Below are 57,671 nucleotides of genomic sequence, written 5' to 3' on the forward strand. Positions count from 1 at the left end.
TAATGAACGTTCTTGTACACCGAATGTTTTAAAACCTAATGATTCATAAAGTTTTTTCGCTCCATCGTTGCCAACAACAACATCAAGCATAACTTGTTCTACTTCTAAAGATTTAGCAAGCTCAAGACATTCTTTAATAAGTGCTTTTCCTGCTCCAAGTCCGCGTGCTTTTGGAGATACATATACAGAACCGATTTTAGCTTTATGTTCTTGTTTTACATATGGTTTCGTTTCCAGTGTTGCAACCCCGATTAATTTTCCATCTTTAAATGCACCTAGCGTATAGTTTTCATCTTGTGCTAATTTTTGTGCTTTATATTCAATCGCACACTCTTTATTAATAATATCTTCATAAGAAGAGCTGAATGCTTCAGGGTTTTGCTTTAATCCTTCTACGCGAAGTTCTAAGTAAATTTCTGCTTCGTCTTTTGTTAATACATGGATATCCAATTATATCACCCTCCAAATCTTTGCAAATGTACCTTTATTTTATATTGAAATAAGAATAATTTCAAAAGCTTAGCTTATATGAGCTGTTTTTATGAACAAAATAACACCAGTAGTGTTTACTACTACTGGTGTTTTCACACGCATATTATTCAAAAGGTAGCTTGATTATAAAGTTTGTTCCCGCTCCTAATTGGCTTGTTACTAGAATAGAACCGTTATGCAATTCTACAATTTCCTTTGCAACAGCTAGCCCGATGCCTTTTCCGCCTGTAGCTCGTGTTCTAGATTTATCAACACGATAAAAACGGTCAAAAATATGCGGGATATCTTCTTCAGGAATACCTTCACCTTCATCTTGTACACTTATTGTAAAAGAATCTGTTTCCATGAGTACACGTATCGTAATGGATGTGTTTTCTGGCGAATGTTGATAAGCGTTGTGTAATAAATTTAACATAACTTGTTCCATACGTCTTTCGTCTATACAAACTTCTAAATCATCTTTGCAATATACATGAAGTTGCATTTGCTTATTCGTTAATGTTGTTTTTGTTTTTTCAACCATTCGTTCTAAAAATGGCTGAAGAAGCACTTTTTGTTTTTTTATAACAAATTGGTGTTGTTCTAATTGTACAAGCATAAATAAATCTTGGACGAGATCGGTTACACTATCCGTTTCATCCTCAATGATTTGTAAGTATTCTTCTCGCTCCTCTTTTGTTAAAGAGTCTCTCTTTGCTACCTTTGCATAACCTTTCATATAGGTCAATGGAGTTAATAGTTCATGAGCGACACTAGCGAGAAATTCATTGCGCTCTTTTTTCATATACGTAAGTTCACTCGATAAATCTTCAATTGTTTTTGCTAAACTTCCGAGTTCATCATTCCGTTTAATACCTAATTGAATTGGCTTATTTAATTTTGACATTTTTTCTGTCGCTCTCTTCATTTTTACAAGTGGTTCTGTAATAACGCGTGAAAAAACAAAGACAGAAATTGTTGTTAAAATAATTGTTAAAACGCTAATGATAAGAAATTGGTTCATGAGTTTAAGTAACATATTTTCTAGGAAAGATGTTTTTAATAGCATATATAGCTTTCCTTGAAACTTTGTTGTGTTAAGTGGGCTTACTGTTGTGATGAACTTTGATTTTTTCCAGTTCCTTTCAACGACCAATCCGCCGTCTGGGACAGTTTCTGTTTTACAAGTAAGTTGTTTTTGCATATCTTTTGTTACGGGTTCTGAGGTGGAAATAATTTTGCCGTTATGGTCAGTAATAATGATAGCTATATCGGAGTTAGAAATTGATTCCGATTCAACTAAGTGTGCAGCCTCATTCGTAATATCGAATTCAGGATACACAGGGCGTTTAGGACTTTTATTATGTTCAGCGTGTTTCATTTCTTTATAATATTCATCCCGTCTCTCGCGGCTTTTAATTTTTTTACTATAGCGATTACCTTTCTCTAAAAGAGCATCTGTTTCCTCTACAATACGCATTTTTGAAAGGCTTTTATAAAAAGATACGAAAGCAATTGTTTCAATACATAAAGCTAATATTAAAAAGTATGTCCCAATTTTAAGGGAAAGTTTACTCATTTTTTCACCATACCTTATTCATAATAAAGAGTCAGTGGTATACGATTTCCCACTGACCGAAGTAATTATTCACTTTTCCATTTATATCCGACTTTATAGACCGTTTCTAGGTAATCTTCAATTGGAAATCCTTTTTTGCGTAGTTTATCACGGATATTACGAATGTGTGAATCAATTGTTCTATATTCGATATCTGTTTCATAGCCCCAAATTTTTTCGATTAAATCATCTCGGCTATAAGCACGGTTTGTATTTTGCAAAAATAGTCCGAGTAACGAAAATTCGATAGGAGTTAATGAGATTTTTTCATCATAAACTGTGACAGTATGTTTCGTTTTATCCCACTCAATACCATTGAAACTAACAAAGCCATCTTTTTTTGTACGGCGTAATATAGCCTCGATTCGTGCGACTAATACATGCTCATCAAATGGTTTTGTAATATAATCATCTGCGCCCATCGTGAGGCCTTTCACCATATCGTAGTTTTGATTACGAGCTGTTAACATAATGATAGGAACATTGGAAATTTGACGAATTTGATAGCAAGTATCCCATCCATCCATATTTGGCATCATAACATCTAATAAAATAATATCGAATTCTTTTTGTTCGATTAAATTTAGTGCTTCAAGGCCAGAGGTAGCTTTCATGCAAAAATAGCCGCGAGGGCTTAAGAACAGATCTAATAATCGTAACATACGTTCTTCGTCGTCTACTAATAAAATTTTTACCATAATCTTGTGCACCCCAAACTGTTCATTCTACTTGTATAGTTTACATGAAAATAATAAAAAACTCTTTTTATGTGATTGAGTGGAAGAGTTATTTTTCGCTCAGAGTAATTGACATAAAAAATGCACTAGTTTTGCACAACTATTTTTTATAATAGAAAACGTAGCGACACAAAATACCCTATGTTGCGACATAACGTCATGTCATTTTATTTATAAAATGACAATTCCATTCTATTGTGTATGTGAGATAGAGAGGGTTTTCGTATTCACCTCGCATCGGATAAGAAAAATTTCCTATCTCACACTTTTTTTAAAAGGAGATCATACACATGAATTCAAAAGAAGAAATTTCAAAAAAAGAAAAGCAAGATCGTAATACGGTTGTCATGTGCGTTGCCGTATCTATGGTTATTATTATAAGTTGCGTAAATAAAATTTTGGGGATTTTATAATATAAAAAAAGCTGATTGCTTCTTAAGAAGCAATCAGCTTTTTTCATTGTTAGGGGAGTATTCCTATATGATAAACCAAGGTAAAATTGCTAACCCAGAAGTTACAATTGCTGTAGTAAATATTAAAAGCATAGCTCGTTTGTTTTGTTTCATGTCACATTCTCCTCTACATATCAAGTACATGCGATCGGCGTGGGATGTAGTTCCCCACTGAGTAAAGTTTCACTTTATATTTTTAGTATAATGAATGGTAAGGATTGGTACGATCGATAAAGGTGACATGAAGATTACATTGTTGTAATGCAAAAAAACATCTTTCTTATTAAGAAAGATGTTTTTGGAAAACTACCCTGCAAAAGCCCGATTGATTCAGCTAATACTCAGTGGAGGATGGAAAAATAACCCACTGAGTAAAGTTTCACTTTATATTGAAGTATTAATCATTTAAGAACAGAACCATATGTTCCTCGTCCCAATATTGACCGTTATGTTTTAATGAACGCTCTTGTACGCCGTAAGTTTGGAAACCTAATGACTCATATAATTTTTTTGCACCAACGTTACCAACTACAACATCGAGCATAAGTTGTTCTACATGTAATTTATCGGCATTTTCAATAATTGCTTTAATTAGAGCTCGTCCTGCTCCAAGGCCACGCGCTTTTGGAGAAACAAAAACGGAACCGATTTTTGCTTTATGTTCTTGTTTAATAAATGGTTTTGTTTCTAAAGTAGCGATACCAATTAAATCATTATCTTTGAAGACACCTAGAGTATACTTATCCGGATTGCTTAATCGTTTAGCCATAGCAGCCACAGGATTTTCATGTTTAAGAACATCTTCATAAGAAGAGCTAAAAGCTTCCGGATTCTTCGTTAAACCTTCCATACAAACTTTTAAATATATTTCTGCGTCCTCTGTTGTTAATAAGCGAATTTCCATAGTTGTAACCTCCCTGGTGGATTTCAAATAAATCCATTACTTTTATAAGATTGAGTATATGTTTTGTTAGTATTCTCTTTTAATTTGTAAAAGAATGAAAAGATATATGCTACAATGTTTTGTTTTAATTATGTAATGAAATTATATATTAACTTTGTTAACTATTCAAGTGTTTAATATGTTACATTTTTATAACTAAAATAACTCCTCAATTGAGGAGTTATTTTTTAAACATTGGATTGATAGCCATCAATTCGTTTTGGATGTGTGTAAATATTACAAGATTCATTTCTAATAAACCCTACGACTGTAATGCCTAAATCATGGGCAAGTTGCAATGCCAGTTTTGTTGGAGCGGATTTAGATAGAACAATTTCACATCCGATTTTTGAAACTTTGAGTAAAATTTCGGATGAAATACGTCCGCTAAATGCGATGATTTTTCCTTTAATGGATATATCGTTACGCAAACAATGACCATATATTTTATCTAATGCATTATGTCTTCCAATATCCATTCTTGATAGGAGGATATTGTTTCGATCACATAGCGCGGTATTGTGAACACCGCCAGTTTGGCGAAATGTAGTAGAAGATTGTTGCAAGGTATTCATTAAATGAAAGCATTCTTCAGGAGTAATTTTTACATGTATATCATGTAAGTCTTTTGCTTTTGCTGCGTCGTTTACGAAAATAAAACCTTGTCTACCTTTTCCGCAGCAAGAAGTGATGTATCGTTTATTATATAAAGTTTGATAGAGCGGATTCACTTTTGATGATTTTACATGGACAATTCCGTTATCTTTTTGAACCCATAGTTCTTCAACATCTTTATAGGAAGAAATAATCCCCTCAGAAATTAAAAAACCAATTACCATATCTTCAATATAATTTGGTGTGCATACGACTGTTACATATTCTTCACCATTCAATTTAATAGTAATAGGAGATTCTGTAACAATCTCATCAAGTTGTTTTGAAAATGTACCAGATTGATAACGTACAATTGTATAAGTCTCTTGCGTAGGCCCCATATTTCATTCCCCTTTTATATGTATTTATCTCCCACATTTATCATAAAACAATGGAAAAAATAAAAACACCTATTAACAAGAAGATCACAGATTATTTTGGTTATTATTGTATATGTACGATATAATAGAACTGTAGAATAGTGATATTTTCAAGCTTTCGTAGTTATACCTTATAACATCTAGAATCGACTTCATAAGAAAGTATTTGGGTAGAGCGTTTCAAAAATATGTACAGTAATGCGATTTTGAAAACGGATTCATAATTGTGTTGTACAGTTGGTTGTAAGGAGAGGGGAAACTATGGCAGAACAGACAGTCCGTGTAACCGTCGATGGTAAAGAATTTTCTGCATCAGGTGAAAAGACGATACTACAATTATTTAACGAGAGTAATTTGGAACATCCTCAAATTTGTCATGTACCAGAAGTAGATCCAATTCAAACTTGTGATACGTGTATTGTAGAAGTAAATGGGAAGTTAATGCGTGCTTGTTCAACGAAATTAGAGAACGGTATGCATATCGAAAGACAGTCCCAGCGTGCAAAAGAGGCACAGACTGAGGCAATGGATCGAATATTAGAGAATCATCTACTGTATTGTACCGTTTGTGATAACAATAATGGTAACTGTAAAGTCCACAATACAGTACATATGATGGGAATTGAGGAACAGAAATATCCGTATGAGCCAAAAGTAAGTGCGTGTGAAGTGGATATGTCACATCCGTTTTATCGGTATGATCCAAATCAATGTATTGCTTGTGGGCAGTGTGTAGAAGTATGTCAAAACTTACAAGTGAATGAAACTATATCGATTGATTGGAGCTTAGACCGTCCACGTGTTATATGGGACAATGGTGTAAGTATAAATGACTCATCTTGTGTAAGTTGTGGGCAGTGTGTAACAGTATGTCCATGTAATGCGTTAATGGAAAAAACAATGCTGGGTGAAGCTGGATTCATGACAGGATTGAAACCGGATGTGTTAGATCCGATGATTGATTTTGTAAAGGATGTAGAACCTGGATATAGTAGTATTTTAGCAGTTTCAGAAGTAGAGGCTGCGATGCGTAAGACGAAAGTGAATAAAACAAAAACAGTTTGTACATTTTGTGGTGTAGGTTGTTCATTTGAAGTATGGACGAAAGACCGCCACATTTTGAAAGTACAGCCTGTTTCAGATGCGCCGGTTAACGGTATTTCCACATGTGTAAAAGGCAAATTTGGATGGGATTTTGTAAATAGTGAAGATCGCATTACGAAGCCATTAATTCGCCAAGGAGATATGTTTGTTGAAGCTTCATGGGAAGAGGCTCTTGAAGTTGTTGCATCCAATATGCAGCATATTAAATCAGAATATGGAAGTGATGCATTTGGATTTATTTCTTCTTCGAAAGTAACGAATGAAGAAAATTATCTTATGCAAAAACTAGCCCGTCAAATATATGGAACGAATAATGTAGACAACTGTTCCCGTTATTGTCAATCTCCAGCAACAGACGGTTTATTTAAAACTGTCGGTATGGGCGGGGACGCTGGAACAGTGAAAGATATTGCGGAAGCAGGCCTTGTCATTATCGTTGGAGCAAATCCAACAGAAGGACATCCTGTACTTGCAACGCGTGTAAAACGTGCACATAAATTACATGACCAAAAATTAATTGTGGCAGACCTTCGTAAACATGAAATGGCAGAGCGTGCGGATTTATTCATTCATCCGCGCCAAGGAACTGATTACGTATGGCTCGCTGGTATTACGAAATATATTATTGATCAAGATTGGCACGATAAAAAGTTCATAGCTGAAAATGTGAAGAATTTTGATGAATATAGCAAAATGGTAGAAAAGTATACGCTTGATTATACAGAAGAAATCACGGGGATTTCGAAAGAAAATCTGAAAGAAATGGCTCGTATGGTATATGAAGCAGATGGTACTTGTGTACTTTGGGGAATGGGTGTAACTCAAAATACTGGAGGAAGTACAACTTCAGCAGCAATTTCAAATCTATTGCTTGTTACGGGTAACTATCGTCGTCCTGGTGCAGGAGCATATCCATTACGCGGACATAATAACGTACAAGGCGCTTGTGATATGGCAACATTACCAAACTGGCTTCCAGGTTACCAAGCGGTTTCAGATGATGCGCTCCGTGCGAAATTTGAAAAAGCATACGGTACTACAATTCCGAAAGCACCAGGTTTAAATAATATTGCAATGTTACTTGCGGCAGATGAAGGAAAACTGCGTGGTATGTATGTTATGGGTGAAGAAATGGCTTTAGTAGATTCGAATGCCAACCATGTACAACATATTTTAGCGAATTTAGATTTCCTTGTTGTTCAAGATATGTTCTTATCGAAAACAGCTCGTTTTGCTGATGTTATTTTACCGGCAGCACCAAGCTTAGAAAAAGAGGGAACATTTACGAATACAGAGCGCCGTATTCAAAGATTATATGAAGTATTGAAGCCGCTTGGTGATTCAAAGCCAGACTGGTGGATTTTACAAAAAGTAGCTCGTGCACTTGGCGGGGACTGGAATTATGAAAGTCCAAGTGAAATCATGGATGAAATTGCATCGCTTGCACCTTTATATTCTCAGGCAACATACGATCGTTTAGAAGGATGGAATAGTTTATGTTGGGGTAGCCATGATGGTAGCGATACACCGCTATTATATGTGCATGGATTTAACTTCCCGGATAAACTAGCTCGTCTATCATTAGATGAATGGGTACCACCAGTTGTAGCGCCAGATGAGTATGATTTACTTTTAAATAATGGACGTATGTTAGAACATTTCCACGAAGGGAATATGACGAATAAATCGGCTGGTATTTTATCTAAAGTATCTGAAGTGTTCGTTGAAATCTCGCCTGAACTTGCCCTAGAGCGCAATGTGAAAGATGGTGGCCTTGTAGAATTAGCATCACCATTTGGGAAAATTAAAGTACAGGCACTTGTTACAGATCGTGTAACGGGGAAAGAGCTATATTTACCGATGCATGCAACGGTAAATGAAGAGGCAATCAATATTTTAACTGGAACGGCGACAGATCTTTATACGTGTACACCAGCGTATAAACAAACGATGGTAAAGATGCGTGTATTACGTGAAAAAGGGAATCGTCCGTTACCATCTTCAAACCCGAGAGATAAAAAGCGTAATCCGCAAAACGGTGTTGAAATCGAGCAAAAATGGCAAAGAAAACAATACGTATCACTTGTGGACTAGGGGGCGGAGATAGTGGCGAAAGAAATTACTATAATTAAAAAGAAAGTTGTAACAGAGGAAGAACAGAAACAGCAATTAGCAGATGAACTTCTAAATGAGCTATCTAATAATCGTGAAGCAGTAGAAGAAACGATGCAGCTTTTAGCACAGTTGCAGAAGGCTGGTATATTAGATGCAGCGATTAGTTTACTTGCTGCGAAGGAAGATGTTTCAAAAATCGCTGTGGAGCAATTAAATCGTGAACCAGTTAAAAATGCACTCAACAATATGATGGGGGCAGGAGAAGCGTTATCTTCAGTTGACCCAGAAATAACGAAGCAAATTACGTCAAGTTTAGTTACAGGATTGCAATTTGCAACAGATGAATTAAATAGTGGTAAAAAAACAAAAGTGATGGATTTCTTTAAAGTATTAAAAGATCCAGATATCAATAGAGCTATTACATTCGGTTTTAGCTTCTTGAAAGCATTTGGACAAGGGCTAGAGAAAAAATAGAATAAATGAAAAAGTGATGGGAAGTAGCCATCACTTTTTTCATTATATGTATAAGAGTGTTCATGTTAAGCGGAATATATTATTATTAAAAAGATGGATTAGAACTTGAAATATGGAATCCATCTCAAATATCGTTTTAGAATGTGGAGGAATATATGCAACACCGTAAAAAACTATCTATACCAGGAGTAATAGGACATTCCTTTCAAACAGTTAAATTTGCTTTTTGGAATGTATTAACTTTTCAACTTGCTTATAAATTATTAGCAGCGATTGTGTTTGTTCCACTATTTGGAATCATTTTTAATAAGTTATTGTATTTTGGTGGTTATGCAAATGCGACAAATGATGAATTATTAGCGTTTTTAAAGACGCCTTATGGCATCTTAGCAATCGTAATTTTATCATTGTTAGCACTGTTTCTTATCTTTACAGAATTTGCGGTGCTTATTATTATTTCGTATTTCGCTCATAAAAGACAGAAGGTGAAATTACGTCCGATTTTATATAAAACGGTAACGTATTTACCTACTCTTTTCACATATTGCTTACCAGGATTTATTTTATATGCTGTCGTATTGTTGCCTCTTTTAAATATGGGATATGAAACAGCATTAATCCCGCAAATTCAAATTCCTAACTTTATTACAGGAGAACTGTTTAAGACAACGATGGGACAAGTTGGTTATTACACGTTCTTTGCTGTAGTCGCGTATTTGAATCTTCGATGGATTTTCGTTCTACCTATTGTTGTTTTAGAGCAAAAACCATTTCGCGTGGCAGCACGTAAAAGTGCAACTTTAGTAAAGGAAAGCTTTTTTAAAGTACTATTCTTTTTAGTAGGGTTTTTTATTTCAATTGGAATTGTATATGTCGTGTTTTTGGGAATATATTTATTGTGCCTATGGGGTGTTTATGAATTTACAAACCCGAAAGGAACATTTGCATTATTAGCTGAATCAACGATTTCTGTATTTTTAACGAGCACATTGTATTTATTCAGCTTTATCGTGACGCCATTTTATATTATGGCGATTACGCGATTATACTTACAAAAGGTACCGGTTGAGGATGTTTTATTAGAAGAAGGATTAGATTATTCGAAAACGAAAGCAGATAAATGTTTTTTTCAAAAACATCGTTGGAAATTCATTGGCGTATACATTGTAGGAATTATTACTGCCGGAATGGTCGTTGCCTTCATTGTAACGTTTATTTCAAATTCGTATAAAGAACCGATTATTATGGCGCACCGCGGGTATATATCAAAAGGCGTAGAAAATACGAAAGAAGCTGTGCAAGGTGCTATTGATGCAAAAGCAGACTACGCTGAAATAGATGTATTACAAACGAAAGACGGTGAACTAGCGGTTATACATGATTTGAAGCTGAAACGTCTCGCAAATGCCAATGTGCATGTGTCAGATTTAACGATGGCGGAGTTAAGGCAGCTTACCCTTAGTCAAGATGGACTTTCAGGACAAATAAGTACACTTGATGAAATCATTAAGCTAGCAAATGGCAAAATCAAACTTAATATAGAAGTGAAGCTTCATGGGGGCGAAAAAGATTTTGTAAACAAAGTCTTAAAAACGATTAAAGATAATGAATTTGAGAAGCAATGTGTAATTCAAACGTTACACTATCCACTTATTAAAGAGTTTAAGCGTGCAAATCCAGATATAAAAGTAGGGTATATATTGTATGCAAGTAGAGCTAACTTAAAGAATGTGAAGGCTGACTTTTACGTAGCAGAAGAATATATGTTAAATAAGAAATTAGTAAAAGAAGCAAGGAAGTTAAACAAACCAATTTACGTATGGACAGTAAATGATATGGAAAATTTAAAGGCATATTATAAGTTGAACGTAGATGGTATCATAACCGATTACCCTGAAGATGCACGTGAAACAATTAAGATGTTAAAAGAGCAAGAAGCGGAAGAAAGTGATCTGTTTGATAAAATTACTGAAACGACAGATGATTTATTTTCTAAGTTATTTATAAGTTACCCAGCTGCTGGCTAAATGCTAGCAGCTGTTTTTTTGTGAAAAGAATATATCTCTAAAGTATTGAGTAAAGTAATAACTGTATATGTATACGTTATCGCTTAGGTTTCTTACATTGTTACATTATTGTCAAATAATAAATGATTGCTGTTTATTTTGAAGCAGTATAATAAAAATAGAGTGAAAGATAATGAAATGACACGAAACCCCTAATAGAATCAATGTTTTTTATATTTACACTATTCTAAATATAAAAACTTTAGGAAAATGGTATGTTAGCGTTTTCATAACTTTTAAGTTATGCTAGAATAAGGACATAAGTTATTAATTATTACAAAAAGAAAAAAGAATCTCTTTTTTCTGTTAATTATAAGGGGGCATTTCATTATGCGTATTGGGGTACCAGCAGAAATTAAAAACAACGAAAACCGTGTGGCAATGACACCAGCAGGTGTTGTACATTTAATTCGTAACAATCACGAAGTATTCATTCAAAAGGGTGCAGGTTTAGGGTCTGGTTTCACAGACGCTCAGTATGTGGAAGCGGGAGCAAAAATTGTTGATACAGCTGAAGAAGCTTGGAACATGGAAATGGTTATGAAAGTTAAGGAACCAATTGAAAGCGAATACAAACACTTCAGTGAAGGCTTAATCTTATTCACATACTTACACTTAGCTCCAGAGCCAGAATTAACAAAAGCTTTAATCGAGAAAAAAGTTGTTTCTATCGCATATGAAACAGTACAATTAGAAAACCGTTCATTACCATTACTTGCACCTATGAGTGAAGTAGCTGGTCGTATGGCTGCACAAATTGGTGCACAATTCCTTGAGAAAAACAAAGGCGGTAAAGGTATCTTACTTGCAGGTGTTCCAGGGGTTAAACGTGGTAAAGTAACAATCATCGGTGGTGGACAAGCTGGTACAAATGCTGCTAAAATTGCAGTTGGACTAGGTGCGGATGTAACAATCATCGACTTAAGTGCAGAACGTCTTCGTCAATTAGATGACATTTTCGGAAACCAAGTAAAAACTTTAATGTCTAATCCTTACAATATTGCAGAAGCTGTTAAAGAGTCTGATCTTGTAATCGGTGCAGTATTAATCCCAGGTGCAAAAGCTCCAAAACTTGTAACAGAAGAAATGATTAAATCAATGGAACCAGGTTCTGTTGTTGTAGATATCGCGATTGACCAAGGTGGTATTTTCGAAACAACTGATCGTATTACAACTCATGATAACCCAACTTATGAAAAACACGGCGTTGTTCATTATGCAGTTGCAAACATGCCAGGTGCGGTTCCACGTACATCAACTCTTGCATTAACAAACGTAACAGTACCATATGCAGTACAAATTGCTAACAAAGGCTACAAAGAAGCTTGCCTAGGTAACACTGCATTACTAAAAGGTATTAACACATTAGATGGCTATGTAACATTCGAAGCAGTTGCAGAAGCTCACGGTGTAGAGTACAAAGGTGCTAAAGAATTATTAGAAGCAGAAACAGTATCTTGCTAATAGAAGCATTATACAAAACAAAATCGAACAATATATAAAACAACATGATAAGAGCTAAGAGTGAAGATCTCTTAGCTCTTCTTGGCAAAAGGGGGCATACATCGTGGCCAACCTATTTAAAAAGAAATCCGTTACGCAATTGTTAGGGGAAAGTAAAAGTAAAACTTTGACGAAAACGCTAGGGGCATTTGACCTAACAATGCTAGGGATTGGTGCGATAATTGGTACAGGAGTTCTAGTATTAACTGGATTAGTAGCAGCAAGAGATGCTGGTCCAGCAGTTATTTTTTCATTCATGATTGCAGCCATCGTTTGTGGATTTGCAGCATTATGTTACGCAGAGGTTGCTTCTACACTTCCTGTTTCAGGTAGTGTGTACACATACTCATATGCAACAATTGGTGAGTTTGTAGCTCATTTAATGGGATGGACATTACTATCCGTATATGTTGTAACGACTGCCGCAGTAGCTGGCGGATGGACTGGTTACTTCCATAACTTAGTGAGTGGATTAGGGCTTGAAATTCCAAAAGCACTGCTAACGATTCCGTCTCAAGGTGGTATAGTGAATTTACCAGCAGTTATCGTTACATTAGTTATAACTTGGTTATTATCAAGAGGTACGAAAGAAAGTAAACGAGTGAATAACATAATGGTATTAATTAAAATTGGTATCGTTGTTTTATTCATTGCAGTTGGTGTATTCTACGTGAAACCAGAAAACTGGATACCATTTGCACCGTATGGTTTAAGTGGAGTTTTCGCGGGGGGAGCAGCAGTATTCTTTGCTTTCTTAGGATTTGATGCATTAGCAACTTCTGCTGAAGAAGTAAAAAATCCGCAACGTGATCTACCGATTGGTATTATCGCTTCGTTAGTCATTTGTACAATCATTTATGTTGTAGTTTGTCTCGTTATGACGGGTATGGTTTCATATAAAGAGCTAGATGTACCGGAAGCGATGGCGTATGTGTTAGAAGTTGTAGGACAAGATAAAGTAGCTGGTATAATCGCAATTGGAGCTGTAATTGGTATTATGGCAGTAATTTTTGCTTACATTTATGCAACGACACGTGTATTCTTCGCTATGAGCCGTGACGGTTTATTGCCAGAATCTTTCGCGAAAATTAATAAAAAGACAGAAGCACCAACATTTACAGTTTGGTTAACAGGAATTGGTAGTGCTTTAATTGCTGGATTTATCGATTTGAAAGAATTGTCGAATTTAGCGAATATTGGAGCGTTGTTAACATTTGCGATGGTTGGTGTGTCAGTTATTATTCTTCGTAAAACACATCCAAAATTACAACGTGGATTTATGGTACCACTTGTACCGATCTTGCCGATTATTTCAATTGCATGTTGTCTATTCTTAATGGTAAACCTACCATTAAAAACATGGATGTACTTCGGTGCTTGGTTAGCAATCGGAGTAGTTGTATACTTTGTTTATTCGAAAAAACATAGTCATTTAAAAGACGATGGAAGTTCGCAGGATAATTTAGAACAAGCTAATTAAAGGGATATAAACACAGTAAGCCTTGTGCGTCTAGGGAGCGCGCAAGGCTTTTTCTTTTGTTGAAATAAAGGGAATGTATATTATTTTGTCGAATTTTTCTGTCGGAATATGAAAAAAGGGTGGGAGCGAAATGGAAGAAGCAAAAGTTGTTGTTGGCGCAGAGGGTTATAATAATAACCCTGGTTGGTTACATACGAATGAAGAAGAATTAAATTTATTACGGAGAGAAACTTGGCTTGATAAATTTCAACCTAATTCTTTATCAGTAATTTTGGCAGAACATGTATGGGAGCATTTATCATATGAAGAAGGAATTGAAGCTGCAAAAATTTGTTATGAGTTTTTAATAGGGAATGGATATATTCGTTGTGCAGTACCAGATGCATTTTTTCCAGATGAAGAATATCAGCAAGGGGTACAAGTAGGTGGACCTGGTCCATTAGATCATCCTGCAGCAAGCCATAAAATTGTTCATAACTATAAAACAATCACGTCCATGTTTGAATCAGCAGGTTTTCAAGTGATGCTCTTAGAATACTGTGATGAGAATGGTAAGTTTCACTATAATGATTGGAATGAGAAAGATGGATTTATTTATCGTTCGAAACGTTTTGACCATAGAAATCGGGATAATCAGTTAGGATTTGTTTCTTTAATTGTGGATGCGGTGAAAAATGAAAAGTAAGTAAAAAGGGGTGTGCGAATTGTGCATCCTTTTTTGTATGAGAATATAGAGAGTGCGGAAAATATGTATACGACTTATTAAAATGTGAACGGAATGTTCATAAAAAAATTCAGATTTCATTGACACATATGAGTGGGCGCTCATATAATAAGAGTATAAGATATATGAATGATTGTTCATATGTTCAATTAAAGAGGTGAGCTATAATGGCTGGAAATAAAGTAGAAACACCACAAGAGACATGTTCTCAAACGATAATTCATGAAGAAGTTGTAGAGCAAGTAAAACAAACAATTCCAACTGATGAAAGTTTAAGTAAAGTAGCAGAACTATTTAAAGTATTAGGTGACCGTACACGTACGAGAATATTACATGCGCTATTTGAAGCTGAAATGTGCGTTTGTGATTTAGCTTATTTATTAGGAATGACACAATCATCTATTTCGCATCAGCTTCGTGTGTTAAAGCAAGCGAAACTTGTGAAGAATCGTAAAGAAGGAAAGGTTGTTTATTATTCGTTAGCTGACCAGCACGTAATTCATATCTTCGAGCAAGCGTTTGAACACGTAAACGAAGAAGAATAAAAGAACGCGAGGAGGGAGAACGATGGCTGAAGCATTGGTGAAAAAGAAACTGATGTTAGAAGGTTTAGATTGTGCGAACTGTGCAATGAAAATTGAAAAAGGTGTTGGGAATATAGAAGGAGTAAATTCTTGTTCTGTAAACTTCGCAACAAAGACAATGATCTTAGAAACAGCACAAAATAAAGAAAACGAAGTTGTTACGGAAGCAAAACAACTCGTTACAAAATTAGAACCGCATATTAAAGTTCAAGAAGAACAAAAAAATAAAATTGCTAAAGAAGTATTTATATTAGAAGGTTTAGATTGCGCGAACTGTGCAATGAAAATTGAAAATAAAGTGAAGGAAATGCCAGCTGTCTCAGAAGCAACTGTTGATTTCGTATCGAAGAAATTACGAGTAGAAGTTGCGAATAAAAGAGAACTAGAAGCGACTGTAGCAAATATAACAAATGTCGTTCAAAAGTTAGAACCAGATGTGAAAGTTGTTCGTGAAGAGAAGAACGGTCATGACCACGGACATAGTCACGATCATGGTGAAGCAAATGTGAAAAAGATGGTAGGGAGATTAGTGGTCGGCGGAATTTTGACAGCAATTGCTGCATTAGCGGGCTTACCACAAATGGTAACAATTCCGTTATTCGTCCTTGCTTATTTATTAATAGGTGGAGATATCGTTTGGAGAGCGATAAGAAACATAACTCGTGGCCAAGTATTTGATGAAAACTTCTTAATGGCAATTGCAACTGTAGGAGCTTTTGCAATTCAACAATATTCTGAAGCTGTAGCAGTAATGCTATTTTATCAAGTAGGAGAACTATTCCAAAGTATTGCGGTAAACCGCTCCCGAAAATCAATTACTTCATTAATGGATATTCGTCCTGATTATGCGAATGTAAAGATTGGAAATGAAACGAAGCAAGTATCACCAGAAGATGTAAAAATTGGCGATTATATTATCGTTAAGCCAGGTGAGAAAGTGCCGTTAGACGGAAAAGTAATTGAAGGAACATCAATGGTAGATACTTCAGCATTAACAGGTGAATCTGTACCACGTGAAGTAGAAGTTGGAAATGATGTATTAAGTGGCTTTGTGAACCAAAATGGTGTGTTGACAATTGAAGTTACAAAAGAATTCGGTGAATCCACTGTATCAAAAATTTTAGATTTAGTTCAAAATGCAAGCAGTAAAAAAGCACCAACGGAAAACTTTATTACGAAGTTTGCACGTTACTACACTCCAGTTGTAGTTATTACAGCGGCGATCATGGCGTTTATTCCACCACTTATTTTAGAAGGAGCTACATTCTCTGAGTGGATTTATAGAGCTTTAGTGTTCTTAGTAATCTCTTGTCCATGTGCGTTAGTTGTATCCATTCCTCTTGGATTCTTTGGAGGTATCGGTGGTGCATCTAAAAGTGGTGTGTTAGTAAAAGGTAGTAACTATTTAGAAGCTTTAAATGATGTAAAATATATTGTTTTTGACAAAACAGGAACATTAACAAAAGGTGTTTTCAAAGTTACAAAAATGGAACCGAGCGAAGGTACTACAAGTGAAGAGTTATTAGAGTATGCGGCATTTGCTGAAGTATATTCTAACCATCCAATTGCCCAATCTATTCGAAAGGCATATGGAAAATCAATTGATGAAAAAATAATCGATGATTATAACGAAATTTCTGGTCACGGTACAGTCGTAAAAGTACAAGGAAAAGAAATTTTTGCAGGTAATGCAAAATTAATGAGAAAAGAAAATATTGAATTTAAGCAACCAGAAACAGTAGGTACATTAGTTCACGTTGCTGTAGATGGAAGATATGCAGGTTATATTGTTATCTCTGATGAGGTAAAAGAGGATTCGAAACAAGCGATTCAAAAGTTAAAAGAACTAGGTATTAAAAAGACAGTAATGTTAACTGGTGATGCAAAACCAGTTGGTGAAGCTGTCGGTAAAGAATTAGGCTTAGATGAAGTTCATGCGGAATTACTACCGCAACAAAAAGTAGAAGAGATTGAAAAAATTGATGCAGCGAAGCACGGAAAAGAAAAAATTGCCTTCGTTGGTGACGGTATTAACGATACACCAGTATTAGCCCGTGCAGACGTTGGTATTGCGATGGGTGGTTTAGGATCAGATGCAGCAATTGAAGCGGCAGACATTGTTATTATGACTGATGAGCCTTCAAAAATTGCGACAGCTGTAAAAATTGCAAAACGTACAAGAAGTATAGTGTGGCAAAATATCATCTTTGCTCTAGGTGTAAAAGGGATCGTTTTATTACTTGGTGCTTTTGGTATTGCAACAATGTGGGAAGCTGTTTTCTCAGATGTTGGTGTGACACTACTTGCAGTGTTAAATGCAATGCGTGTATTACGAGTGAAAGATTTATAAAAAAGAGGACGCGACCCGCGTCCTCTTTTTTATTGGTGATTTTGTTGAAATTGACTCAATAAAATAATACCAAATATTATTTTACTTTTAAATAGCGTTATATCAAAATTTACAAATAAAATACATTCGTCTTATTATTTTAATATATTTTTTACAAATATCCATATAGTATTGAAAAAACAGAGAAGGGGAAACTTCTCTGTTTACTTTTGTATGTTTTTTTCAACTTGTTCTCGAACTGTTTGAATGTAATTCATTTTATGATCCCAGCACTCTTGGCTTAAATCGACAGGGTATTCTTCAGGATTTAAAGTTCGCATATATTCTTCCCAAAATAGAGAGAGACTCTGTTCATTATATTTTTGAATATCTAATATACTTGGTAGTTCATATGTTCTTTCACCGTTAACGAAAATATCTTTATGCAGTTCACGGGCTTCAAAGTTTGTTACGAATTTACTTATATATGTGTGAACTGGATGGAACATTTTTAAGCGCTCTTCTTTTCCAGGTTCTTCAGAATCTAATGCAATATAATCGCCTTCTGCATGATCGTTTACCCGATTGATAATACGATAAATTCGTTTCAGTCCTGGAGTGGTAATTTTTTCAGGGTTAGATGAAATTTTAATCGTATCATTTAATTTTCCGTCAGTATCTTCAATCGCAACTAGTTTGTAAACAGCCCCCAATGCAGGTTGTTCAAAGGACGTAATTAATTTTGTCCCAACGCCCCATACGTCAATTTTTGCTCCTTGAGATTTAAGGTGCATAATTGTGTATTCATCTAAATCGCTAGAAGCGATAATTTTTGTATTTGTAAACCCTGCTTCATCTAATAGTTTTCGTGCCTTTTTCGATAAATAAGCCATATCACCACTATCAAGACGTATGCCATAGAAATCAATACGATCCCCAAATTCTTTTGCAACACGAATCGCATTTGGAACACCAGATTTCAATGTGTCATATGTATCAACGAGAAAGACGCACTTTTTATGAGTTTCAGCGTATTTTTTAAACGCGACGTATTCATCGCGATATGCTTGAACGAAAGAGTGAGCGTGTGTGCCAGCTACAGGAATCCCAAAGCGTTTCCCAGCACGAACGTTGCTTGTAGAGGAGAAACCACCAATAAAGGCAGCACGCGTCCCCCAAAGGGCAGCATCGAACTCATGGGCACGTCTTGTGCCGAACTCTAAAAGCTCATCATTACTTGCAGCATGTTTCATACGTGCTGCTTTTGTGGCAATTAATGTTTGGTAATTCACAATATTTAAGAGGGCAGTCTCAATAATTTGTGCTTCACCAAGTGGTGCATCAACACGTAATAAAGGTTCGTTATTAAATACAACTTCGCCTTCTTGCATACTGCGAATCGTCCCAGTAAATTTCATATTTTGTAAATAATGAAGGAATTCTTCTTCAAATTGTAATTCTGCTAAATAAGCGATATCGCTTTCAGTAAAACTGAAATTTTCTATGTACTCTACAATTTTCTCAAGGCCAGCAAAAACAGCGTAGCCGTTCTCAAATGGAAGCTTTCGAAAATATAAATCAAAAACAGAACGGCGATTATGAATACCATCTTTCCAATATGTATAAGCCATGTTGATTTGATATAGGTCTGTATGTAAGGCATAACTATCGTCTTTATAATGAGTCATCGCGAGAACACCTCCATAATTTGGTTATAGTATACCAATTTTTCACCATTCGTAGCAAAGAAGAGATATTGATGTGAAGTCAAGAGAGAAAAAAATGAAATTATGCATATTTTTTAGAAAATTTATATTTATCAATTTATATTTCTCCAGATTTTATGTATTATTAGAGTAATGGGGGTAATGAGAATGGAGGAGGACAATGCAACAAACATTAGAAAAAATAGGCAAACAAGTCTTTTATAAACGGCTACAGCAAAAAATGACACAAGAAGAATTATGTCAGGGCATTTGTTCTGTCTCATACTTAAGTAAGATTGAAAATGGAAAGATTGAAGCATCAGAAGAAATTCTACAATTGCTCTGCGCAAGATTAGAAATTGCCGTGACGGATTTGAGGGATGTAGAAGAAGATGTGAAGGGGAAGCTGGATGAATGGTTGAATGCACTAGTTCATTTAGACAAGCAACAAGTAGAACGTATATATGAAGAGTTGCAAGGTGAAATGAAGCATGTGTTGGATTTTGAAATTATAAATTATTATAAACTGCTGTATACACGTTATTTAATTATGAAAAGGGATATTTCTGCACTCGAAGAAGAATTAGATAAGTTGAAGAAGGTATATAAAAAATATTCTCCATTTCAGAAGTTGTTATACATGTATAGTAGAGGATTATTGTGCTGTTTACAGTATAGATGGAAGGATGGGCTAGATTACTTATTAAAAACAGAAGTAATGGCCAAAGAACAAGGGTATCATGAAACAGGCTTGTATTATAATATAGCGCTTGCATATACTCATTTAGATATTCATCATCTTGCAATTCATTTTGTAAATATGGCATTAGAAGGATTTCGTAGTGAATATAAGTTTAGAAACATAATTAATTGCCAAATCCTTATTGCGGTAAGTTATACAGAAAAAGGTCAGTATGAAGAAGCTTTAAAAATGTATGAGAGTATATTGAGAGAGGCCACATCTTTTGCTGATAAGGATGTACTATTAGCTATTACTTTAAGTAATATGGGAAGTATCTATTATAAAAAAGGCAAATATCAGCAAGCGAAAAAATATTATTTAGATAGTCTACAACTTCAAAAACAAATAGATTTAAACTATTTAGATACAATATACGAAATGGCATTAGTATGCATTAAATTAGAAGAGTTGGAAGAGGCAAGGACATTAATTGATAAGGGAATTGATGCAGCAAAACAGGAAGAGAGATTTAATGCAAAATTATATTTGCTTTTAATGCTTAGATATAAATATTTTGAAGAAGCAAAAGATTATAAAGCATTTTTGGAAAATGAGGCTATCCCGTTGTATAAATCTGCAGGAAATAAAATAGAATTAAAGAAAGTATACGTTGAACTAGCAGAACATTTTTCGAGTTTATCTAGATTTGAAGAAAGTAATCGATACTATAGGTTAGTTATTGATTTAATGAATGATAATAAGGAGGAATAAAAATGAAAAAGATGGTATTTGGAGTATTGGCGTTTATAGTGACTCTTACAGTTGCTGGAGGAATACAACAATATAGCAGTAAACCTGATATTGTTGGTCAACAAGCTAAAACTGTTGAACAAGTTAATTTATAATCTCCCCCCCTTTCCAATCGGAAAGGGTTTTTCAATATTTGTTCCTCAAAATTCTACAAAACTTGAGAAAAAAATTATTTGAATTTTTAGTATATTAATAGTGGAAACATAATGCTAATATGAAACTACTCTTTTTCAAAAAAATTTTTTATTAGGGGGAAGGTTCATGAAAAAGAAAAGTTTAGCGTTAGTGTTAGCGACAGGAATGGCAGTTACAACGTTTGGAGGGACAGGCTCTGCATTTGCGGATTCTAAAAATGTGCTCTCTACGAAGAAGTACAATGAGACGGTGCAGTCACCTGAGTTTATTTCTGGTGATCTAACTGAAGCAACTGGCAAGAAAGCAGAATCTGTTGTGTTTGATTACTTAAACGCAGCAAAAGGTGATTACAAGCTAGGGGAAAAGAGTGCACAAGATTCTTTCAAAGTGAAACAAGTGAAGAAAGATGCTGTAACTGATTCAACAGTAGTACGTATGCAACAAGTTTACGAAGGAGTGCCTGTATGGGGTTCTACTCAAGTAGCTCACGTAAGTAAAGACGGTTCTTTAAAAGTATTGTCTGGAACAGTTGCACCTGATTTAGATAAAAAGGAAAAGTTGAAAAATAAAAATAAGATTGAAGGCGCAAAAGCAATTGAAATCGCGCAGCAAGATTTAGGGGTAACACCGAAATATGAAGTAGAACCAAAAGCGGACTTATATGTATATCAAAACGGTGAGGAAACAACATATGCATATGTTGTAAATCTAAACTTCTTAGATCCAAGCCCAGGAAACTACTACTATTTCATTGAGGCAGACAGCGGTAAAGTATTAAATAAGTTTAATACAATTGATCATGTGACGAATGATGATAAGTCACCAGTTAAGCAAGAGGCTCCTAAACAGGATGCGAAAGCTGTTGTAAAGCCTGTAACAGGAACGAATAAAGTAGGAACTGGTAAAGGTGTATTAGGAGATACGAAGTCGCTTAATACAACGTTATCTGGATCATCTTACTACTTACAAGATAATACACGCGGGGCAACGATTTTCACATATGATGCGAAAAACCGTTCAACATTACCAGGAACATTATGGGCAGATGCAGATAATGTTTTCAATGCAGCGTATGATGCAGCAGCAGTAGATGCTCATTACTATGCAGGTAAAACATATGATTACTATAAAGCTACGTTTAATAGAAATTCTATTAATGATGCAGGAGCGCCGTTAAAATCGACAGTTCATTACGGAAGTAATTATAACAATGCATTCTGGAATGGATCACAGATGGTATACGGAGATGGTGATGGTGTAACGTTTACTTCATTATCTGGTGGAATTGATGTAATTGGTCACGAGTTAACGCATGCTGTTACGGAAAATAGTTCAAATCTAATTTATCAAAATGAATCAGGGGCTTTAAATGAAGCGATTTCTGATATCTTTGGTACTTTAGTAGAATTCTATGATAACCGTAACCCGGATTGGGAGATTGGTGAAGATATTTACACACCTGGTAAAGCAGGAGACGCACTTCGCTCTATGAGTGATCCTACGAAGTATGGTGATCCAGACCATTATTCTAAGCGTTACACTGGTTCAAGTGATAACGGTGGTGTTCATACAAACAGCGGCATTATTAATAAACAAGCTTATTTATTAGCAAATGGTGGTACGCATTATGGTGTAACTGTAACTGGTATCGGTAAAGATAAATTAGGTGCGATTTACTACCGTGCAAATACACAGTATTTCACGCAATCTACTACATTTAGTCAAGCTCGTGCTGGTGCAGTACAAGCTGCAGCAGACTTATATGGTGCAAATTCTGCTGAAGTAGCAGCAGTTAAGCAATCATTTAGTGCTGTTGGTGTAAACTAAGGCTTTAAGGAAGAGCTAGTAATAAAATACCTCAAAAATAAAGAAGGAGCATAGGCTCCTTCTTTATTTTTTTCTCCATTTTTTCCACAAATAAAACAATCCAATAACGCCTGCGATTGTTACAACCCACTTCGCTTCATTTGTTCCGTTCATGACTTGGTATGCCGAATATACTTCAATCAATAAGGCCGGTATTTTACCTATTGTACTGGCAATACTGAAGGAGAGTAATGACATTTTCCCTAGAGCTGCAAATAAAGTCACGATACTTGATGGGATGAAAGGTATCAATCGAAACGATAGAACGAGTAGAAAGGCCTCTCTACCTTCTACATAAAGAAGACGCTCTACCTTTGGGTACTTATTTACTTTATCGTGAGTGAACTTTTGAAGGCCCAGGCGGTAAATATAAAACGAGATAATAGCCCCTAAGGCCTCACCTGCGATCGAAATGATTGTGCCATTTGTTACACCGAAGAGCTGTATATTAATGGCGGTTAAAAAGATGCTAGGAATAACACCTAAAAGACTAATGATGATGTTAATTAAGATACTAAGTGGAATTGCGATTGAATAGTATTCTGTTAAGAAATTTTGAATCGTTTCAGCCATTGTTTAAAATCCTTTATCTTTTTTTGCATTACACCATATTTCGATTGTATAGGCAAGGGAAAATTTACATAATGTAGAAAAACGTTGATAAGAAGGGGTATTGATACCTTATATGGGTATTAGGTATATAAAAATAGGGGTATTTTAAATCATTTTGAAAAACAGTATAAAAACCCTTGTGTAAAAGAGTTTTATAATTATATTATTGGTGATTTTATTCGGGAAATAATTATAAAATATAGGGGGTATATATTATGAAAGACGAAAAATAGAGGGTTGATGAAATTGCGCGGGTAAATATGGAAAAATAGATGAAAAAAATGAAAACTGATAGATTTTTTCGTTGTGAAATTGACTTTTAGTGAAGTTGCGATAATAATCATGGAAGAGGTGATATGATGAAACGAATAAGTAGTCTTTTCTTCAGTAGTTTATTGGCATTAATGCTGATCTTAAGTGGATGTGCAGGAAAAGAACAAAAAACAGAGAAACAGACAGGTAATCAAGCTACATCGGTAGAAAAAATTAGTGATAATATTTTAGATGAAATGGAAGGACCACCTAAAAATGGTCATACGATTGAAAGACATGTAGGCAAGTCAGAAGAGGATTTGAAGAATCGCTTGAAGACAGATAAAGTGTCAGCCGCAAGTACATACTATGATAAAGAAACAGCGACGAAAGCTGTAAAAGATAGCTTGAAGCAACATGACAAGGAAATTCAAGATTGGTTAAAAAATTCTAAAGAGGCTCGTCTCGTAGTAAATACAACTCATTCATTCCCTGTTGGAAAAACGGTAATAAAGAAAAATATGAGTGTAAAAGACAAGTTGGTAAAAACTGTTACTGTTTTAGCAAGAGATAAGTCAGGGGAATTAGGGTTTAAGATTATTACTTCTTATCCATCTGATAAATAAGAAGGGGGAGTACATTATGTATATGACATTACAATACTTTCTTAAATCGTACTGTACGTTAAGTATTCATGAGGATGAAATAGTAAGCGTGATGGAAGAGTTTATTGAACAAGAAGACGAAGAAATTGTTTTGAAATTACGTGATGAATTAATAAATATGAAGAAAAAGAACGCGTGGGAAGAGGCGTGTGTATTAGCTGCGAAGCAAGGAAATCGTATGTGGTCTTTAGAAGAAACGAAAGACCATCTTGAAACTTTTTTACTATTACTGCAAAAGAAAAAGGCGTGATTTAATCACGCCTTTTTCTTTATGTTATTCGGTTGATATTATCTATTCTTTTGGGGCGCTTTTATATACACTTTTTGAAATTTGTCCATTTGATATTACTTCCCCGTTTTGTGTTACTTTTTTATACGTAACCGCTGTGATTTTATCACTAGTCCTACTAATTACTTGAGAAGAAACTTCAACATTTTTACCAGTATTTGTACCGAAAATGCGTGTAGTAATACTACCTCCATTTGAAAATGCTTGAATATAAATATGATTGCCTGTATTATTTTTAAATTTTAAATCTGGACCATAATCTGCTACTGCTGCATCTTGCCCAAGTGGTAAATAATTTACTGGCATAGAATGATTGCTTCGAGAAACAATTCCTAAATCAGCCCTTAAAGCTGCGCTGTATAAAGTACTACTGACTTGGCAAACTCCTCCGCCTGCACTTTGTATTACTTTACCTTGTGAATATACTGCTGCAGATTTGTAACCATGTGCAGCATCAGTTACGCCAACGCGGCCGTTAAAACTAAATGTTTCATCAGGTGCCACAATAACCCCACTTAAAGTATTAGCTGACTTATTTACGTTAAATGATTGATTTCCGTTACGGCCAGCCATTGGAGTAGAATATTCAGCAATGACTTCTTTAATACCCATTTTCTGTATATCTTCTGTAGAACGTTCTGGTTTTATGAATGTAACTGGTAATGTAACATCTGATTTACCAGTAGTAATAGCTTCGTTTGTTAAACTGTTTAGTTTTCCTTTATCAATTTTTTCTCCGTTTTGGCTTTGACTAACATTTACTGTTGAGCCTTCAATGCTTAATTCTGCATTAATAGGATTTTTTAATGTTTCATTATATTTATCTTTTATAAAGGTTTCATAAGCTGTTGCATTTAATTGTGGTGTTAATTTATAGTCACGTTTTAATTCACCGTTTTCAGCTTGCTTGCGCATTTTGTAACGATTCATTACGTTTCCTTTTTGTTCTTTGAAGATTTTGTCAATAATATCTTTCTCTTTATAATTTACCCCTAAATCTTTCCATGTGTAAGTTTGTTTATCGTTTTGGAATATGTAGGTAAGGGATTTTTGATCTAATTCAGTTACCCTTTGATTAATAATTGCTTGAATATCTTTCTTATTTTTTCCATCGAGAGAAATACCTTCAAATGTAGTATTTGGTAATGCAGTAGTATCTAATTGATTATTTAATTTGGATACATATTGATATCCCCCAACACCGCCTACACAAAGTAATATGCCCCCAGCAATTGCAGAACCAATCAGTATTTTACTTAGCTTCATTTATTTCCCCCCAGAAATTTATGTATAAATATATGTATTACATTTTTTGTATAAAAATGATGAAAATAACATTATGTACGTACTAGTATACTATTATTTTCACTGTGTGTGTAATGTTTTCATAAAAAATGTTACATAGCTGTAATAATTGTCACTTCTTGTCACAATGTGTATGAAAAATATGTTGAAAAATATAATAAAAAGGCTGTCTAGAATGATCTAGCAGCCTTTTTATTATAATTTTTTATGTTCATTTTTATTCGTAACACCGAGATGTTTTTGAAGGGTAGTTGAAATAGTATCGACGCTTTTTTCATTTGGCACGTAATAATAAATACCACCTATATATTTATCTGTACCTTCTACTTGCATTTTTTCCATCTTTAAATTTGAATCCATTGAATTTTTTGTAATTGTCATCATATCATCAAAAGTTAAATTGGTTTTTAAGTCTTTATCGACAGCGTCTAGTAGGCCACCGATTTTATTAATGGAATTAAGAGATAGTGCCTTTTCAGCAATGGCCTCTAATACAAGCTGTTGTCGTTGGCCACGCATATAATCACTATCGATGTGACGAGTTCTAGCTAGTGCCAGTGCCTCTTCTCCATTTAAATGTTGACGTCCTTTTTTTAGATGAATTGCATCTGCTTCATCTTTACTATTTTGCTCTGTGAATTCAACTGGAACGTCCACAGTAATGCCACCAAGAGAATCAACAATTTTAATAAAGGATTTAAAATTGAATTTTACATAATAATCAACTGGAACATCTAAAAAGTTCTCTACCGTATCAATTGTGCTGTCTACACCACCGAATACGTGCGCATGTGTGATTTTATCGTATTTATCACGTGATTTAATGTAGACGCGTGAGTCACGTGGAATGCTTACAAGTTTAACGGATTTATCGTTTTTATTAATTGTTGCAAGTAATAACGCATCTGTTCGAGTTGCTTTTCCATAATCTTTTTCCCTAATATCACTTTCATCAACACCCATAATTAGTACGGAAATGTTGTCGGTCATAGGTTTAACAGCTTTTTCACGTTTACTGGACTTTTCTCCTCGACCTAGTTCAGCATAAGCATTATTTAAGACGGACTTTGCTTTACTGTATATATGGAAGGAGTAGCCTCCTGCTCCAAGTGCTACAATTAGTAATGGAATAAGAAGGAACCAAAGTAGGCGTTTTTTCTTTGAGCGTCCTTTTTTGGCTCGCGTATCGTTGTTCGTGTCGGATTTCATCATTTTTTCTCCTTTAAAACTATCAAAGTGTATACATTTAGAAGTGTATTCAAACACATAAAAAATATTTTACGCTAAATAAAAGCGATTGTACATGTATAAAAAATAGATGTCTTGATTATTTATCCCGTATTAACGAGCAGTAAAACGCCCACCTCAAAGTCCAGTGAATACAATGAAGTTAGGTGGGAGATAACTGCCCGTAAATACCCGATTGATGAAGGCTAATAATCAGAGTGGGGATAGCCCCACTCTGATTAAAGTTTCACTTTATAAGACACCTATTCGTTATTGTATACAAAAGATAGGGATAAGAAAATGATAAAATTTTACCTAATTACAACATAATGCTTACGATAATTGCAGATAAAATACTAACGAGAGTAGCTCCATATAGTAATTTAAGGCCAAACCTCGCAACAACGTTTCCTTGTTCTTCGTTTAGTCCTTTTACCGCACCTGAAATAATACCAATGGAAGAAAAATTGGCAAAAGATACAAGGAAAACAGAAATAATACCAACTGTACGGGGAGAAAGGCTATTAGAAATTTTACTAAGGTCCATCATTGCGACAAATTCATTCGTTACAAGCTTCGTTGCCATAATGCTACCAGCTGCTACAATTTCAGAGCTTGGTACACCGATAAGGAATGCGATAGGTGCAAATACGTAGCCAATTAATTGTTGGAACGTAATACCGAATATAATGAGGAACAAGTCATTAATACAACTAATTAATGCGACAAATCCGATGAGCATAGCGCCGACAACAATGGCTACACGAAAACCATCAAGAATATATTCTCCAAGCATTTCAAAAAAGCTTTGTTTTTCACCTTTGATTTCTAAAATATCTTCGTCATCTTTAACGTCGTAAGGGTTAATGATGAGTACGATAATAAAACCGCTAAATAAATTGAGAACGAGTGCAGTTACTACATACTTAGGTTCAATCATTGTCATATAGGCACCTACGATAGACATAGATACGGTTGACATAGCGGAGGCACAAAGTGTATAAAGACGGTGTTTTGGAATTTGCGCTAATTGCTTTTTCACTGTAATAAAAACTTCTGATTGGCCGACAATGGCAGAAGCGATAGCGTTGTAAGATTCTAATTTCCCAAGACCATTTATTTTACTAAGAAAGTACCCGATCCAACGAATGAAAAATGGTAGTATTTTGAAATGTTGTAATATACCAATTAAAACAGAAATAAAGACGATTGGTAATAATACAGTAAGGAAAAATGGCATTTCACCTTTATTTGCAAGACCACCAAATACGAAATTTATTCCATTAGCAGCATACTCGAGTAGCTTTGTAAACAAACTGGAAATGATTCTAATAAGTATGAGGCCGATTTCTGTATTTAATAGTAAATAGGTTAAAATTAACTGTATAATAAGCATGATAAAAATTGGTTTAAATTTAATATGCTTCTTATTATTGCTAGCAATATAAGCGAGCAAGAAAACAACAATTAATCCGACGAAAAAAGTAATGAATTTCATGGTAAGCCCCCTAAAAGAGATATTCTGCTATATATGTTTTTCATTTCAAGGGAGAATATGCATCTTTGGTAAAGAAAGGAATAGAGAGAGTATGAATATATGTAGAGTGCATCACGTTGCAATTATTTGTTCGAATTATGAGACGTCAAAGTATTTTTATACTAGAATATTAGGGTTTAAAGAAATGAATGAAGTATATAGAAAGGAACGAGATTCTTATAAATTAGATTTATGTGTAGGAGAAGAGTATCAAATCGAATTATTTTCATTTCCAAATCCGCCTGAGCGCAAAAGTTTTCCAGAAGCAGCCGGTCTTAGACATTTAGCATTTGCTGTTACAAATATAGAAGAAGCAGTGAAGCATTTAAATCAATGTGGTGTTGAGACCGAACCGATCCGTATTGATGAAATAACGGGGAAGAAATTCGTCTTTTTCCAAGACCCTGATGGTTTACCTTTAGAATTGTATGAGGTTTGAAAATTGGTGGATTTTATATAGAGTTGCTTTCCAATAATTGAAGAAACTAAAGTGAAACTTCTTTTTAAAAGGAGGTGTAACTTTAGCTAAGAAAGCTAAAGAGCATATGTGGATATTTTAAAATTATTGATGGTAGTCATTCTTATTGGGTTAACAGCATTTTTTGTGGCTGTTGAATTTGCAATTATTAAGGTACGTAGCAGTCGTATTGATCAACTCGTTAGCGAAAAAAGACGAGGTGCACTGGCCGCTAAAAAGGTAACTACAAATTTAGATGAATATTTATCGGCCTGTCAGCTAGGTATTACAATTACTGCTTTAGGGCTCGGGTGGTTAGGGGAACCAACCATTAAACATTTACTCGAGCCGTTGTTTTTAAAATTGCAATTCTCACCTGCAATTTCCAGTACAGTTTCATTTATTATTGCCTTTGCAGTAATTACATTTTTACATGTTGTCATTGGGGAACTTGCTCCAAAGACATTTGCTATACAAAAAGCAGAACAAGTTAGCTTATTGTTATCGAAGCCACTTATTTATTTTTACCGAGTTATGTATCCGTTTATTTGGGCTTTGAATGGTTCAGCGAGGGTTGTAACTGGTTTATTTGGATTACATCCAGCTTCTGAACATGAAGTAGCTCATTCAGAAGAAGAATTAAGGTTAATCTTATCTGAGAGCTATGAGAGCGGAGAGATTAACCAAAGGGAATTTAAATATGTAAATAATATTTTTGAATTTGATAATAGAGTAGCAAAAGAAATTATGGTACCTCGTACGGAAGTTGTAGGCTTATATGAGGACGAACCATTTGAAACACATATTAAAGTAATCGCGCAAGAAAAGTACACGAGATATCCTGTATTTGGTGAAGATAAAGATGAAATTATTGGGATGGTTAATGTAAAAGATTTATTTATTCGTTATATGGATGGTAGTCGGGACGAGGAGTGCTCGATTATGCCATATACAAGGCCAGTTATTGAAGTGCTAGAAAATATTCCAATTCATGATTTACTATTACAAATGCAAAGAAAACACATTCCATTAGCTGTATTGTATGATGAATATGGTGGTACAGCAGGGATTGTTACACTAGAAGATATTTTAGAAGAAATTGTTGGAGAAATTCGAGATGAATACGATGAAGATGAGAATCCACCTATAGAGCATGTAAGTGAAGGCTATAAAATCGTAGAGGGAAAAGTGCTTATTAGTGAAGTAAATGATTTGCTTGGCATACATTTAATTGCTGATGATGTAGATACAATTGGTGGCTGGATTATGGTACAAAAACAAATCGTTGCTGAAGGAGATATTATTGAGAAACACGGTTTTTATTTTAAAGTCCTTGAAAAGGATATGCATCAAATTAAACGAGTGGAAATAAGGAAAGTAGGAGAATGATTTTCTATAAACTTTAATAAAAAGGATATACAGAAAAATAAATGTTTGCGCTTTCAAAAAAGGTACTATATAGTGAAGGTGGATACTGAAAAATTCTTCTGAATGATACTCGTGTTTTTCGAGGGCGGATTTTTTGGATAAGGATTTAGAATGAAAAAGTATAGGTGATAAAAATGATAGCAACGAAGGATATACGTATAGAAAAAGATTTTTTAGGTGAAAAAGAAGTACCAAGTGCAGCTTATTATGGTGTACAAACATTACGTGCCGTAGAAAACTTCCCAATTACAGGATATCGCATTCATCCATCACTCATTACAGCAATGGCAATTGTGAAAAAAGCGGCGGCGCTTGCGAATATAGATACTGGTTACTTAGCTAAAGACATTGGACATGAAATTGCAGAAGCAGCGCAAGAAATTGTTGATGGAAAGTTTCATGATCAATTTATCGTAGACCCTATTCAAGGCGGAGCCGGAACTTCTATTAATATGAATACAAATGAAGTAATTGCGAATAGAGCGTTAGAACGTATGGGATATGAAAAAGGGGCGTATGCGAAAATTAGCCCAAACACTCATGTGAACATGGCCCAATCAACGAACGATGCGTTTCCGACAGGAATTCATATTGCAACTCTTATGATGTTAGAAAAGCTTCTTATTACAATGGAAGAACTTCATTCTGCTTTTCGTAAAAAAGCAAAAGAGTTTGATCACGTTATTAAAATGGGACGCACACATTTACAAGATGCAGTTCCAATTCGCCTTGGACAAGAATTTGAAGCGTATAGCCGAGTGCTTGCGCGTGATATAAAAAGAATTAAACAGTCTCGTCAACATTTATATGAAGTGAATATGGGGGCGACAGCTGTTGGTACAGGATTAAATGCAAATCCTACGTATATTGAACAAGTAGTAAAACATTTAAGAACGTTTAGTGGATTCCCACTTGTTGGTGCAGAGCATTTAGTTGATGCAACGCAAAATACAGATGCATACACAGAAGTATCTGCAGCACTTAAAGTATGTATGATGAACATGTCTAAAATTGCAAACGATCTTCGTATTATGGCGTCTGGGCCACGTGTTGGGCTAGCTGAAATTCAATTGCCAGCACGTCAGCCAGGTTCATCAATTATGCCAGGTAAAGTAAATCCAGTTATGGCAGAAGTAATTAACCAAGTCGCATTCCAAGTAATCGGAAACGATCATACAATTTGCTTAGCATCAGAAGCAGGACAATTAGAGTTAAACGTAATGGAGCCTGTGCTTGTATTTAATTTAATTCAATCTATTAGTATTATGAATAATGGATTCCGTGTATTCCGTGAATATTGTATTGAAGGAATTACAGCAAATGAAGAATTGCTGAAGCAATATGTTGAGAAAAGTGTTGGAATTATTACAGCAGTTAATCCTCATATTGGTTATGAAGCAGCATCTCGTATTGCACGTGAAGCAATTGAAACAGGAAAATCTGTTAGGGAGTTATGTTTAGAACATGGCGTACTGACAGAAGAGGAATTGGATATTATTTTAGATCCATTCGAAATGACTCACCCTGAAATTGCTGGAGCTTCTTTATTAAAAAATAAAGAAATGTAATGTGAAAAACACCGATCCATTTGGATCGGTGTTTTATTTTTAAAAGATATTAAATACAGCGTTTAATTGAAGTAAGCTAATAACAGCTAAGAAGATTAAACTGTATTTCATTGCTGTTTTAAATAGAGCAGATTCTTTACCAACTAGTCCAACTGCGGCACAAGCAACTGCTACAGATTGTGGTGAAACCATTTTTGCCATTGTACCACCTACTACGTTTAAGGCAACGAGTGTAGAAGGAACGATGTTTAACTGGTCTGCTGTTACTGCTTGAAGTGGTGCGAATAAAGAACCACTTGAAACTACTGAACCTGTAATGAATACGCCAATCCATCCTAAGATTGGAGAAAGAATTGGGAATGCATTACCAGTAGAAGAGAATGCAAGTCCAAGTGTAGATGACATACCAGAGTAGTTCTCTACGTAAGCTAACGCGATAACGCTACAAATTGTATATACTGGAGCTTTTAATTCTTTCATTGTTTCAATCATTAATTCTTTAACCATTTTACCTTTTACGCGGTAAACGATAAGTGAAACGATAATTGCTAGTACAATCGCAGTAGTTGTAGAAGAGAATACATCAAATTTGAAAACAGCTGCGAAAGGTGTATCAGCTTTTGTAATTGGTGTAGTTTTCATAACAGCATTATGAAGGCCAGGGAACTGAATGTTAAATACTAAGTTTGCTAACGCACCATCTGGAGCAAATAAAGCTTTAATCGGTTTTAAGTTAAAGATTGTTACAAATGCAGTTAAGAATACGAATGGAGACCAAGCATATAAAATTTGATTGAATGTATGTGATACTTTAGTTTCTTGTTTTTCTTCTTTAGTAGAAGATTTTGGTTGCCAAACACGTAAGAATAATGCAAGAGAGATCATACTTACAACGGCTGCGAAAATATTAGTAAGTTCTGCGCCTAAGAAGTAAGTTACAGCGAATTGAGTAATAGCGAAAGAAACACCACTTACAAGAATACCTTGCCAAGTTTCTTTAATACCTTTAATTCCATCGACCATTGAAACAAGTAAGAAAGGTAAGATAACACTAATGAAAGGTAAAATAAGAACAGTTTGACGACCAATAGTTAATGCGTCAAGTTGAGTTAATTGTGCTGGTACTGTAACTGGAATACCCATAGCACCCATAGCACCACCAGCAATATTAGCTACTAAACAAATACCTGCTGCTTTTAATGGATTAAAGCCCATACCTACAAGTAGTGCGGCTGTAATAGCAACTGGAACCCCTAGACCAGCTGCGCCTTCTAAGAAAGCACCGAAAGAATAAGCGATTAATAATACTTGTAAACGTTGATCATTTGTAATGCTTGAAATACTATCGCGAATAATATTGAATTGCTCTGTTTTAACAGTTAATTTGTAAAGGAAAATTGCAGCGATAACGATAGTACAAATTGGATAAAATCCAGATAAAACACCGAATCCGGCAGATGCTACAGCTACTGTTGCTGGCATTTTATAAACAAATATTGCAAGGATAATAGCGACAATCACACTATAAAGACCAGCCATGTAACTTTTCATTTTGAATCCCATTAAACAAATGATGAAACAAAAGATTGGAAGTGCTGCGATTAGTGCAGATAACCAAATATTGTTTAACGGGTCATAAATTTGTGTCCAAGTACTCATAATAATGACAACTCCTATCTATTATATGTGAAGAAATTCACATTATTTGTGAAACAATTCACAATCAACTTACATGCTTAGTATATTCTCCTTCAACACTATTGTCAACGTAAAAAAGTATAATTATTCCATAATAGTGTTAAAAGAAAAGCTTTGTTCATAAAGTAGACAAAAAACACACTCAAATGAATTTAAGTGTGCTGTATAAACTATGTGCATATTATTTTGCTTATTCAGATGGCATGTTCCTTATAGGCGTATATTAGATGAAGTCTTTTATATTAAGTATAAAGTTTGATATATGCAATTATCTGTCCTGTTTGATCTAGTGGGGGGAACGGTGGGTGGATTTAATAGGAAGTTTTGCACAACAATCCAACCGCTTGCAATACGAATAAAAAATAAGAAACAAATTTTTAATATCACATCATCTCTTTTTACTGAAAATTCCTTTTAGCGTAACAAAGAGGTTAATTATAGTTCAACTACATTACGATAGGTTATCAATTATAGACGGTATTTTACAATACCGTTACTGTGCATTTCAATGAGGTGAAAATATAACAAAAAGCCTGATAAAACAACGTTTGCAAGCAAAGTATTCGTAGGCCATTATTTTGCTTTTTCGTTATATCATATAGTATAATATTCAAAATCAGCAAGGATTTTTTCCTGAATTTTTGCTGATAAAGATGGAAAATTTTTTCGGCTTTATAGGTTGATAAAGTTATGTCGTAACAGGAAATATAAGAACAGATATATAAATAAATAAAAAGAACATAAAAACGCAAATAAAAACGAAAATGAGGGGAACTTTATGAGCCAAAATCAATTCGAATGTCGTATTTCAGAAGAAGATGTACAAATGTTAAGAGCGTTAGCTCACCCACTTCGTCTACGTCTAGTAATGGAACTTATGCAAAGAGGAACATGTAATGTAACACAGCTACAGGAAGTATTAGAAATTCCACAATCAACTGTTTCACAACATTTAACGAAGTTAAAGCAAAATAAAGTAGTACGCTTTGAAAGACGAGGATTAGAAGTGTATTATCAAATCCATAATGATAAAGTAAGTGCGGTAGTAAAAACATTATTTTCTTAAAATTTGAATATTATGGAAAAAGACGTGTAGAATATACGTCTTTTTTTATTTGTCAGAAAGGTAGCGAGAGAGTAAATATTAGCATGTTAGGAAGAAATGACTATCAATCAACATGCTGCCTGACGGAATATATTCTAAAAGGAAAAGAAAAAATAAAAAGGAGTGTAGTAAGCAAAAGGAGGGATAGTAGTATGGATGTGAAACGTGTGAAACAAATCTTATCTTCTTCAAGTAGAATTGACGTTACATATGAGGGCGTACCAGTATGGATTGAGAGCTGTGATGAGCAGAAGGGGAGTGCTCAAGTGTATGATGTATCTAATCCTGGTGAGAGCGTTCATGTGGACGTGACAGCTTTAGAGGAGAAGTAATAAAAAGACGCTTCTAATTTTAGAAGCGTCTTTTTGTTATTCCATCATATGTGCAATTTTCTTAGAGAACATAAGAAGTACTAATCCCAGTACAATTACGATAATACCGATGCTTGCGAATACTTCTAAATATCCTAAAGATTGAGTGAAAGCGGCTAATTGTCCTGCTAATAAGTTTGCGAAGCCAGTACCAGCTAACCATACACCCATTAATAATGATGCTAATTTAACAGGAGCAATTGCACTTACCATAGATAATCCGATTGGTGATAAGAATAACTCACCGATTGTGTGGAACATGTAAGTGAATACAATGAATAGTAAGTTTGCTTTCATTGTAATGTTACCTTCATCGCTACCAGTTTTTAAAACAGCTAAAGTTAGAACTAAATATCCAACCCCTAGTAAAATCATGCCTAATGCCATTTTTGTTGGGATTTTCAAATCGCCATTTTTTGTTTTTGAAAGCTTAATCCATAACGCAGAAACAGGTAATGCTAGTAAGATAATGAATAGTGGGTTTACAGATTGGAACCAAGGTGTTGGAATTGTAAATCCACCAATTGTACGATCTACGAACTTATCTGTGTAAAGTGTTAAAGAACTACCAGCTTGCTCAAATCCTGCCCAGAAGAATACTACGAAACAAGTTAAAATTAAAATTGCAGCAGTACGTTTTTTCTCTTGTGTTGTTAAAGGTTTTTTCTCAATTGCTTTTGCATTTTTTTCTTTAGATTGTTTACCTACAACAGTTGTTCCGATAGACCCTAAGTAACGAGGTGCTAAGAAATTAAAGGCAAGCTGCCCAATAATCATACCGATACAAGCTGTTAAGAAACCGTATCTATAATCTGCGAAGTAACCGCAAATGAATGGAGCGATAAGAGCTCCTAAGTTAATCCCCATGTAGAAGATAGTGAAGGCACTATCACGACGAGAATCGTTGTCGCTATATAATTGACCTAATAAAGTCGAAATATTTGGTTTGAAGAATCCGTTACCAATAACTAATAATCCTAATCCTAAGAAAAGTCCAGTTTTTGTGTTCATTGAGAATAATACAAAGTTACCAATTGCCATGATGATACCACCAATAGTAATGGCATGTCGCTTCGTAATGAAATGGTCAGTTAACCAACCACCAATAATAGGTGTGAAGTATACTAACATTGTGAAAATACCGTAAATTTGAACTGCAACTGCTTTATCAAATCCTAAACCGCCGCTTACTAAGCTCGTTGTTAAATAAAGAACTAATAAGCCACGCATTCCGTAATAACTAAATCTTTCCCATGCTTCTGTAAAGAACAACAAGTATAACCCTGGTGGATGTTTTTTTGGTGATTGTTGCTCTCCAGCTTTGTCTAATTTTAAAGCTGCATCCATTTTTGTTTCCCCCTAATCCTGTATAACGGATATTTATGTAATCATTTTAATTTACAAAATATTTAGAAGTCAATAGAATTATATGGAAATAGAAAGAAAATTTCTAAAAAAGTTCTATTTTTCTTCGACCGTTACTGTATTTTGCCCTGAAAACGAGATGATAAGCGTTTTCAAATGTAATAATTGAATTCTAAAAGAAAATAAAATAGTGATTAATCAGAAAATTTAGATTAAAATATTTATTCTGATATAAAGAAAATATATTCTATTTACTTTCTCAATATAACATATTGGGAATAAAAATACAAAACGAAATAATGTGACATTTAAGTGAATTGAAAAATAACCAGCTCCACAGAAGGGAGCTGGTTAAGGAAATATTATTTAACAAAGCGTTTTTCGATGTCATCTAATAGTAGGTTAGCGGCCATTACGCCACCAGCTGTATTCCAAATAACGTCATCAACTTTGTATGCTTTACCATTTTTTACTGCATTTAAATTTTTAAATAGAGGATCGTTTATATACTCTTTTTCTAGTTCAGATCCTTTTTTCTCATTTCCTTTATCGAATGTGAAGTAGAATAATACGTCACCATCCATAGCAGAAATACGCTCTTTAGATACGTTACGCTCTGCAAAATCATCTTTATTTTGATCTCCAGGACGTTTAAATCCAAGTTCTTTTAAAATAACACCAGAGAATGTATCGCCATGATAAATACGAACATCACCAGGCATGAAACGAACCATAGAGATTTCTTGGTTTACTTTATCGCCAAGTTTGCCTTTTAAATCTTTTATACGTGATTCGTAATCAGCTACAACTTTTTGACCTTCTTTTTCTTTATTTAATGCTTTTGCATAAAATTTGAAGTTATCTTTCCATTCACCACGTAATGTTTCTGAGAACACAGTAGGTGCAATTGCTTTTAGTTGTTCGTACACTTTTTCGTGGCGCATTTTATTACCGATAATTAAGTCTGGTTTTAAAGAAGCAATTGTTTCAACGTTAACTTGTCCTTCATCACCAACAACTTTTACATCTTTCATTTTATCCTTAATATGTGGATACCATGGGTCACCAGTCCAAGACTTTACAGCACCAACTGGTTTCACACCTAATTCAAGTAAAGCTTCAGTTCCTTCATTTGTTAAGATAACTACACGTTTTGGATTAGCAGGAACTTCTGTTTTACCCATTGCATGTTCAACCGTAATCATTTCTTTTTTTGTATCTTCTTTCGTATTTGATTTTCCACAAGCACTTAAAAGTAGTGAAAAGGCTAATAAAAATACAAATACTGTAAACGAATTTTTTCGCATGAAATTCATTATGTACCCCCTACATAGTGAGAATTTTTTTCAATAGCAAGCATGATGTTAAGTCTTTATCTTTTTATTGTCAATACATATGGATGAAAATAATTCTCATTTCCGTTGACAATGAGAATTAAGTTGAAATACACTAACAACGTATCATTATACATTGAAGGGGAAACGCTGCATGTTATTAAAAACAAATCGAGCAAAATGGATTGGATTATTTGTTGGAATCATTGCAGTCGTTATTTGTATTTGGGGAAGTATTATTTTTGGATATACAAATACGAGTTGGAAACTAGCATTGGATGCTTTTTTCCATTTTAACGGTTCCAATGAACATATTATTATTCAAAACGTACGTCTGCCTAGGGCGTTAATTGCAGCTAGTGTTGGTGCTAGTTTAGCCATTGCTGGTTGTCTTATGCAAACTTTAACTAAGAATCCACTTGCTTCTCCAGATTTTATTGGATTAAATTCAGGTGCTGCGTTCTTCATAGTTGTAGCAATTGTAATCTTTTCAGTAACATCATTATCAGCTTTCACATGGATTGCCTTTTTAGGAGCGGCGGTTGCAGCTGTACTTGTATTTGCTTCTAGTTCTTTAGGAAAAGAAGGAACTACTCCTCTTAAGTTAACGTTAGCAGGGGTCGCAATTAGTGCGTTATTTTCATCATTAACACAAGGATTACTTGTGTTAAATGAAAAAGCACTTGAAGAGGTATTATTTTGGCTTGCTGGATCTGTGCAAGGGAGAAAGTTAGAAATTTTACAATCTGTATTCCCATATTTATTAATAGGATGGATTGCATCTCTTATGATGGCAGGGAAAGTAAATACATTAATGATGGGGGAAGACGTTGCAAAAGGGCTTGGACAACGAACGATTTTAATGAAATCATTCGTACTACTTATTATTGTCCTGTTGTCTGGTGGTTCAGTTGCGGTCGCAGGTCCAATTGGATTTATTGGTATTGTTACCCCGCATTTTGCCAGATTTCTAGTTGGAGTAGATCATAGGTGGAGAGTACCGTATAGCGGTTTATTAGGTGCAATACTATTAATCTTAGCTGATATAGCAGCAAGATATGTCATTATGCCACAAGAAGTACCAGTAGGAGTTATGACAGCATTTATTGGAGCTCCATTCTTTATTTATATTGCACGTAAGAGAGGGCTTAGCAAATGAAGAAGTATATTCCGTTTCGTATAGGGAAAGGCGGGCCCTCGTTTTTAATGTATAAACGAGCTTGTCTCGTCTTGTTGAGTTTACTAGTTGTTTTAATAGGATTATTTTTTGCAAGTGCAGGTATGGGAGACATGAAAATTGCTCCTTATGATGTATGGCAAGCGATCACTGGAAATGGCGATGCGATGTCTAACATGGTTGTAAATAAGTTTCGTATGCCGCGTATTTTAATTGCCATCCTCGTAGGAATTGCGCTTGCTGTAGCAGGATGTATTTTACAAGGTCTCGTTCGAAATCCACTTGCTTCTCCGGATATCATCGGGATTACGGGCGGGGCAAGTGTTGCAGTTGTATTGTTTTTAGCTATATTTAGTGATAAAAATAATGCGCTAACTGTAAGCATTCATTATATGCCGTTAGCAGCCTTTGTTGGGGCAACGATTGTGGCGCTTTTTGTATATTTATTTGCATGGAGAAATGACGGGTTATCGCCGATTAGTCTTGTTTTAATTGGTGTGGGGTTTTGGGCATTAACGAAAGCGGCAACGACTTTGTTTATGTTGTTAGCACCAATTTATCAAGCGAGTCAAGCGAATGTATGGATTACAGGTACTGTTTATGGTTCTTCATGGCAAAACGTTATGGTGCTTGCACCGTGGGTTCTCATTTTAACGGTAATATCATTTATAGCTGCTAGACATTTAAATGCGCAAGAGCTAGGGGATGATATTGCGGTAGGACTTGGTGTTCCTTTAACGAAGTCACGCGTATTCATGTTATTACTTAGTACGGCTTTAATTGGGGGAGCAGTTGCCTTCGCCGGAGGAATTGGATTTGTCGGTTTAATGGCACCTCATATTTCACGAAGGCTAGTTGGTTCTTTATACGGTGCATTACTCCCAGTTGCAGCTATTGTTGGTGCAATTCTAGTACTTGCTGCAGATTTAATTGGGCGTACAGTTTTCACACCACTTGAAATTCCAGCAGGGGTATTTACATCAGCAATTGGTGCACCTTATTTTATTTATTTACTTTATAAAAGTCGGAATTCATAAAGGGAGATGAATATGCAAAAAGCATTGGAGACGAAACGTTTGACGTTGTCTTATGGTGAAACAATTATTATTGATGAGTTGAATTTAGAAATTCCAAAAGGTGAAATTACAATCTTTATCGGTTCCAACGGTTGCGGGAAATCAACTTTATTACGTTCACTAGCTAGATTATTAAAGCCAACAACTGGTGACATTTTGTTAGATAATCAAGCTATTCAAAGTATGCAAACTAAGCAAATTGCTCGTCAAATGGCAATTTTACCGCAAGGACCGCAAGCACCTGAAGGGCTTACAGTATTGCAACTTGTAAAACAAGGACGCTATCCATATCAAACATGGCTGAAACAGTGGTCAGAAAAAGATGAGGAAATGGTACAGAAGGCACTTGCAGCAACAGGTATGACAGAATTTGCTGAGCGTGATGTGCATGCTCTTTCAGGTGGACAACGACAACGTGCTTGGATTGCAATGACGCTTGCACAAGATACAGATATTATTTTACTGGATGAGCCTACTACATATTTAGATATGACTCACCAAATTGAAGTGCTAGATTTATTATTCGAATTAAATGAAACAGAACAAAGAACAATTGTTATGGTATTACACGATTTGAATTTAGCATGTCGCTATGCAGATAACATTGTAGCCATTCAAGATAAACAAATATATGCACAAGGTAAACCTGAAGAAGTGGTAGATGAGAAACTAGTACGTGATGTATTCCGAATGGAGTGTCAAATTAGTACGGATCCGTTATTTGGAACACCGCTTTGTATACCTCACGGAAGAGGAAGACGTGTAGTTAAAGAAGTTGCTCAGGCAATGAGATAAAAAAACGATGAGTGATTCATCGTTTTTTTATTTGGTACAAGAAAATAAGAGGAAGAGAGGAATACGTAAGCGACGTTTATACTCTTCTTCATCTTGAAAATAGGTTGGATTTGGTGTAGCTTCTTTTAATGATGTAATGGTAAATCCGGCTTGCTGTAATAATGTGAAATAATCTTCCGTTGTACGATGATATTTAATAACTTCTTGGTCAATCCATGGTTCAACCCGTTTGCCTAGTTTAAAGTAATCATCGACGAGCCAACTCGTTCTTTTACCACTTGTTTGTAAGCTTTCAAACGAAGAAGTAATAACGGGATGTTGAACGCTAAAGGTAAAGGTGCCATTTGTTTTTAAAGTTTGAAACACATTTTGAAAAATGGTATCAAGATGTTCAATATAATGTAAGGCAAGTCTAGATGTTACTAAATCAAAAGTGGAAGAGGGGTAGGTATAATCTTTGAGGTTTAAAAAATGAACAGTTCCATTTTTATTTTCTAGTTGTTTTTTAGCTTTTTCATACATAAGTTCGGAGCCTTCAATGCCGGTGTAAGAGTAGCATCTCTTTTCTAATAATTCCGCGCCAAACTTAGCATCACCACAGCCTAAATCGAGAATTTGTTTTCCTCGTACATGACCAATGAGCTGAAAGAATATTGGTTTTTCAATGGATTCATTTGGGCTATTTTCTCGGTATCTTCGTTTCATATATTGTTCGAAAAATGCTGTGTTATTGTATACATCAGATTCTGTAAATGCCATGTTTGAAACCTCCCGAAATATTTTTTTAATTCTATCAAATATGAAAAGTAAATAATAGATTTATTGTAATGAATCATATATAATCTAAAATTGTAAGCGGTTACTTTAAACTATTTTTCTATAATAAATTCTGAAAACGTGTTAAGCTAGTAGAGGGATTATTAGAACTATTAAGACAATAATCCGCTTACATGAACGATGGGAGGCTTCACGATGTCTAGTAAAACACTTGCGAAATTTTTAGAAGAAAATTTAGAGGATTTAAAATCAAAGGGGCTTTATAACGTAATTGATCCGCTTGAGAGTTCAAATGGACCGATCATTACAATTGGCGGAAAAGAATATATTAACTTATCTTCAAACAACTATCTTGGATTAGCAACAGATAGTCGTTTGCAAGAAGCAGCAATTGGTGCTATTCATAAGTACGGTGTTGGAGCAGGGGCTGTTCGTACAATTAACGGTACTTTAGATTTGCATATTAAGTTAGAAGAAACAATTGCAAAGTTTAAACATACAGAAGCAGCAATTGCTTATCAATCAGGATTTAACTGTAATATGGCAGCGATTTCAGCCGTTATGGATAAAAATGATGCAATTCTTTCAGACGAATTAAACCATGCTTCTATTATTGATGGTAGTCGTCTATCAAAAGCAAAAATTATTGTTTATAAACATTCGGATATGGAAGATTTACGCCAAAAAGCAATTGCGGCGAAAGAATCAGGTCTTTACAATAAATTAATGGTAATTACAGACGGTGTCTTTTCAATGGATGGAGATGTTGCAAAACTACCAGAAATTGTTGAGATTGCAGAAGAGTTAGATTTAATGACATACGTAGATGATGCACACGGTTCAGGTGTACTTGGAAAAGGTGCAGGAACTGTAAAGCACTTCGGTCTTTCTGATAAAGTTGATTTCCAAATTGGTACATTATCAAAAGCAATTGGGGTAATTGGTGGATATGTAGCAGGGAAACAAAATTTAATTGACTGGTTAAAAGTTCGTTCACGTCCATTCTTATTCTCTACAGCATTAACACCAGCTGATGCAGCAGCTTGCATGAGATCAATTGAAATCTTAATGGAAAGCACAGAGTTACACGATCGCTTATGGGAAAATGGTCGCTACTTAAAACAAGGATTAAAAGAACTTGGCTTTAACATTGGGGAAAGTGAAACGCCAATTACACCTTGTATCATTGGGGACGAAGTATTAACACAAGAATTTAGCAAACGTCTAAATGAAGAAGGTGTATACGCAAAATCTATCGTGTTCCCAACTGTAGCAAAAGGAACAGGGCGCGTTCGTAATATGCCTACAGCAGCTCATACGAAAGAAATGTTAGATGAAGCAATTCTTAAGTATGAAAAAGTAGGAAAAGAAATGGGCATCATTTAAGTAACGACATCTTTTGAATAGCTTGCAAATGAGGAGTGGGGAAAATGAAAAAAATTCTAGTAACCGGTTCTTTAGGGCAAATTGGTTCTGAACTAGTAATGAAACTTCGTGATGTATACGGCGCATCAAATGTTATTGCAACAGATATTCGTGAAACAGATAGTGAAGTAGTAACGTCTGGTCCATTTGAAACGTTAGATGTAACAGATGGACAAAAACTACATGATATCGCAAAGCGTAATGAAGTAGATACAATTATTCATTTAGCAGCTTTACTTTCAGCAACAGCAGAAAAAAATCCGTTATTCGCATGGAACTTAAATATGGGCGGACTTGTAAATGCATTAGAAGCAGCTCGTGAATTAAACTGTAAGTTCTTCACGCCAAGTTCTATCGGTGCATTCGGTCCATCGACGCCAAAAGATAATACACCGCAAGATACAATTCAGCGTCCTACTACGATGTATGGGGTAAACAAAGTGGCAGGAGAATTACTATGTGATTATTATCATCAAAAATTTGGCGTAGATACGCGCGGTGTCCGTTTCCCAGGTTTAATTTCTTACGTAGCTCCTCCAGGAGGCGGAACGACTGATTATGCAGTTGAAATTTATTATGAGGCGATTAAAAAAGGTGCATACACCTCATACATTGCTGAAGGAACGTACATGGACATGATGTATATGCCTGATGCTTTACAAGCAATCATTTCATTAATGGAAGCTGATCCAAGTAAGCTAGTGCATAGAAATGCATTTAACATTACAGCAATGAGCTTCGAGCCAGAGCAAATTGCAGCGTCAATTCGTAAACACATTCCGACGTTTACAATGGATTATGCAGTAGATTCAGCTCGTCAAACAATCGCTGATAGCTGGCCAAACTCTATTGACGCAACTGCAGCAATGAAAGAGTGGGGCTTTAAAGCAGAATACGATTTAGACAAAATGACAACTGACATGCTGGCTAAGTTAAAAAAAAAGCTCACAGCTGAGTTAGTGATGAATTAATAGGAAGGGGCGATTCTTAGGAATTGCCCCTTTTTATTTGTATTTTAGGAATATACAAATAATTGCAAACGTGATAGAATGAGTTAATTTGTGTGTAAAGGGGAGAGATACAATGGAGAAATGGGAATTAGCAAAGGAAATTTACAATACGTCACGTTTAACGGGAACATTTAAACTTCGATCAGGACAAGTATCAACTCAATACTTTGATAAGTACTTATTTGAATCTAACCCAGTACTGTTATTAGAAATTGCCAAACAATTGAAAGAGCTCATTCCTCCTGAGACAGAAGTGCTCGCAGGTTTAGAGATGGGAGGAATTCCAGTAGCAACAGCATTATCTTTACAAACAGGTATACCAGTTGTATTTGTAAGAAAAGAAGCAAAGAAGTACGGCACATGTAAGTTAGCAGAAGGTGTTAATATTGCTGGGAAAAATGTTTGTGTTGTTGAGGATGTTATTACGACAGGCGGTCAAATATTATTAAGCACGAAAGATTTAAGAGAACTAGGTGCGAAAGTCCATCATGTTCTAGGCGTGATTGAACGAACGAAAGAGGGAAAAGAAAACTTAGTAGAAGATGGCTTACAGCTACATTCGTTATTTACAATGGATGAGTTAATTGAAGGAGAAAAGCAGCATGCAAAGAGTTGATGTCGTATATGGACTAATACATGATGAAGAAACAGATAAAATATTAATGGTACATAATGTAGAACAAAATGTTTGGTCATTGCCAGGTGGGGCTGTGGAAAAAGGTGAAATATTAGAGGAAGCACTAATAAGAGAAGTGAAAGAAGAGACAGGTTTAACCGCCTTGGCTGGGGGGCTTGTTGCGATCAATGAAAAATTCTTTGAAGAATCAGGGAATCATGCACTATTTTTTACATTCCGAGCGAATGTAGTAAAAGGGGAACTTATTGCGGAAGATGAAGGTGAAATTTCTGCAATAGAGTGGGTAGATCGAACAATTGCGAATGAGCGTTTCCCATACTATGACGGAGGATTTGAATCTTTATTAGAAGTAGCCATTCCATACAAGTTTCAACCAGAAACAAAGTAATTGAACGAAAAAACAGGAGCCACAAGGCTCCTATTTTCTATTCAATCGTCTTCAGTAATAGTTTTTTCAGCAATGGTTTAATCTTCAATCGTAAATCTTCAGCATGATTTGCAACTAAGAAGTGATGGTTATAAATGTTTTTCATCAATTGATAAGTTGCTTCTTTCGCTTCGCCTTCTTCGATGAAGATACCGATTACTTCCATACCACTTTTACGCGCGAGTTTAACAGCTTCATGCGTATCTAAAATTCCGTCTTGTTGATAGTCTAGCGCAGAAGGCTCACCGTCTGTGAAGACTAGTAAGAATTTATGTTTCTCAGGTCTTTTGGCAAGTTTTTCAGAAACGATACGAATAATATATCCGTCGCGGTTATCTTCTTCTTCACGAAGTTGCATAATTTCTGGACCAACGTTTGGCAACGTTGAGTTTTTATAATTTACAACTTCATGGATAACGTTCGGCTTATCTTCAGGTTTAGCGCTAGAGGCATCTTCCCAAAATCCGCTAATAGCGTGCGGGATTTTTAAAGACTTTAAAGCTTCATGGAATAGTACAACACTCTTCTTCGTTTCTTCCATTTTGTTATACATAGAACCAGAACAGTCAACTAATAGTTGGAATGCAACATCGAGTTCTTGTGACTCTTGTCCTTTTTTATAAAACATACGCGGTTGTTTTTCGGTATAAATACGAAGGAATTTCTTACGAAGTCTTCCGTAATATTTATCACTATTCGCATTCGTTTTATTTTCAATTGTTTTTTCGATAATTTTCTTTAATTCTTTTACATCTTTATTGACGACTGATTTGATAGCTTGGTAATCTTTTTTCTCATCTGAGTTTGGTTTGCGAGCTTCTTTAAATGTATGAGAAGCACCTACATTATACTTACCGTATGCACCGTCGTGCTGGCTAGAAGCGTGTGAAGCCCTTGCTTCTTCTGTATCAGCGCCATCAAAGTTGGATTGTGTACTTTTTTGTGAGGTACCTTGTACAGAACCAAGTGCTTGGTCGCCATCTTCTGATTCACGGGCAGTATCACCCATCATATTAGTTTTTGTTCCGCTTTCTAATTCAAAGCGTAAAAAGTTCTCGTTTTCGTTATTTTTATTTTCACGATGCCATGTGGAGAAACTTTCATCCATTTTGTTTTTATTTTCATCGTCATCTATAAGCTGCGTATCATCATTTGCTAAATCTTCGACGCGACAGTTCTTTTCGTCTGCAAGGACAGATAAGTAAAGTGGAGCATGTCCGAAATAGTTGTTAAGCATATCGCTTTCAAGAAGCGCCTCTAAGCGATAGCGAATTTTCTCAACGATATACATAATATCTTCTGTATTACGTGCTTGGAATGTTTCATGTAAAATCGCTTCAATTTGCTCAAAATATTCATTATTAAACATTTCGTATTTATCGCTAGTTAATGAAAGATAGCATAGGCAAAATAGACGATCACCGTGATAATTACGAACACGGTTTATTTCATTTTGAGAGCCGAAATAATTGCGGTACATTTCTTTTCGACGTTTAAAAACATGCTTCGTGCCAGGACGTAAGTTCTTTACGATTTCCTCAACGCGTAAATCTTCTAATAGAACAAATAATTGTGTTAAAAACTTTTTTAGGGGCGATTCTTGCAATTCAATCGCATAAGAACGAATTAAAGTCATGTCCGAGTAATGTTTATTACCAAGTGCTTTTAAGAACACTTCGCTTTTTAATCCGATTACTGTATCTTCTTCTTTTCGATCATCCCAAAAGTGACTAATGACAACTTTCTTTTCAATTTCGTCGTAGTATGCTTTATAGCCATATTCAAGATAGGCATCGTCTTCTTTTAGAAGGGCATACATTAAGTTTTCCATTTGTAGAAACAGCGACGCATCAATTTTTTTGTCACTAAAAATTTGTCTCATAAATTATCCCTCAAAGAAATAACTTTCTGCTAATTCACGGACAGTCATTTGTTCTGTTTCATCATTAAGTTTTGCAATTATGCTTCGTTCAATCGCTCGCATAACAGGAATATATACACCTAAATCACATGCGTCGATAATACCACGAATACTTGCTGCTTCTTCACTTACACGTCCATCGCGCGCTAAAGGCATAAGGTCGCTTGCAAATGCAACAAACTTTTCAATTGTTGCAACATCATTTAATTTTGATTCTGCTAATAATAGTTCTTTTAATGTATCACCTTGAATGTAAGGAACTTCAATAATAACGAAACGGTTTTTTAACGCTTCATTTAGTTCACTTGTTCCAACGTAACCTTCGTTAATCGCAGCAATTACACGGTATTCGTCATCACCGTATACAACCTCTTGTGTAAATGGGTTTGTAATCATTTTACGGTAATCTAATGCGCCGTGAAGAAGTGGTAACGTTTCAGGTTTTGCCATATTGATTTCGTCAATATATAGGAAGTGACCGTTCTTCATTGCTTTCATAAGAGGACCGTTAACGAATGAAACTTCAGATGCACCATCTTTCGTTTGTAGTGTGTTGTATCCTAAAATACCCTCTACATCTAAGTCGACAGAGCAGTTAATGCTATGCATTGGTTTTTGGAATAAAGAAGAAAGAGTTTCCGCTAGTACTGTTTTACCACTACCAGTCGGTCCTTTTAATAGAATATTCTTGCCAAGAAGAAGTGCTGTAATCGCATCTTCAATAATGCTATTATCAGACGCTTTATATATTTTCGTTCCGATTAAATGTGCATTTTCACCAGCTTCTTGTTTATTCTTTTCATGAATCGTAGAAAGCTGTTGTTTTAAATCAGCATGTATATGAAATTGTTCTAACATGTATTTCCCACCTAACATTATTTTCATAAAGTAATACATCTTATGATAACTTGTTTTAATATGGTATGCAAAGAAAAGGAAGGAGGATAAAGGGAAAAGAAAAAGCAATCAAGATGAAGTTGATTGCCTACAGTAAAGGAGAAATGAGCCTCATGAAAGACTCCAATATGCGTTTTTTTATACTTCTTTTTTGGAAAGAGTTCCATTTAATTTCAGTTGAATGTTTAAAATCTTCTTCAAAATCACGTTTAATGTCGTGAACTGTTTTTGATTCATAAAGCACGCTAATAATTTCGTAATTCAATTCAAAGCTACGTACATCCATGTTCGCTGTTCCAATAGTTGCAATTGTATCATCAACGAGTACAATTTTTGCATGCATAAAACCATCTTTATAACTGTAAATAGAAGCACCAGCTTTTAAAAGCGGAGTGAAATAGGATTGAGATGCTTGATCACTAATGATGCTATCACTTTTACCTGGATATAAAATCCGTACATCTATTCCGGCAATTGCACTTAAGCGTAATAATGTTAAAGTTTCTTGATCTGGAATAAAGTAGGGTGTAGCGATCCAAATGGATTTTTTTGCAGAGCCCATAACAGCTAATAATGTATTACGAATACTTTTATCATCGGAGCTTGGTCCGCTTGCTACGATTTGAACAGCACCTTCTGCATTTGAAATCTCTTTACCTGGGAAGTATTGTCTATTCATGAATTGATCCCAGGAATAAGTGTTTAAACCACTAGAGGCATAGAGCCAGTCTTCTAGAAAGATTGCTTGTAATTTATATAATGCTTTTCCTTCTATTTTTAAATGACTATCACGCCAAACAGGAAATTTCTTGGAACGGCCAAGATATTCATCACCGACATTGAGTCCTCCGGTAAAACCAATTTTTCCATCTACAATAACAATTTTTCGATGGTTACGATAATTGACAGTTTCAAGTAACCAAGCTGAAAAAATAGGGTCAAATTCTACAATTTCAATCCCAGCTTCTTTCATAGGTTGCAAAAATCGTCGTCGTAACGTATTACTTCCAAGGCCATCATAAAGGAAGCGTACAATAACACCATCTTTTGCTTTTTGTATTAAAGCATCTCGAACTTTTGTACCAATTTCATCAGATTTATAAATGTAGTATTGAATATGTATATGATGCTTTGCCTGCTCTATAGCTCGCAAAATTTCTGAAAATGTTTGATCTCCGTTTGTTAAAAGTTTTGTAGTTGTTTTATCTGCGGCAGGACCACCTCCAAATTTTTGTATGACTTCTGTTAAATGTATGGAACGTTCATTTAGTGGGACTGTGAGTAATAACTCTAGTCTTCTTCCTTCTAATATTTCACGGAATAATTTTCTTTGTTCTTCTGAACGATGGAGATGTTTTTTTCTTCTCCAGCGGCTGCGTCCGAAAATAGCGTATAAAAGCACACCTATAATAGGAAGAAGTGCTAATACTAAAAACCATGCTAACGTACTTTGTGGAGATCTATTTTCTATAAAAATAACGAATGAAATTCCGACAATTGTGATGGACCATAGAGCACCGACAAATGTATATAACGAAATATACGATGTATTTAATAGGAACAGAACGATAGATACAATTGTAAATATTAATAGTAATTGAACGATAGGCTTCTTCATTTCTATATAATTCCCCTAATCTTTTTTCAATATAGACTTCTTAAATAGAAGATGTAATATGACATCTTTATTATAAGGTGTTTTGCTTTTTTTACAAAATATAGACATTTCACCTATACTTTCCGCATTTGTCCTACATACAGTGTACTATCCCATTTTTTATCCCACTCTTAACGCATATGAAAATGAAAAAATCGAAAAGGAGCGGAGAAACATGAATTATATAGAAAATAATGGATTGTACTATCGAAATCATCATCATGGAGGACACAATCATGGTGGACATCATCACCATGGAGGACACAATCACTATGATCACCATCATCATCAAGGAGGCGGATGGGGCTGGGGTGGTGGTAGTTCATGGGGAGGCGGATTTTTCCCTGGAAGCTTTGCAGGAGGAGTGTTAGGCGGACTGACAGCTGGTGCATTAACAGGTGCAACAAGTGGAGGATATTATCCGGCTCCATATCCAGTAGCTTATCCATCACCATACCCTGTAACGTATCCAATGCCATACCCAGGTTATCAGCAAATACCATATTCGTATTAAACTAAAAAAGAGGCTATCCTCTTTTTTAGTTTAATACAGTATTTATTTATAAAATAATTCCAAAGTTAAGGTGGAAATATGTTAATATTTTGTTATTGTAATTCAAAAACATGCACATTAATGTAGATTTTCATATTATTATTTGTGAATAGTTATGTAGTATGATCTAATTTCTATTTCGTTATTAAAAACAAAGAGATCAGATATGAGTGGTATTAGTTGGAAACAAGGCTTGCATAGAGCTACTTAAAAGGATTGCGGTATAATAAGGCGCGAAGTAATTAGAGATATGGGAAGCTACCAGTTATAATTGAAACGGTATAATATTGCTTTTTATTACAAATAATATTATGTTATTTTAATCGGTTTATTTAAAAAGATAATTTATGTAAAGGGCTAGTATTAGAAAATGAAATATCTCTATTTCTATGAAGAGAAACAGGTTGTGTTTTAGTCAGATAGAAGCAAGGAGAGATGCGCATGCTAGAACAGAGAGGTCATGCATTATATGACTCTTCGTTGCGAGATTTAAAGTTAGCATTAGATGAGTCTTCAATTGTTGCAATTACAGATCGAAAAGGTCTTATTACATATGTAAATGATAAATTTTGTGAAATCTCTAAATACAAAAGAGAAGAATTAATTGGAAAAGATCACCGTATTTTAAATTCAGGTCATCATCCGAAAACCTTTTTTCAAAACTTATGGAAACGTATTTTGAATGGGAAAGTATGGACAGGTGAGATTCGGAATCGAGCAAAAGATGGTACATATTATTGGGTCAAAACAACAATTGTTCCATTTTTAAATGAAAAAGGAGAGCCATACCAGTTTATCGCAATACGAAATGATATTAGTAGTAGAAAAGAAGCGGAACAGAGGTTGCGGCTAAGTGAAAGTCGTTATAGGGAACTTGCCTATCATGATGCTTTAACGAGTTTGCCGAACCGTTTGCAATTAATAACGACCGTTAATAAATTGATTGCAGATAAAAAAGAATTTGGTATGATTTACTTTGATTTGGACCGTTTTAAATTAGTAAATGATACGTTAGGTCATATGATAGGGGACTTACTTTTAAGCGAAGTCGCTTCAAGGTTGCATTATGTACTAGGAGAGAAAGATGTTCTGGCTAGGCTAGGTGGCGACGAATTTGTGCTGTTAACAAAAAATCATAGACAAGATGATATGAGGCAGTTAGCGACATCTGTGTTGTCATGTTTCCAGGCACCATTTATTCTTGAAGGCCATGAAGTATATATTTCAGCTAGTCTAGGACTTTGTTCTTATCCACAAGACGGACAAGACGTGGAAACATTATTGAAAAACTCCGACTTAGCTATGTATAGTGCAAAAGAACAGGGGAGAAATGCTGCATGTTTCTTTACAGATGAGCTACGCGCGAAAATAAATCGTAGAATGAAAGTTGAGTTTGCTTTGCAAAAGGCAATTCGTGATGAAGAGTTAGATGTAGTATTGCAGCCTATTATTGATTTGAAAACGAAGAGATATTCTGGTATAGAAGCTCTAGTACGCTGTATGACAGAAGACGGACCTATTTCACCAAACGAATTTATCCCGGTAGCTGAAGAGTCTGGACTTATTATAAAGCTAGGAGACTGGGTATTAGAAAAATCGTGCCGATTGTTTAAAACATTGCCCAATTATCAAGAAGGACTAAAGTTATCAGTGAATTTATCTATACAACAATTAATGCAGAAACGTTTTATTTTCTCTGTACGTAGCATTTTAAAGAGAACTGGTTTTCCTCCGAACCGTTTAATATTAGAAATAACGGAAAGCATAGCAGTCCGCCATTTTGATTATATTATTGCTACATTACAAGAATTAAGAAATATGGGTGTTTTAATTGCTTTGGATGATTTCGGAACTGGCTATTCTTCCTTATATTATTTAAAACAACTACCACTGGATATTGTAAAAATTGATCGTAATTTTATTCGTGAATTTCATTATGATCACGCACAACCAGAACGAACGATTGTAAAATCCGTTATTGAAATTGCTCATAGTTTAAATTTAGCAGTAGTTGCTGAAGGAGTAGAAACAGTAGAGCAAGAGAGTTTGTTACAATCAATGAGCTGTGATTATGTACAGGGATTTTATTATGCGAAACCTTTATCTGTAGGAGAGCTAAAAGAAAAGTTAATTACAGATTTTTAATAAAAAAGAGAAGCCAGCAGCTTCTCTTTATTTAATCCGTTTTTTGTGAGTCTTTCATTAGTACTGGATAAAGAATAAGACCTAATACGAACAATCCAATTCCTAAGAAGAATGTTTTTAAATCAGCAGTTCCCGTTTTGATAACCCAAATAGAGTATACCAACGCTAATGTCGTAATGATTCCATCTTTTACTCGAGATCCGGGCAGTATATCATACGTTTCTCCTGTAATAACTAATTTTAATTGGTACAAGGTAGAAACAAGGTATGGAATTAAATAGGCTAATGTTGCTACGACGATAGCGAAACTATACGCTTCTGAAACAGTACCAGAAATCGTTGAAAATAAGAAAATTTGCGTCATTATATTTGTAATCAATAGTGATTTTGAAGGACTACCTTTTTTATTTGTTTTCCCGAAAAACTTAGGGAAAAGTCCATTTTTTGCTGCCTGGTAAGGTACTTCTGAACTAACAACAATCCAGCCAACTGTAGATCCAAATAAAGATATAAGAGCGAGTAAGGCCATTATATATGCACCTTTATTTCCAATTGCTAAATTTAATGCATCTACTAACGGTTTTTGAGACTCCTTTAAAGCATCTTGCGGAAGAGCTCCCATTGTAAGTAAAGTAATTGACATGTAAATAAGAAGAGCGATAATTAATCCGAAAATCGTAGCTTTTTTTACATCGCGTTGTGATTTTGCACGGTTAGAAAGCATAACCGCTGATTCAATACCGATAAACGCCCAAAGTGTTGCAATAGCAGCTGAATTGATTTGGCCACCTAACGAGATAGATTGTCCTGCTTCATTCATAAAGGTTTGACCGTCTCCGAAATTAGAAGCATTGAAAATGAATAATGTAATTACAATAAACATTGTAAATCCGATAATTTTTGCAATAGTAGCAAGTAGATTCATATTTCCAGCTCGATCAATATTTTGAGAAAGAATATATTGAATTCCCCATAGCATAAGGCTACATACAAGGAAAGTTAACCCTTTTCCGAGTTCTAGTGAAAATCCGTTTATTGAAAAAAGAATTTGCTTACTTTGTAAAACTGGAAAGAATGTTGATAAATATCCAGCAAAGGAAATAATAACAGATGCTGTTGCAGCCCAGTTAGCAGCCCAATATCCCCATGCCATACTATATCCTGCAACTTTACCAGCTTTTTTTGAAGGAAACATCGCTTGAGCATAGCTTTGTGGTCCAGCTTTTAATTCTGGTTTACGAATCGCTAAATTTCCAAATACAAGTGCAATCATAAATACGCCAAGGCCTGTAATACTCCATGCGAGTGTAGAACCCATTGGACCTGATACTTGTGCTAAATTTGCTGGAAGCATAAATACGCCACCGCCAACCATATTCCCGATAACAAATGCTGTTAAAACCCATAATCCCCATTTTTTCGTTTCCATTTTTGTTAACTCCTTTGTAGTAAGTTTTGCTTAAACATCATTTTTTACTAGCTTTTTGACAATAAAAAAAGAGCCATGTAGATAAAAAAATACCTACATGGCTCTTTTGCCAAAGCGTAGGTACAACGGGAATAACCCTTGTACCTACGCGTAATTTTTCCGCTAGGTTTCAAGGGTTACGTATGATGATGATGTTTTTGTGCAAATGTAACTACAGTTGTTGTATAAGTAAGCATAGTTCTTTGCTCCCTTTCTCCTCTGATTTTGAAGTTAGTATACTACATGTTTTTTTGAATGAAAAGAAAAATATAAAAATTTTTATAAAAATACGTTTTAAAGATTAAATATTTACCTATATTTTTCTTGTACTGGAAAATAAGTGAGAGATTGGCAGAAGAGTGAAGCATGTTATAATACATATAGAATTAGAAGGTGACAAGGGGCTATTGTAGATGATGAGTAAGTATGAACAAATTTATACAGAAATCAGTAAATCTATTGATAATAAACAATTAAAAGAGGGATGCAAAATCCCATCAGAAACAGAATTAATGAAGCAGTATGAGGCAAGCCGAGGCACGGTGAGAAAAGCTGTAGATTTACTGCAAGAGCGTGGATATGTGCAAAAAATTCATGGAAAAGGTGTTTTTGTTTTAAAGCGAAAAAATATTGAATTTAATTTTGGCGGTATTGTAAGTTTTCAAGAAGAAAATGAACGTTTAGGACGTCATTGTATTACAGAAGTTGTGGAAATGGACAAAGAAAAAGCCACAAAAGAAATTGCAAAATTATTAAATGTAAAAGAAAAAACAGAGATTGACCATATTAAACGTGTACGAAATATTGATGGAGAAAAAGTAATTTTAGATATAAATCATTTTGTATCTGAGTTTGTTCCAGGATTAACGAAAGAAATTGCAACTGCATCGATTTATAAATACATTGAGAAAGAGCTTGGGCTACATATTAGTTATTCGCAGAGGGTAATTGAAGTACAGCCATGTACAGAGGATGACAGAAAGTATTTAGATTTAAATGGAACAGACTATGTTGTCGTTGTGAAAAACTTTACACATTTGTATGATGGAAGTCAGTTTGAATATACAGAATCACGCCACCGTTTAGATATTTTTCACTTTTCGGATGTGGCACGCAGGAAGTAAAGAGGTGGAACAAAATATTGTTTCATCTCTTTTTTTTATAAAAAAAACACAAACTCGTATATACGAGTGTTGACTAACTTATATATACGAGTTAATATGTAATTGTAAACGGTATCAAAAAAAGAAAAGAGGGACGGGAATATGGGGAAAGACTATCGTAAAACAGCAGAGGAAGTGTTGCAGTATATTGGTGGGAAAGACAATATTGAACAAGCTGCACATTGTGTGACGAGGCTCCGTATCGCTTTAAAAGATGAAAGTAAAATAGATAATGATAAATTACAGTCTGTTTCATTAGTGAAAGGAGCGTTTCATAACGCTGGTATATTTCAAGTTGTAATTGGTCCAGGAGATGTAGATCGTGTTTACGCTGAATTGATAACGCTTGCGGGTATGAAAGAATCGACTGTAGCTGACGTAAAAGACTCTGGAAATCAGAAGTTAAATCCAGCTCAAAAGTTTGTAAAAATATTTTCAGATGTATTTATGCCGATATTACCAGCGATCGTAACGGCTGGTTTACTAATGGGTATTAACAATCTATTAGGCGCAAAGGACTTATTTTTTGATGGGAAAAATTTATTAGATGTTTATCCGAACTTAGGCGGGCTTTGGGATTTAATTAATATGATGGCCAATACAGCATTCGTATTCTTACCAGCACTTGTCGGGTGGTCAGCAACGAAGCGTTTTGGTGGTAGTCCAATACTAGGGATTGTTATGGGATTAATGCTTGTGCACCCGGCCTTATTAAACGCTTGGGACTATGGAAAAGCAGCGACTGGTTTAGACGGACAAAAGATTGAGTACTTCGATATTTTAGGACTGTTCCAAATTGAAAAGGTAGGGTATCAAGGTCAAATCTTGCCGGTTTTAGTAGCTGCATTTGTGTTAAGTAAAGTAGAAATTTTCTTAAAGAAACATGTACCAAATGCAATTCAATTATTAGTTGTACCAATTACAACAATCGTTGTGACAGGTGTGTTAGCATTAGGAATTATTGGTCCGGTTACACGTCATATTGGAGATTTATTAACAGTAGGATTAGTAGGTGTATATGAAACAGTACCAGTAGTTGGAGCAGTATTATTTGGAGCGTTATATGCACCACTTGTAATTACAGGTATGCATCATATGTTTATTGCAATTGATTTACAATTGATTGCACAACATGGCGGTACATTTATTTGGCCGATGATTGCTCTTTCTAACATTGCGCAAGGTAGTGCGGCACTTGCGATGTTCTGGATTTCTAAAAATCAAAATGATAAAAGTATGGCATCAACATCAGCCATTTCAGCATACTTCGGTATTACAGAACCAGCGATGTTTGGTGTGAATTTACGAAATAAGTTCCCGTTTTATGCAGCGATTATAGGGTCTGCTGTGGCAGCGATATTCATTACATTAAATGGTGTATTAGCACCTGCTATCGGAATTGGGGGATTGCCAGCATTTATTTCTATCATTCCGAAATCGATTCCAATGTTTATTGTCGGAATGATTATTGCAGTTGTAATCCCATTTACTTTAACATGGTTATTTGCAAAAAGAGTGAAACAGAAGTAGGAGGAAGTTAAACATGAAGGATTGGCATAAAAGTGTAGTCTATCAAATTTATCCGAAGAGCTTTAATAGTTATTACAATAGAGAAACCGGTGATATAAAAGGGGTTACAGAGAAACTAGATTATTTAAAAGAACTCGGAGTGGATTATATTTGGTTAACACCGATATACCAATCACCACAAAATGATAATGGATATGATGTAAGTGATTATTACAGCATTGATCCATCTTACGGAACGATGGAAGAGTTTGAAGAACTTTTAGCAGAAGCGAAAGTACGTAACATTGAGATTATGCTGGATATTGTTGTAAATCATAGTTCGACTGAACATAAGTGGTTTAAAGAAGCGAAGGAAGATAAAAATAGTCCATATCGTAATTACTATATTTGGCGTGATGAAAAAAATAATTGGCAGTCTAAGTTTGGTGGATCTGCTTGGAAATATGATGAGAAGACGGAGCAATATTATTTACATTTATTTGATGAAACACAAGCTGATTTAAATTGGGAAAATGAAAAACTTCGTGAAGAAGTATATGATATGATGCGTTTTTGGCTGGATAAAGGGGTAACAGGATTTCGATTAGATGTCATTAACTTAATTTCAAAAGACCAATGCTTCTTAAACGATGAAGGTAGTACTGCGACAAGTGATGGACGCAAGTATTATACAGATGGTCCGCGTGTTCATGAATATTTACAAGAGATGAACCGAAATGTTTTTGCAGGAAAAGATGTCATTACAGTTGGAGAAATGTCATCTACGACAATTGATAATTGTATTAAATATTCTAATCCTGAGCGTAATGAATTAAGCATGACGTTTAGTTTCCATCATTTAAAAGTAGATTATCCGAATGGTGATAAGTGGACGAAAGCAGAGTTTGATTTTATTAAATTAAAAGAGATTATGTCTAACTGGCAAATTGAAATGCAAAAGGGCGGAGGATGGAATGCGTTATTTTGG

At 35.0% G+C, this 57,671-nt stretch carries 49 protein-coding genes (2 of these 49 running past the window's edge); 31 read left to right on the forward strand and 18 right to left on the reverse strand.

What is annotated here, in order from left to right; genetic code table 11:
* From BHV55_RS03090 to BHV55_RS03100, 3 genes are all read right to left on the reverse strand, one after another.
* A protein-coding gene (locus BHV55_RS03090; protein WP_000351212.1) for a GNAT family N-acetyltransferase crosses the window boundary here: on the reverse strand, positions 1-450 show its 5' portion. 63 nt of this gene lie to the left of the window's left edge; 450 of the gene's 513 nt are visible here — the first part of the coding sequence; the start codon lies at positions 448-450; the stop codon falls past the left edge of the window.
* Positions 451-595: 145 nt separating this feature from the next.
* Positions 596-2,050, reverse strand: a complete 1,455-nt coding sequence (locus BHV55_RS03095) for a HAMP domain-containing sensor histidine kinase (protein ID WP_000041027.1) — start codon at positions 2,048-2,050, stop codon at positions 596-598.
* A gap of 65 nt (positions 2,051-2,115) precedes the next feature.
* On the reverse strand, positions 2,116-2,787 hold the full coding sequence (locus tag BHV55_RS03100) for a response regulator transcription factor (protein ID WP_000238959.1): 672 nt from the start codon (positions 2,785-2,787) through the stop codon (positions 2,116-2,118).
* A gap of 329 nt (positions 2,788-3,116) precedes the next feature.
* On the opposite strand from BHV55_RS03100, the gene BHV55_RS27635 reads away from it, so the two are divergent.
* Complete coding sequence (locus BHV55_RS27635) at positions 3,117-3,239, forward strand: hypothetical protein (RefSeq protein WP_001085006.1); 123 nt, start codon at positions 3,117-3,119, stop codon at positions 3,237-3,239.
* A 436-nt stretch (positions 3,240-3,675) separates the two neighbouring features.
* Here the strand turns inward: BHV55_RS27635 and BHV55_RS03105 are convergent, their stop codons facing one another.
* Positions 3,676-4,182 (reverse strand): GNAT family N-acetyltransferase, encoded by a 507-nt coding sequence (locus BHV55_RS03105; RefSeq protein ID WP_000405884.1) that lies wholly within the window; start codon positions 4,180-4,182, stop codon positions 3,676-3,678.
* A gap of 227 nt (positions 4,183-4,409) precedes the next feature.
* Positions 4,410-5,216: a formate dehydrogenase accessory sulfurtransferase FdhD gene (gene fdhD / locus BHV55_RS03110; RefSeq protein ID WP_000529230.1), complete on the reverse strand. Its 807-nt coding sequence runs from the start codon at positions 5,214-5,216 to the stop codon at positions 4,410-4,412.
* A 300-nt stretch (positions 5,217-5,516) separates the two neighbouring features.
* Between fdhD and fdhF the strand changes: the two genes are divergently transcribed.
* The 8 genes from fdhF to BHV55_RS03150 all read left to right on the forward strand — a co-directional run bounded on the left by fdhF (position 5,517) and on the right by BHV55_RS03150 (position 17,655).
* Entirely contained in the window at positions 5,517-8,453 is a 2,937-nt protein-coding gene (fdhF, locus tag BHV55_RS03115; protein ID WP_000840683.1) for a formate dehydrogenase subunit alpha, read from the forward strand.
* A gap of 12 nt (positions 8,454-8,465) precedes the next feature.
* Positions 8,466-8,948: a helical membrane plugin domain-containing protein gene (locus tag BHV55_RS03120; RefSeq protein WP_001040507.1), complete on the forward strand. Its 483-nt coding sequence runs from the start codon at positions 8,466-8,468 to the stop codon at positions 8,946-8,948.
* A 155-nt stretch (positions 8,949-9,103) separates the two neighbouring features.
* Positions 9,104-10,975 carry a glycerophosphodiester phosphodiesterase gene (locus BHV55_RS03125; RefSeq protein ID WP_001164700.1) on the forward strand — a complete coding sequence of 624 codons (1,872 nt, stop codon included), beginning with the start codon at positions 9,104-9,106 and terminating at the stop codon, positions 10,973-10,975.
* A gap of 369 nt (positions 10,976-11,344) precedes the next feature.
* Positions 11,345-12,478, forward strand: a complete 1,134-nt coding sequence (gene ald, locus BHV55_RS03130; protein ID WP_001219744.1) for an alanine dehydrogenase — start codon at positions 11,345-11,347, stop codon at positions 12,476-12,478.
* Positions 12,479-12,581: 103 nt separating this feature from the next.
* Complete coding sequence (locus tag BHV55_RS03135) at positions 12,582-13,997, forward strand: amino acid permease (RefSeq protein ID WP_001284887.1); 1,416 nt, start codon at positions 12,582-12,584, stop codon at positions 13,995-13,997.
* Between the two features lie 130 nt (positions 13,998-14,127).
* Positions 14,128-14,682 carry a class I SAM-dependent methyltransferase gene (locus BHV55_RS03140; protein WP_070758228.1) on the forward strand — a complete coding sequence of 185 codons (555 nt, stop codon included), beginning with the start codon at positions 14,128-14,130 and terminating at the stop codon, positions 14,680-14,682.
* Positions 14,683-14,888: 206 nt separating this feature from the next.
* Positions 14,889-15,266, forward strand: coding sequence for an ArsR/SmtB family transcription factor (locus BHV55_RS03145; RefSeq protein ID WP_000918378.1), 378 nt, complete (start codon positions 14,889-14,891; stop codon positions 15,264-15,266).
* A 22-nt stretch (positions 15,267-15,288) separates the two neighbouring features.
* Positions 15,289-17,655 carry a heavy metal translocating P-type ATPase gene (locus tag BHV55_RS03150; protein ID WP_000796558.1) on the forward strand — a complete coding sequence of 789 codons (2,367 nt, stop codon included), beginning with the start codon at positions 15,289-15,291 and terminating at the stop codon, positions 17,653-17,655.
* Positions 17,656-17,858: 203 nt separating this feature from the next.
* Here the strand turns inward: BHV55_RS03150 and BHV55_RS03155 are convergent, their stop codons facing one another.
* Positions 17,859-19,322, reverse strand: a complete 1,464-nt coding sequence (locus BHV55_RS03155; RefSeq protein ID WP_000150184.1) for a nicotinate phosphoribosyltransferase — start codon at positions 19,320-19,322, stop codon at positions 17,859-17,861.
* 199 nt (positions 19,323-19,521) lie between these two features.
* Here BHV55_RS03155 and BHV55_RS03160 point away from each other — a divergent pair, with 199 nt between their 5' ends.
* The 3 genes from BHV55_RS03160 to BHV55_RS03170 all read left to right on the forward strand — a co-directional run bounded on the left by BHV55_RS03160 (position 19,522) and on the right by BHV55_RS03170 (position 22,794).
* Positions 19,522-20,793, forward strand: coding sequence for a helix-turn-helix transcriptional regulator (locus BHV55_RS03160; protein ID WP_001187938.1), 1,272 nt, complete (start codon positions 19,522-19,524; stop codon positions 20,791-20,793).
* A gap of 2 nt (positions 20,794-20,795) precedes the next feature.
* Complete coding sequence (nprX, locus tag BHV55_RS03165; RefSeq protein WP_080481882.1) at positions 20,796-20,927, forward strand: quorum-signaling peptide NprX; 132 nt, start codon at positions 20,796-20,798, stop codon at positions 20,925-20,927.
* Between the two features lie 166 nt (positions 20,928-21,093).
* Positions 21,094-22,794, forward strand: coding sequence for a M4 family metallopeptidase (locus BHV55_RS03170; protein ID WP_000730369.1), 1,701 nt, complete (start codon positions 21,094-21,096; stop codon positions 22,792-22,794).
* A gap of 63 nt (positions 22,795-22,857) precedes the next feature.
* Here the strand turns inward: BHV55_RS03170 and BHV55_RS03175 are convergent, their stop codons facing one another.
* Positions 22,858-23,406 carry a TVP38/TMEM64 family protein gene (locus BHV55_RS03175; RefSeq protein ID WP_000852232.1) on the reverse strand — a complete coding sequence of 183 codons (549 nt, stop codon included), beginning with the start codon at positions 23,404-23,406 and terminating at the stop codon, positions 22,858-22,860.
* A 398-nt stretch (positions 23,407-23,804) separates the two neighbouring features.
* Here BHV55_RS03175 and BHV55_RS03180 point away from each other — a divergent pair, with 398 nt between their 5' ends.
* Together BHV55_RS03180 and BHV55_RS03185 are read left to right on the forward strand one after the other, a co-directional pair.
* Positions 23,805-24,323, forward strand: a complete 519-nt coding sequence (locus BHV55_RS03180) for an RNase A-like domain-containing lipoprotein (protein ID WP_000822695.1) — start codon at positions 23,805-23,807, stop codon at positions 24,321-24,323.
* A 16-nt stretch (positions 24,324-24,339) separates the two neighbouring features.
* Positions 24,340-24,612, forward strand: coding sequence for a hypothetical protein (locus tag BHV55_RS03185; RefSeq protein ID WP_000282019.1), 273 nt, complete (start codon positions 24,340-24,342; stop codon positions 24,610-24,612).
* 42 nt (positions 24,613-24,654) lie between these two features.
* On the opposite strand, the gene BHV55_RS03190 is transcribed toward BHV55_RS03185, so the two are convergent.
* The 3 genes from BHV55_RS03190 to BHV55_RS03200 all read right to left on the reverse strand — a co-directional run bounded on the left by BHV55_RS03190 (position 24,655) and on the right by BHV55_RS03200 (position 28,681).
* Entirely contained in the window at positions 24,655-25,917 is a 1,263-nt protein-coding gene (locus tag BHV55_RS03190) for a VanW family protein (RefSeq protein WP_070758226.1), read from the reverse strand.
* Between the two features lie 234 nt (positions 25,918-26,151).
* Complete coding sequence (locus BHV55_RS03195) at positions 26,152-27,168, reverse strand: LCP family protein (RefSeq protein ID WP_001986019.1); 1,017 nt, start codon at positions 27,166-27,168, stop codon at positions 26,152-26,154.
* A 334-nt stretch (positions 27,169-27,502) separates the two neighbouring features.
* Positions 27,503-28,681 (reverse strand): NupC/NupG family nucleoside CNT transporter, encoded by a 1,179-nt coding sequence (locus tag BHV55_RS03200; protein WP_000668870.1) that lies wholly within the window; start codon positions 28,679-28,681, stop codon positions 27,503-27,505.
* A 91-nt stretch (positions 28,682-28,772) separates the two neighbouring features.
* On the opposite strand from BHV55_RS03200, the gene gloA2 reads away from it, so the two are divergent.
* The 3 genes from gloA2 (at position 28,773) to aspA (ending at position 32,173) form a co-directional block, all read left to right on the forward strand.
* Complete coding sequence (gloA2, locus tag BHV55_RS03205; RefSeq protein ID WP_001017685.1) at positions 28,773-29,159, forward strand: SMU1112c/YaeR family gloxylase I-like metalloprotein; 387 nt, start codon at positions 28,773-28,775, stop codon at positions 29,157-29,159.
* A 108-nt stretch (positions 29,160-29,267) separates the two neighbouring features.
* Complete coding sequence (locus tag BHV55_RS03210) at positions 29,268-30,566, forward strand: hemolysin family protein (RefSeq protein ID WP_070758224.1); 1,299 nt, start codon at positions 29,268-29,270, stop codon at positions 30,564-30,566.
* Positions 30,567-30,739: 173 nt separating this feature from the next.
* Positions 30,740-32,173, forward strand: a complete 1,434-nt coding sequence (aspA, locus tag BHV55_RS03215; RefSeq protein ID WP_000562129.1) for an aspartate ammonia-lyase — start codon at positions 30,740-30,742, stop codon at positions 32,171-32,173.
* 39 nt (positions 32,174-32,212) lie between these two features.
* Here the strand turns inward: aspA and BHV55_RS03220 are convergent, their stop codons facing one another.
* Positions 32,213-33,832: an L-lactate permease gene (locus tag BHV55_RS03220; RefSeq protein WP_000109103.1), complete on the reverse strand. Its 1,620-nt coding sequence runs from the start codon at positions 33,830-33,832 to the stop codon at positions 32,213-32,215.
* Between the two features lie 817 nt (positions 33,833-34,649).
* Here BHV55_RS03220 and BHV55_RS03225 point away from each other — a divergent pair.
* Together BHV55_RS03225 and BHV55_RS03230 are read left to right on the forward strand one after the other, a co-directional pair.
* Positions 34,650-34,937 (forward strand): ArsR/SmtB family transcription factor, encoded by a 288-nt coding sequence (locus tag BHV55_RS03225; protein WP_000081428.1) that lies wholly within the window; start codon positions 34,650-34,652, stop codon positions 34,935-34,937.
* A 191-nt stretch (positions 34,938-35,128) separates the two neighbouring features.
* Positions 35,129-35,308, forward strand: coding sequence for an acid-soluble spore protein H (locus tag BHV55_RS03230; RefSeq protein WP_000382679.1), 180 nt, complete (start codon positions 35,129-35,131; stop codon positions 35,306-35,308).
* Between the two features lie 36 nt (positions 35,309-35,344).
* Here BHV55_RS03230 and BHV55_RS03235 read toward each other — a convergent pair whose 3' ends face one another.
* Together BHV55_RS03235 and BHV55_RS03240 are read right to left on the reverse strand one after the other, a co-directional pair.
* The gene (locus tag BHV55_RS03235; protein ID WP_070758222.1) at positions 35,345-36,694 is read right to left on the reverse strand and encodes a peptide MFS transporter; all 1,350 of its coding nucleotides are present in this window, start codon (positions 36,692-36,694) and stop codon (positions 35,345-35,347) included.
* A gap of 380 nt (positions 36,695-37,074) precedes the next feature.
* Complete coding sequence (locus BHV55_RS03240) at positions 37,075-38,028, reverse strand: ABC transporter substrate-binding protein (protein WP_070758220.1); 954 nt, start codon at positions 38,026-38,028, stop codon at positions 37,075-37,077.
* Positions 38,029-38,200: 172 nt separating this feature from the next.
* Between BHV55_RS03240 and BHV55_RS03245 the strand changes: the two genes are divergently transcribed.
* From BHV55_RS03245 to BHV55_RS03255, 3 genes are read left to right on the forward strand one after another with little or no spacing between them, the layout of a single operon-like run.
* Positions 38,201-39,205: a FecCD family ABC transporter permease gene (locus tag BHV55_RS03245; RefSeq protein WP_000925233.1), complete on the forward strand. Its 1,005-nt coding sequence runs from the start codon at positions 38,201-38,203 to the stop codon at positions 39,203-39,205.
* Complete coding sequence (locus BHV55_RS03250; protein ID WP_000760071.1) at positions 39,202-40,260, forward strand: FecCD family ABC transporter permease; 1,059 nt, start codon at positions 39,202-39,204, stop codon at positions 40,258-40,260. Before BHV55_RS03245 ends, BHV55_RS03250 begins: the two co-directional genes overlap by 4 nt.
* A gap of 12 nt (positions 40,261-40,272) precedes the next feature.
* Complete coding sequence (locus BHV55_RS03255) at positions 40,273-41,094, forward strand: ABC transporter ATP-binding protein (protein ID WP_001167962.1); 822 nt, start codon at positions 40,273-40,275, stop codon at positions 41,092-41,094.
* Between the two features lie 27 nt (positions 41,095-41,121).
* Here BHV55_RS03255 and BHV55_RS03260 read toward each other — a convergent pair whose 3' ends face one another.
* Positions 41,122-41,853 carry a class I SAM-dependent DNA methyltransferase gene (locus BHV55_RS03260; protein ID WP_070758217.1) on the reverse strand — a complete coding sequence of 244 codons (732 nt, stop codon included), beginning with the start codon at positions 41,851-41,853 and terminating at the stop codon, positions 41,122-41,124.
* A gap of 213 nt (positions 41,854-42,066) precedes the next feature.
* On the opposite strand from BHV55_RS03260, the gene BHV55_RS03265 reads away from it, so the two are divergent.
* The 4 genes from BHV55_RS03265 to BHV55_RS03280 all read left to right on the forward strand — a co-directional run bounded on the left by BHV55_RS03265 (position 42,067) and on the right by BHV55_RS03280 (position 45,331).
* Positions 42,067-43,257, forward strand: a complete 1,191-nt coding sequence (locus tag BHV55_RS03265) for a glycine C-acetyltransferase (RefSeq protein WP_000095905.1) — start codon at positions 42,067-42,069, stop codon at positions 43,255-43,257.
* 44 nt (positions 43,258-43,301) lie between these two features.
* Positions 43,302-44,267, forward strand: coding sequence for an L-threonine 3-dehydrogenase (locus BHV55_RS03270; protein WP_000723129.1), 966 nt, complete (start codon positions 43,302-43,304; stop codon positions 44,265-44,267).
* A 112-nt stretch (positions 44,268-44,379) separates the two neighbouring features.
* Positions 44,380-44,922 (forward strand): orotate phosphoribosyltransferase, encoded by a 543-nt coding sequence (gene pyrE / locus BHV55_RS03275; protein ID WP_048568060.1) that lies wholly within the window; start codon positions 44,380-44,382, stop codon positions 44,920-44,922.
* Positions 44,909-45,331 carry an NUDIX hydrolase gene (locus BHV55_RS03280; RefSeq protein WP_070758215.1) on the forward strand — a complete coding sequence of 141 codons (423 nt, stop codon included), beginning with the start codon at positions 44,909-44,911 and terminating at the stop codon, positions 45,329-45,331. The genes pyrE and BHV55_RS03280 overlap by 14 nt, the downstream gene beginning before the upstream one ends.
* A gap of 37 nt (positions 45,332-45,368) precedes the next feature.
* Here BHV55_RS03280 and BHV55_RS03285 read toward each other — a convergent pair whose 3' ends face one another.
* The 3 genes from BHV55_RS03285 to BHV55_RS03295 all read right to left on the reverse strand — a co-directional run bounded on the left by BHV55_RS03285 (position 45,369) and on the right by BHV55_RS03295 (position 49,806).
* Positions 45,369-47,252 (reverse strand): vWA domain-containing protein, encoded by a 1,884-nt coding sequence (locus BHV55_RS03285; RefSeq protein ID WP_001248851.1) that lies wholly within the window; start codon positions 47,250-47,252, stop codon positions 45,369-45,371.
* Between the two features lie 3 nt (positions 47,253-47,255).
* Entirely contained in the window at positions 47,256-48,149 is an 894-nt protein-coding gene (locus BHV55_RS03290; RefSeq protein ID WP_000892973.1) for an ATP-binding protein, read from the reverse strand.
* A gap of 127 nt (positions 48,150-48,276) precedes the next feature.
* Positions 48,277-49,806 carry a cardiolipin synthase gene (locus BHV55_RS03295; RefSeq protein ID WP_000743031.1) on the reverse strand — a complete coding sequence of 510 codons (1,530 nt, stop codon included), beginning with the start codon at positions 49,804-49,806 and terminating at the stop codon, positions 48,277-48,279.
* Between the two features lie 214 nt (positions 49,807-50,020).
* Between BHV55_RS03295 and BHV55_RS03300 the strand changes: the two genes are divergently transcribed.
* Positions 50,021-50,359, forward strand: a complete 339-nt coding sequence (locus tag BHV55_RS03300; RefSeq protein ID WP_070758213.1) for a cobalt transporter — start codon at positions 50,021-50,023, stop codon at positions 50,357-50,359.
* A gap of 480 nt (positions 50,360-50,839) precedes the next feature.
* Positions 50,840-52,543 carry a putative bifunctional diguanylate cyclase/phosphodiesterase gene (locus tag BHV55_RS03305; RefSeq protein WP_000893350.1) on the forward strand — a complete coding sequence of 568 codons (1,704 nt, stop codon included), beginning with the start codon at positions 50,840-50,842 and terminating at the stop codon, positions 52,541-52,543.
* A 31-nt stretch (positions 52,544-52,574) separates the two neighbouring features.
* Here the strand turns inward: BHV55_RS03305 and BHV55_RS03310 are convergent, their stop codons facing one another.
* Positions 52,575-53,972, reverse strand: coding sequence for an amino acid permease (locus BHV55_RS03310; RefSeq protein ID WP_000448444.1), 1,398 nt, complete (start codon positions 53,970-53,972; stop codon positions 52,575-52,577).
* A gap of 452 nt (positions 53,973-54,424) precedes the next feature.
* Here BHV55_RS03310 and treR point away from each other — a divergent pair, with 452 nt between their 5' ends.
* From treR to treC, 3 genes are all read left to right on the forward strand, one after another.
* Positions 54,425-55,135, forward strand: coding sequence for a trehalose operon repressor (gene treR, locus BHV55_RS03315; RefSeq protein WP_000987244.1), 711 nt, complete (start codon positions 54,425-54,427; stop codon positions 55,133-55,135).
* Between the two features lie 141 nt (positions 55,136-55,276).
* Entirely contained in the window at positions 55,277-56,704 is a 1,428-nt protein-coding gene (treP, locus tag BHV55_RS03320; RefSeq protein WP_000513940.1) for a PTS system trehalose-specific EIIBC component, read from the forward strand.
* 13 nt (positions 56,705-56,717) lie between these two features.
* Positions 56,718-57,671, forward strand: partial view of an alpha,alpha-phosphotrehalase gene (treC, locus tag BHV55_RS03325; RefSeq protein WP_000656144.1) — the 5' portion only. Its footprint extends 708 nt past the window's final position; the window shows 954 of its 1,662 coding nt (coding positions 1-954); its start codon is at positions 56,718-56,720; the stop codon falls past the right edge of the window.

The sequence above is a fragment of the Bacillus sp. RZ2MS9 genome (genome assembly GCF_001816185.2).
GTDB lineage: Bacteria > Bacillota > Bacilli > Bacillales > Bacillaceae_G > Bacillus_A > Bacillus_A cereus.

Bases quoted from the DNA above. Each gene is read 5' to 3' on its own strand.
- BHV55_RS03220 (WP_000109103.1), bottom strand. From the start codon at position 33,832: ATGAGTACTTGGACACAAATTTATGACCCGTTAAACAATATTTGGTTA.
- BHV55_RS03295 (WP_000743031.1), bottom strand. From the start codon at position 49,806: ATGAAGAAGCCTATCGTTCAATTACTATTAATATTTACAATTGTATCT.
- fdhF (WP_000840683.1), top strand. From the start codon at position 5,517: ATGGCAGAACAGACAGTCCGTGTAACCGTCGATGGTAAAGAATTTTCT.
- BHV55_RS03100 (WP_000238959.1), bottom strand. From the start codon at position 2,787: ATGGTAAAAATTTTATTAGTAGACGACGAAGAACGTATGTTACGATTA.
- BHV55_RS03095 (WP_000041027.1), bottom strand. From the start codon at position 2,050: ATGAGTAAACTTTCCCTTAAAATTGGGACATACTTTTTAATATTAGCT.
- BHV55_RS03155 (WP_000150184.1), bottom strand. From the start codon at position 19,322: ATGACTCATTATAAAGACGATAGTTATGCCTTACATACAGACCTATAT.
- BHV55_RS03305 (WP_000893350.1), top strand. From the start codon at position 50,840: ATGCTAGAACAGAGAGGTCATGCATTATATGACTCTTCGTTGCGAGAT.
- BHV55_RS03170 (WP_000730369.1), top strand. From the start codon at position 21,094: ATGAAAAAGAAAAGTTTAGCGTTAGTGTTAGCGACAGGAATGGCAGTT.
- BHV55_RS03175 (WP_000852232.1), bottom strand. From the start codon at position 23,406: ATGGCTGAAACGATTCAAAATTTCTTAACAGAATACTATTCAATCGCA.
- gloA2 (WP_001017685.1), top strand. From the start codon at position 28,773: ATGAATATATGTAGAGTGCATCACGTTGCAATTATTTGTTCGAATTAT.
- pyrE (WP_048568060.1), top strand. From the start codon at position 44,380: ATGGAGAAATGGGAATTAGCAAAGGAAATTTACAATACGTCACGTTTA.
- BHV55_RS03260 (WP_070758217.1), bottom strand. From the start codon at position 41,853: ATGGCATTTACAGAATCTGATGTATACAATAACACAGCATTTTTCGAA.
- ald (WP_001219744.1), top strand. From the start codon at position 11,345: ATGCGTATTGGGGTACCAGCAGAAATTAAAAACAACGAAAACCGTGTG.
- BHV55_RS03300 (WP_070758213.1), top strand. From the start codon at position 50,021: ATGAATTATATAGAAAATAATGGATTGTACTATCGAAATCATCATCAT.
- BHV55_RS03290 (WP_000892973.1), bottom strand. From the start codon at position 48,149: ATGTTAGAACAATTTCATATACATGCTGATTTAAAACAACAGCTTTCT.
- BHV55_RS03200 (WP_000668870.1), bottom strand. From the start codon at position 28,681: ATGAAATTCATTACTTTTTTCGTCGGATTAATTGTTGTTTTCTTGCTC.
- treR (WP_000987244.1), top strand. From the start codon at position 54,425: ATGATGAGTAAGTATGAACAAATTTATACAGAAATCAGTAAATCTATT.
- BHV55_RS03255 (WP_001167962.1), top strand. From the start codon at position 40,273: ATGCAAAAAGCATTGGAGACGAAACGTTTGACGTTGTCTTATGGTGAA.
- BHV55_RS03125 (WP_001164700.1), top strand. From the start codon at position 9,104: ATGCAACACCGTAAAAAACTATCTATACCAGGAGTAATAGGACATTCC.
- BHV55_RS03285 (WP_001248851.1), bottom strand. From the start codon at position 47,252: ATGAGACAAATTTTTAGTGACAAAAAAATTGATGCGTCGCTGTTTCTA.
- fdhD (WP_000529230.1), bottom strand. From the start codon at position 5,216: ATGGGGCCTACGCAAGAGACTTATACAATTGTACGTTATCAATCTGGT.
- BHV55_RS03240 (WP_070758220.1), bottom strand. From the start codon at position 38,028: ATGAATTTCATGCGAAAAAATTCGTTTACAGTATTTGTATTTTTATTA.
- nprX (WP_080481882.1), top strand. From the start codon at position 20,796: ATGAAAAAGATGGTATTTGGAGTATTGGCGTTTATAGTGACTCTTACA.
- BHV55_RS03280 (WP_070758215.1), top strand. From the start codon at position 44,909: ATGCAAAGAGTTGATGTCGTATATGGACTAATACATGATGAAGAAACA.
- BHV55_RS03235 (WP_070758222.1), bottom strand. From the start codon at position 36,694: ATGGATGCAGCTTTAAAATTAGACAAAGCTGGAGAGCAACAATCACCA.
- aspA (WP_000562129.1), top strand. From the start codon at position 30,740: ATGATAGCAACGAAGGATATACGTATAGAAAAAGATTTTTTAGGTGAA.
- BHV55_RS03225 (WP_000081428.1), top strand. From the start codon at position 34,650: ATGAGCCAAAATCAATTCGAATGTCGTATTTCAGAAGAAGATGTACAA.
- BHV55_RS03230 (WP_000382679.1), top strand. From the start codon at position 35,129: ATGGATGTGAAACGTGTGAAACAAATCTTATCTTCTTCAAGTAGAATT.
- BHV55_RS27635 (WP_001085006.1), top strand. From the start codon at position 3,117: ATGAATTCAAAAGAAGAAATTTCAAAAAAAGAAAAGCAAGATCGTAAT.
- BHV55_RS03160 (WP_001187938.1), top strand. From the start codon at position 19,522: ATGCAACAAACATTAGAAAAAATAGGCAAACAAGTCTTTTATAAACGG.
- BHV55_RS03185 (WP_000282019.1), top strand. From the start codon at position 24,340: ATGTATATGACATTACAATACTTTCTTAAATCGTACTGTACGTTAAGT.
- BHV55_RS03310 (WP_000448444.1), bottom strand. From the start codon at position 53,972: ATGGAAACGAAAAAATGGGGATTATGGGTTTTAACAGCATTTGTTATC.
- BHV55_RS03190 (WP_070758226.1), bottom strand. From the start codon at position 25,917: ATGAAGCTAAGTAAAATACTGATTGGTTCTGCAATTGCTGGGGGCATA.
- BHV55_RS03150 (WP_000796558.1), top strand. From the start codon at position 15,289: ATGGCTGAAGCATTGGTGAAAAAGAAACTGATGTTAGAAGGTTTAGAT.
- BHV55_RS03250 (WP_000760071.1), top strand. From the start codon at position 39,202: ATGAAGAAGTATATTCCGTTTCGTATAGGGAAAGGCGGGCCCTCGTTT.
- BHV55_RS03195 (WP_001986019.1), bottom strand. From the start codon at position 27,168: ATGATGAAATCCGACACGAACAACGATACGCGAGCCAAAAAAGGACGC.
- BHV55_RS03105 (WP_000405884.1), bottom strand. From the start codon at position 4,182: ATGGAAATTCGCTTATTAACAACAGAGGACGCAGAAATATATTTAAAA.
- BHV55_RS03140 (WP_070758228.1), top strand. From the start codon at position 14,128: ATGGAAGAAGCAAAAGTTGTTGTTGGCGCAGAGGGTTATAATAATAAC.
- BHV55_RS03180 (WP_000822695.1), top strand. From the start codon at position 23,805: ATGAAACGAATAAGTAGTCTTTTCTTCAGTAGTTTATTGGCATTAATG.
- BHV55_RS03265 (WP_000095905.1), top strand. From the start codon at position 42,067: ATGTCTAGTAAAACACTTGCGAAATTTTTAGAAGAAAATTTAGAGGAT.
- treP (WP_000513940.1), top strand. From the start codon at position 55,277: ATGGGGAAAGACTATCGTAAAACAGCAGAGGAAGTGTTGCAGTATATT.
- BHV55_RS03270 (WP_000723129.1), top strand. From the start codon at position 43,302: ATGAAAAAAATTCTAGTAACCGGTTCTTTAGGGCAAATTGGTTCTGAA.
- BHV55_RS03245 (WP_000925233.1), top strand. From the start codon at position 38,201: ATGTTATTAAAAACAAATCGAGCAAAATGGATTGGATTATTTGTTGGA.
- BHV55_RS03145 (WP_000918378.1), top strand. From the start codon at position 14,889: ATGGCTGGAAATAAAGTAGAAACACCACAAGAGACATGTTCTCAAACG.